At 69.5% G+C, this 53,095-nt stretch carries 58 protein-coding genes and 1 pseudogene; 27 read left to right on the top strand and 32 right to left on the bottom strand.

The genetic code is table 11. The annotated features are described in order from the left end of the window. Positions 1-7: 7 nt before the first annotated feature. The gene (locus tag ASD47_RS12890; protein ID WP_056756899.1) at positions 8-427 is read right to left on the bottom strand and encodes a rhodanese-like domain-containing protein; all 420 of its coding nucleotides are present in this window, start codon (positions 425-427) and stop codon (positions 8-10) included. Positions 428-513: 86 nt separating this feature from the next. Between ASD47_RS12890 and ftrA the strand changes: the two genes are divergently transcribed. From ftrA to ASD47_RS12865, 5 genes are all read left to right on the top strand, one after another. Next, positions 514-1,524 carry a transcriptional regulator FtrA gene (ftrA, locus tag ASD47_RS12885; protein ID WP_056756896.1) on the top strand — a complete coding sequence of 337 codons (1,011 nt, stop codon included), beginning with the start codon at positions 514-516 and terminating at the stop codon, positions 1,522-1,524. A 31-nt stretch (positions 1,525-1,555) separates the two neighbouring features. Then, entirely contained in the window at positions 1,556-2,176 is a 621-nt protein-coding gene (locus ASD47_RS12880) for a hypothetical protein (protein WP_056756893.1), read from the top strand. 420 nt (positions 2,177-2,596) lie between these two features. Continuing rightward, the gene (locus ASD47_RS12875) at positions 2,597-3,763 is read left to right on the top strand and encodes a Gfo/Idh/MocA family protein (protein ID WP_056756890.1); all 1,167 of its coding nucleotides are present in this window, start codon (positions 2,597-2,599) and stop codon (positions 3,761-3,763) included. 109 nt (positions 3,764-3,872) lie between these two features. Further along, on the top strand, positions 3,873-4,796 hold the full coding sequence (locus tag ASD47_RS12870) for an ABC transporter ATP-binding protein (protein WP_056756887.1): 924 nt from the start codon (positions 3,873-3,875) through the stop codon (positions 4,794-4,796). Next, positions 4,793-5,554, top strand: coding sequence for an ABC transporter permease (locus ASD47_RS12865; RefSeq protein WP_056756884.1), 762 nt, complete (start codon positions 4,793-4,795; stop codon positions 5,552-5,554). The genes ASD47_RS12870 and ASD47_RS12865 overlap by 4 nt, the downstream gene beginning before the upstream one ends. A 116-nt stretch (positions 5,555-5,670) precedes the next feature. Here ASD47_RS12865 and ASD47_RS12860 read toward each other — a convergent pair whose 3' ends face one another. Genes ASD47_RS12860 through ASD47_RS12850 form a run of 3 tightly spaced genes read right to left on the bottom strand, consistent with a single transcriptional unit; the run spans position 5,671 to position 7,569 of the window. Continuing rightward, positions 5,671-6,123 carry an NfeD family protein gene (locus ASD47_RS12860; protein WP_056756881.1) on the bottom strand — a complete coding sequence of 151 codons (453 nt, stop codon included), beginning with the start codon at positions 6,121-6,123 and terminating at the stop codon, positions 5,671-5,673. A 4-nt stretch (positions 6,124-6,127) separates the two neighbouring features. Continuing rightward, positions 6,128-7,084: an SPFH domain-containing protein gene (locus ASD47_RS12855; protein WP_056756975.1), complete on the bottom strand. Its 957-nt coding sequence runs from the start codon at positions 7,082-7,084 to the stop codon at positions 6,128-6,130. 47 nt (positions 7,085-7,131) lie between these two features. Then, positions 7,132-7,569, bottom strand: a complete 438-nt coding sequence (locus ASD47_RS12850) for a TIGR02301 family protein (protein WP_056756878.1) — start codon at positions 7,567-7,569, stop codon at positions 7,132-7,134. A 156-nt stretch (positions 7,570-7,725) separates the two neighbouring features. Between ASD47_RS12850 and ASD47_RS12845 the strand changes: the two genes are divergently transcribed. Both ASD47_RS12845 and ASD47_RS12840 read left to right on the top strand, forming a co-directional pair. Next, a complete protein-coding gene (locus tag ASD47_RS12845; protein ID WP_056756875.1) occupies positions 7,726-7,935 on the top strand; it encodes a hypothetical protein in 210 nt (69 codons plus the stop codon). Positions 7,936-8,027: 92 nt separating this feature from the next. Continuing rightward, positions 8,028-8,780 carry a Crp/Fnr family transcriptional regulator gene (locus tag ASD47_RS12840; RefSeq protein ID WP_082564603.1) on the top strand — a complete coding sequence of 251 codons (753 nt, stop codon included), beginning with the start codon at positions 8,028-8,030 and terminating at the stop codon, positions 8,778-8,780. Between the two features lie 21 nt (positions 8,781-8,801). On the opposite strand, the gene ASD47_RS27145 is transcribed toward ASD47_RS12840, so the two are convergent. The 5 genes from ASD47_RS27145 to yaaA all read right to left on the bottom strand — a co-directional run bounded on the left by ASD47_RS27145 (position 8,802) and on the right by yaaA (position 12,512). After that, positions 8,802-8,939 carry a hypothetical protein gene (locus ASD47_RS27145; protein ID WP_163233198.1) on the bottom strand — a complete coding sequence of 46 codons (138 nt, stop codon included), beginning with the start codon at positions 8,937-8,939 and terminating at the stop codon, positions 8,802-8,804. A 176-nt stretch (positions 8,940-9,115) separates the two neighbouring features. After that, positions 9,116-9,571: an NUDIX hydrolase gene (locus ASD47_RS12835; RefSeq protein WP_056756870.1), complete on the bottom strand. Its 456-nt coding sequence runs from the start codon at positions 9,569-9,571 to the stop codon at positions 9,116-9,118. 88 nt (positions 9,572-9,659) lie between these two features. Further along, positions 9,660-10,721, bottom strand: a complete 1,062-nt coding sequence (locus ASD47_RS12830; protein WP_056756868.1) for a patatin-like phospholipase family protein — start codon at positions 10,719-10,721, stop codon at positions 9,660-9,662. 113 nt (positions 10,722-10,834) lie between these two features. Next, positions 10,835-11,632: a 3-hydroxybutyrate dehydrogenase gene (locus ASD47_RS12825; RefSeq protein WP_056756866.1), complete on the bottom strand. Its 798-nt coding sequence runs from the start codon at positions 11,630-11,632 to the stop codon at positions 10,835-10,837. A gap of 112 nt (positions 11,633-11,744) precedes the next feature. Then, the gene (yaaA, locus tag ASD47_RS12820) at positions 11,745-12,512 is read right to left on the bottom strand and encodes a peroxide stress protein YaaA (RefSeq protein WP_056756864.1); all 768 of its coding nucleotides are present in this window, start codon (positions 12,510-12,512) and stop codon (positions 11,745-11,747) included. A gap of 101 nt (positions 12,513-12,613) precedes the next feature. Here yaaA and ASD47_RS12815 point away from each other — a divergent pair, with 101 nt between their 5' ends. Then, positions 12,614-12,946, top strand: coding sequence for a hypothetical protein (locus ASD47_RS12815; protein ID WP_056756858.1), 333 nt, complete (start codon positions 12,614-12,616; stop codon positions 12,944-12,946). A gap of 15 nt (positions 12,947-12,961) precedes the next feature. Here ASD47_RS12815 and ASD47_RS12810 read toward each other — a convergent pair whose 3' ends face one another. Continuing rightward, on the bottom strand, positions 12,962-14,371 hold the full coding sequence (locus ASD47_RS12810) for an FAD-binding oxidoreductase (protein ID WP_056756856.1): 1,410 nt from the start codon (positions 14,369-14,371) through the stop codon (positions 12,962-12,964). On the opposite strand from ASD47_RS12810, the gene ASD47_RS12805 reads away from it, so the two are divergent. Together ASD47_RS12805 and ASD47_RS12800 are read left to right on the top strand one after the other, a co-directional pair. Then, complete coding sequence (locus ASD47_RS12805) at positions 14,370-14,717, top strand: type II toxin-antitoxin system VapB family antitoxin (protein ID WP_056756853.1); 348 nt, start codon at positions 14,370-14,372, stop codon at positions 14,715-14,717. The genes ASD47_RS12810 and ASD47_RS12805 overlap by 2 nt on opposite strands. Further along, positions 14,714-15,109 carry a type II toxin-antitoxin system VapC family toxin gene (locus tag ASD47_RS12800; protein ID WP_056756852.1) on the top strand — a complete coding sequence of 132 codons (396 nt, stop codon included), beginning with the start codon at positions 14,714-14,716 and terminating at the stop codon, positions 15,107-15,109. Before ASD47_RS12805 ends, ASD47_RS12800 begins: the two co-directional genes overlap by 4 nt. 159 nt (positions 15,110-15,268) lie before the next feature. On the opposite strand, the gene ASD47_RS12795 is transcribed toward ASD47_RS12800, so the two are convergent. The 4 genes from ASD47_RS12795 to ASD47_RS12780 form a co-directional block, all read right to left on the bottom strand. Then, positions 15,269-15,586, bottom strand: a complete 318-nt coding sequence (locus ASD47_RS12795) for a hypothetical protein (RefSeq protein ID WP_056756851.1) — start codon at positions 15,584-15,586, stop codon at positions 15,269-15,271. A gap of 6 nt (positions 15,587-15,592) precedes the next feature. Next, complete coding sequence (locus tag ASD47_RS12790) at positions 15,593-16,570, bottom strand: L-threonylcarbamoyladenylate synthase (RefSeq protein ID WP_056756850.1); 978 nt, start codon at positions 16,568-16,570, stop codon at positions 15,593-15,595. Then, positions 16,501-17,844, bottom strand: a complete 1,344-nt coding sequence (locus ASD47_RS12785; protein ID WP_056756848.1) for a YceI family protein — start codon at positions 17,842-17,844, stop codon at positions 16,501-16,503. Before ASD47_RS12785 ends, ASD47_RS12790 begins: the two co-directional genes overlap by 70 nt. A 155-nt stretch (positions 17,845-17,999) precedes the next feature. Further along, positions 18,000-18,629, bottom strand: coding sequence for a YceI family protein (locus ASD47_RS12780; RefSeq protein WP_056756847.1), 630 nt, complete (start codon positions 18,627-18,629; stop codon positions 18,000-18,002). 172 nt (positions 18,630-18,801) lie between these two features. Between ASD47_RS12780 and ASD47_RS12775 the strand changes: the two genes are divergently transcribed. Further along, on the top strand, positions 18,802-20,547 hold the full coding sequence (locus ASD47_RS12775) for an acyl-CoA dehydrogenase (protein ID WP_056756846.1): 1,746 nt from the start codon (positions 18,802-18,804) through the stop codon (positions 20,545-20,547). 34 nt (positions 20,548-20,581) lie between these two features. On the opposite strand, the gene ASD47_RS12770 is transcribed toward ASD47_RS12775, so the two are convergent. Both ASD47_RS12770 and ASD47_RS12765 read right to left on the bottom strand, forming a co-directional pair. Further along, on the bottom strand, positions 20,582-21,214 hold the full coding sequence (locus ASD47_RS12770; RefSeq protein WP_056756845.1) for a lysoplasmalogenase: 633 nt from the start codon (positions 21,212-21,214) through the stop codon (positions 20,582-20,584). After that, complete coding sequence (locus ASD47_RS12765; RefSeq protein WP_056756843.1) at positions 21,207-21,644, bottom strand: YkvA family protein; 438 nt, start codon at positions 21,642-21,644, stop codon at positions 21,207-21,209. Before ASD47_RS12765 ends, ASD47_RS12770 begins: the two co-directional genes overlap by 8 nt. Positions 21,645-21,698: 54 nt before the next feature. Here ASD47_RS12765 and ASD47_RS12760 point away from each other — a divergent pair, with 54 nt between their 5' ends. Continuing rightward, positions 21,699-22,481: an SDR family NAD(P)-dependent oxidoreductase gene (locus ASD47_RS12760; RefSeq protein WP_056756836.1), complete on the top strand. Its 783-nt coding sequence runs from the start codon at positions 21,699-21,701 to the stop codon at positions 22,479-22,481. A 174-nt stretch (positions 22,482-22,655) separates the two neighbouring features. Here the strand turns inward: ASD47_RS12760 and ASD47_RS12755 are convergent, their stop codons facing one another. The 3 genes from ASD47_RS12755 to ASD47_RS12745 form a co-directional block, all read right to left on the bottom strand. Further along, a complete protein-coding gene (locus ASD47_RS12755) occupies positions 22,656-23,261 on the bottom strand; it encodes a hypothetical protein (RefSeq protein ID WP_056756835.1) in 606 nt (201 codons plus the stop codon). Between the two features lie 111 nt (positions 23,262-23,372). Then, positions 23,373-24,008, bottom strand: coding sequence for a LysE family translocator (locus ASD47_RS12750; RefSeq protein ID WP_056756834.1), 636 nt, complete (start codon positions 24,006-24,008; stop codon positions 23,373-23,375). 46 nt (positions 24,009-24,054) lie between these two features. Continuing rightward, positions 24,055-24,459: an MAPEG family protein gene (locus tag ASD47_RS12745; protein WP_056756831.1), complete on the bottom strand. Its 405-nt coding sequence runs from the start codon at positions 24,457-24,459 to the stop codon at positions 24,055-24,057. Between the two features lie 166 nt (positions 24,460-24,625). Between ASD47_RS12745 and ASD47_RS12740 the strand changes: the two genes are divergently transcribed. The 3 genes from ASD47_RS12740 to ASD47_RS12730 all read left to right on the top strand — a co-directional run bounded on the left by ASD47_RS12740 (position 24,626) and on the right by ASD47_RS12730 (position 27,229). Further along, complete coding sequence (locus tag ASD47_RS12740) at positions 24,626-24,826, top strand: KTSC domain-containing protein (protein ID WP_028038824.1); 201 nt, start codon at positions 24,626-24,628, stop codon at positions 24,824-24,826. 62 nt (positions 24,827-24,888) lie between these two features. Next, a complete protein-coding gene (locus ASD47_RS12735; protein WP_056756826.1) occupies positions 24,889-26,217 on the top strand; it encodes a sorbosone dehydrogenase family protein in 1,329 nt (442 codons plus the stop codon). A gap of 61 nt (positions 26,218-26,278) precedes the next feature. Continuing rightward, complete coding sequence (locus ASD47_RS12730) at positions 26,279-27,229, top strand: cation diffusion facilitator family transporter (protein ID WP_056756824.1); 951 nt, start codon at positions 26,279-26,281, stop codon at positions 27,227-27,229. Between the two features lie 132 nt (positions 27,230-27,361). On the opposite strand, the gene ASD47_RS12725 is transcribed toward ASD47_RS12730, so the two are convergent. Both ASD47_RS12725 and mtgA read right to left on the bottom strand, forming a co-directional pair. Next, positions 27,362-27,910, bottom strand: coding sequence for a GNAT family N-acetyltransferase (locus tag ASD47_RS12725; protein ID WP_056756974.1), 549 nt, complete (start codon positions 27,908-27,910; stop codon positions 27,362-27,364). Next, a complete protein-coding gene (gene mtgA / locus ASD47_RS12720; protein ID WP_056756820.1) occupies positions 27,907-28,596 on the bottom strand; it encodes a monofunctional biosynthetic peptidoglycan transglycosylase in 690 nt (229 codons plus the stop codon). Before mtgA ends, ASD47_RS12725 begins: the two co-directional genes overlap by 4 nt. 115 nt (positions 28,597-28,711) lie before the next feature. Between mtgA and ASD47_RS12715 the strand changes: the two genes are divergently transcribed. Then, entirely contained in the window at positions 28,712-29,389 is a 678-nt protein-coding gene (locus ASD47_RS12715; RefSeq protein ID WP_056756814.1) for a nitroreductase, read from the top strand. Positions 29,390-29,406: 17 nt separating this feature from the next. Here the strand turns inward: ASD47_RS12715 and ASD47_RS12710 are convergent, their stop codons facing one another. Continuing rightward, complete coding sequence (locus ASD47_RS12710; RefSeq protein ID WP_056756972.1) at positions 29,407-30,609, bottom strand: serine hydrolase; 1,203 nt, start codon at positions 30,607-30,609, stop codon at positions 29,407-29,409. A gap of 332 nt (positions 30,610-30,941) precedes the next feature. Between ASD47_RS12710 and ASD47_RS12705 the strand changes: the two genes are divergently transcribed. Further along, positions 30,942-31,526: a GNAT family N-acetyltransferase gene (locus ASD47_RS12705; RefSeq protein WP_056756813.1), complete on the top strand. Its 585-nt coding sequence runs from the start codon at positions 30,942-30,944 to the stop codon at positions 31,524-31,526. A gap of 70 nt (positions 31,527-31,596) precedes the next feature. After that, complete coding sequence (locus tag ASD47_RS12700; RefSeq protein ID WP_056756812.1) at positions 31,597-33,264, top strand: bifunctional diguanylate cyclase/phosphodiesterase; 1,668 nt, start codon at positions 31,597-31,599, stop codon at positions 33,262-33,264. A 122-nt stretch (positions 33,265-33,386) separates the two neighbouring features. On the opposite strand, the gene ASD47_RS12695 is transcribed toward ASD47_RS12700, so the two are convergent. Next, positions 33,387-33,998, bottom strand: a complete 612-nt coding sequence (locus ASD47_RS12695; RefSeq protein ID WP_056756811.1) for a YqgE/AlgH family protein — start codon at positions 33,996-33,998, stop codon at positions 33,387-33,389. A 136-nt stretch (positions 33,999-34,134) separates the two neighbouring features. Here ASD47_RS12695 and ASD47_RS12690 point away from each other — a divergent pair, with 136 nt between their 5' ends. The 4 genes from ASD47_RS12690 to ASD47_RS12675 all read left to right on the top strand — a co-directional run bounded on the left by ASD47_RS12690 (position 34,135) and on the right by ASD47_RS12675 (position 35,962). After that, positions 34,135-34,617 carry a peroxiredoxin gene (locus ASD47_RS12690; protein WP_056756810.1) on the top strand — a complete coding sequence of 161 codons (483 nt, stop codon included), beginning with the start codon at positions 34,135-34,137 and terminating at the stop codon, positions 34,615-34,617. Positions 34,618-34,691: 74 nt separating this feature from the next. Continuing rightward, on the top strand, positions 34,692-35,087 hold the full coding sequence (locus ASD47_RS12685) for a PaaI family thioesterase (RefSeq protein WP_230983840.1): 396 nt from the start codon (positions 34,692-34,694) through the stop codon (positions 35,085-35,087). Positions 35,088-35,090: 3 nt separating this feature from the next. Continuing rightward, on the top strand, positions 35,091-35,489 hold the full coding sequence (locus tag ASD47_RS12680) for a polyketide cyclase (protein ID WP_082564602.1): 399 nt from the start codon (positions 35,091-35,093) through the stop codon (positions 35,487-35,489). Then, complete coding sequence (locus ASD47_RS12675; RefSeq protein WP_056756808.1) at positions 35,486-35,962, top strand: GNAT family N-acetyltransferase; 477 nt, start codon at positions 35,486-35,488, stop codon at positions 35,960-35,962. The genes ASD47_RS12680 and ASD47_RS12675 overlap by 4 nt, the downstream gene beginning before the upstream one ends. A 4-nt stretch (positions 35,963-35,966) precedes the next feature. Here the strand turns inward: ASD47_RS12675 and ASD47_RS12670 are convergent, their stop codons facing one another. From ASD47_RS12670 to ASD47_RS12655, 4 genes are all read right to left on the bottom strand, one after another. Then, positions 35,967-37,586, bottom strand: coding sequence for a long-chain fatty acid--CoA ligase (locus ASD47_RS12670; protein ID WP_056756805.1), 1,620 nt, complete (start codon positions 37,584-37,586; stop codon positions 35,967-35,969). Between the two features lie 102 nt (positions 37,587-37,688). Beyond that, positions 37,689-39,593, bottom strand: a complete 1,905-nt coding sequence (locus ASD47_RS12665) for a methyl-accepting chemotaxis protein (protein ID WP_056756803.1) — start codon at positions 39,591-39,593, stop codon at positions 37,689-37,691. A gap of 96 nt (positions 39,594-39,689) precedes the next feature. Further along, positions 39,690-40,748 carry a 3-isopropylmalate dehydrogenase gene (gene leuB, locus ASD47_RS12660; protein ID WP_056756802.1) on the bottom strand — a complete coding sequence of 353 codons (1,059 nt, stop codon included), beginning with the start codon at positions 40,746-40,748 and terminating at the stop codon, positions 39,690-39,692. A 12-nt stretch (positions 40,749-40,760) separates the two neighbouring features. Beyond that, positions 40,761-41,063 (bottom strand): putative quinol monooxygenase, encoded by a 303-nt coding sequence (locus ASD47_RS12655; protein ID WP_056756801.1) that lies wholly within the window; start codon positions 41,061-41,063, stop codon positions 40,761-40,763. A gap of 11 nt (positions 41,064-41,074) precedes the next feature. Between ASD47_RS12655 and ASD47_RS27010 the strand changes: the two are divergent. After that, positions 41,075-41,199: pseudogene (locus tag ASD47_RS27010) on the top strand (hypothetical protein); the annotation flags it as partial. On the opposite strand, the gene leuD reads toward ASD47_RS27010, so the two are convergent. Both leuD and leuC read right to left on the bottom strand, forming a co-directional pair. Then, positions 41,200-41,808 (bottom strand): 3-isopropylmalate dehydratase small subunit, encoded by a 609-nt coding sequence (leuD, locus tag ASD47_RS12650; protein WP_056756800.1) that lies wholly within the window; start codon positions 41,806-41,808, stop codon positions 41,200-41,202. Then, positions 41,808-43,250 carry a 3-isopropylmalate dehydratase large subunit gene (leuC, locus tag ASD47_RS12645; protein WP_056756795.1) on the bottom strand — a complete coding sequence of 481 codons (1,443 nt, stop codon included), beginning with the start codon at positions 43,248-43,250 and terminating at the stop codon, positions 41,808-41,810. Before leuC ends, leuD begins: the two co-directional genes overlap by 1 nt. Positions 43,251-43,374: 124 nt before the next feature. Between leuC and ASD47_RS12640 the strand changes: the two genes are divergently transcribed. After that, positions 43,375-44,922, top strand: coding sequence for an MFS transporter (locus tag ASD47_RS12640; RefSeq protein WP_162251639.1), 1,548 nt, complete (start codon positions 43,375-43,377; stop codon positions 44,920-44,922). A 364-nt stretch (positions 44,923-45,286) separates the two neighbouring features. Here the strand turns inward: ASD47_RS12640 and rplS are convergent, their stop codons facing one another. From rplS to ASD47_RS12625, 3 genes are all read right to left on the bottom strand, one after another. Further along, complete coding sequence (gene rplS, locus ASD47_RS12635) at positions 45,287-45,682, bottom strand: 50S ribosomal protein L19 (RefSeq protein WP_056756789.1); 396 nt, start codon at positions 45,680-45,682, stop codon at positions 45,287-45,289. A gap of 4 nt (positions 45,683-45,686) precedes the next feature. Further along, complete coding sequence (gene trmD, locus ASD47_RS12630) at positions 45,687-46,424, bottom strand: tRNA (guanosine(37)-N1)-methyltransferase TrmD (protein ID WP_056756786.1); 738 nt, start codon at positions 46,422-46,424, stop codon at positions 45,687-45,689. A gap of 69 nt (positions 46,425-46,493) precedes the next feature. Beyond that, on the bottom strand, positions 46,494-46,688 hold the full coding sequence (locus ASD47_RS12625; RefSeq protein WP_056756785.1) for a hypothetical protein: 195 nt from the start codon (positions 46,686-46,688) through the stop codon (positions 46,494-46,496). Positions 46,689-46,981: 293 nt separating this feature from the next. On the opposite strand from ASD47_RS12625, the gene ASD47_RS12620 reads away from it, so the two are divergent. The 3 genes from ASD47_RS12620 to ASD47_RS12610 all read left to right on the top strand — a co-directional run bounded on the left by ASD47_RS12620 (position 46,982) and on the right by ASD47_RS12610 (position 52,931). Further along, positions 46,982-47,782 carry an isocitrate lyase/phosphoenolpyruvate mutase family protein gene (locus ASD47_RS12620; protein ID WP_056756784.1) on the top strand — a complete coding sequence of 267 codons (801 nt, stop codon included), beginning with the start codon at positions 46,982-46,984 and terminating at the stop codon, positions 47,780-47,782. A gap of 52 nt (positions 47,783-47,834) precedes the next feature. Continuing rightward, complete coding sequence (gene polA, locus ASD47_RS12615; protein ID WP_156402230.1) at positions 47,835-50,729, top strand: DNA polymerase I; 2,895 nt, start codon at positions 47,835-47,837, stop codon at positions 50,727-50,729. Between the two features lie 279 nt (positions 50,730-51,008). Beyond that, positions 51,009-52,931: a methyl-accepting chemotaxis protein gene (locus ASD47_RS12610; RefSeq protein WP_056756783.1), complete on the top strand. Its 1,923-nt coding sequence runs from the start codon at positions 51,009-51,011 to the stop codon at positions 52,929-52,931. Positions 52,932-53,095: the final 164 nt, after the last annotated feature.

The raw sequence follows: 53,095 nt of genomic DNA, 5'->3' as shown, positions 1-53,095 counted from the left end.
AGGACGGTCAGGCCGCCAGGGTTCCCGGCCATGTTCCGGTCGCGAACGGCAGGCCTTCGTCTCTCCAGCCGGTGATCCCGCCAATCATCAGCTTCACGGGGCGGCCCAGCATCGCCAGCTTCAGCGCGGCCCGGTCGGCGCCGTTGCAGTGCGGTCCGGCGCAATAGACCACGAACAGGGTGTCGGCCGGCCATTCAGACATCCGCTCGGCCGTGATCTCGGCGTGGCGCAGGTGGATCGCGCCGGGTACATGGCGGCGGGCATAGGCCTGCGGCGAGCCGACCACGTGCAACAGGACGAAGTCCATCTCGCCAGCCTTCATGGCGGCAGCGACGTCGGCGCAGTCGGTCTCCAGGGCCAGGCGGCGGGCGAAGTGGGCGGCGGCTTCCGGCGACGGCGCGGCGGGGATGGCGGAAACAAAGCTCATGGCGGCCTCCTCTGTTGGGCGCCGAAGACTTGCCCCAGGCGGCGGCGGGGCGTTAGTTGGCAGGATTGACATAGGCCGTAAAGATCATGCCAAACCCCGCCGATTGCCCCGGACTTGCCAACCGAAACGTCGTCGCCCTGGCCTATGACGGCCTGTGCACCTTCGAGTTCGGGGTGGCGGTCGAGCTGTTCGGCCTGCCCCGTCCCGAGATGGGCCCGGACTGGTACGTGTTCGCCACCGCCGCGATCGAGCCGGGACCCTTGCGCGGCCTGGGCGGCGTTCAGGTGATCGCCGACGGCGGGCTTGAGCTGGTCGAGCGGGCCGGTACGATCATCGCCCCGGGCTGGCGGGGCGCCGATACGCCTGTGCCCCGGCCGCTGATCAAGGCCCTGCGGGCAGCCCACGCCAACGGCGCGCGGGTGATGTCGATCTGCTCGGGCGTCTTCGTGCTGGCGGCGGCGGGTCTGCTGGCCGGGGGGCGGGCCACCACTCACTGGCGTCACGTCGACACGCTGCGCGCCCGCTATCCCGACATCGATGTGCTGCCCGACGTGCTCTATGTCGACGAGGGTCAGGTCCTGACCTCGGCCGGCAGCGCCGCGGGGCTGGACCTGGGCCTGCACCTGATCCGCCGCGACTTCGGCCCGGAGGCGGCCAACATCGTGGCCCGGCGGCTGGTGATCCCGTCGCACCGCGACGGCGGCCAGGCCCAGTTCATCCAGCGGCCGGTGCCGACCGCCCACGAGGCCTCGCGCCTGTCGCCGATCCTAGACCGCATGCGCGCCGACCTCTCCCGCGAGCACACGGTCAAGACCCTGGCCGACGCGGCCGGCATGAGCCCGCGCACCTTCCTGCGGCGGTTCGAGGCCGCCACCGGCACGACCCCGGCCCGCTGGCTGCTGGCCGAGCGCCTGGCCCAGGCCCGCGAACTGCTGGAGACCACGCCGGCCGGCGTCGAACAGATCGCCCACACCGTCGGCTTCGGCGCGGCGGCCCTGCGCCACCACTTCCGCAAGTCCCTGGCCACGACGCCCCAGGCCTACCGGGCGCGATTCGGGGATAGGACGTGTCTTGGAGCCCGGCGAAATCCAGCCTAGGGTTGCGCCTTCCACCTCAGCCAGGACGTCCATGACCAAGTATGTTCCCGCCGTCGTCACCGGCCTCGTCGTCAGTGTGGCCCTCAGCTTCGTCCTGGGCTTCGCGGCCTCGGCGAGCGGCCAGCCGCCCAGCTCTCCGATCTGGCTGCCAGGCCTGATCTTCGGCGCGATCACCACCTTCGCGATGGCCAACCTGGTCGGGACCAAGGGCTCCAAGGCCGCCACCCCGGCCCAGAAGGAAGCCGCCCTGGCCTTTCGCGCCGAGCCGGGCCAGGCCCTGCTGATCGTGTTCCGCGAGGGCTTCGTCGGCAAGGCGGTCGGCCTGAACCTGCTGCTGGACGGCGTCGCCGCGGCCCAGCTGAAGAGCCCGCGCTTCACGGCGCTGTCGATCGCGCCCGGGGCGCACGTCCTGGCGGCCGGCTTCGGCGGCCTGGCCGCGTCGCAGAACCGACCCGTCGAGGAGCGCTTCACGGCCGCTCCCGGCGACCTGGTGGCGTTCCGCGCGGTGATGTCGATGGGCATGGCCAAGAACACCATCCGCCTGGAGCGGGTCGACGACCGCGCAACCCTGGCGGCCAAGCTCAAGGCCATGACGATGATCGCGCCGCACGCCGAGGCCGAACCTTCAGCGGCAACAAGTTTGACGGCCTGAAACGAACTCGCCGCGAAATGACCTTGGTCGCGCCGTTGCGAAGCCCGGTTCGCATCCCAATCTCTTCTTCGACGCGGACAACCCGGCTTCTCCCCCCCCGGCCGGCCCCAGCGTCCTTAGAAGCGCAGCGCCCGTGCCCTCCCCCTCGGCACGGGCGCTGTTTGCGTTTCGGCCCGCCGTCGCCGCTCAATCGAACATTGTGCTGGTAACGCTAACATTCGGCGCTATCCTAAGCTCCGAAACCTCCGGCCGCCGAGACCGGAGGATCGCGGGAGCAAACGTCATGCGGGTATCGGCCTGCGCCCTGACGATCCTGATCGCGCACGGCGTCGCCTCGCGACCGTCTCCTGAGACGCGCCCCTATGCGGGCCATCCTCGGACAGGTTTTCCAGCCCTTGTCTCAAAGCCGAAGGAGTTCTCATGCCGAACCCCATTTCCAGACGTAGCCTGCTGGGCGCGGCCGGCGCAGCCGCGGCCCTGGCGCCCGCCGGCGCCAGGGCCGCGGGGCCGGAGACCGACAAGGTCGGCTTCGCCATCGTCGGCCTGGGCAAGCTGAGCCTGGGTCAGTTGATCCCCGGCCTGAAGGTCGCCAAAGGCGCCAGACTGGCCGCCGTGGTCAGCGGCCATCCGGACAAGGCCCGCCGCGTCGCCGCCGAGAACGGCCTGCCGGCCGACGCGGTCTACGGCTATGACGACTACGACCGCATGGCCCAGGACCCGCGCATCCAGGTCGTCTACATCGTCCTGCCCAATGCGCTGCACGCCGAGCACACGATCAAGGCGCTGAAGGCCGGCAAGCACGTGCTGTGCGAGAAGCCGATGGCCACCACCATCGCCGACGCCGAGGCGATGATCGCCGCCGCCAAGGCCGCGAACCGCCACCTGATGATCGCCTATCGCTGCCACTACGAGCCGCTGAACCTGGACGTCATGCGCCGGCTGCGCGCCAAGTCGCTGGGCCGCGTGCGGCAGATCAACACCACCATGGGCCGGCAGGCCGACCCCTCGGACCCGTCCGACGCCTGGCGGCTGAACGCCGCCCTGTCGGGCGCCGGCGCCCTGGGCGACATGGGCGTCTACGGAATCAGCGCCGCCCGCTACCTGCTGAACGAGGAGCCGGTCGCGGTGCAGGCCTGGGCCTGGACCGACCCGGCCGATCCCCGCTTCAAGGAGACGCAGGACCTGATCAACTGGCAGTTCCGCTTCCCGTCGGGCGTGATCGCCAACGGCTCCACCTCGTTCGCCTACGCCCCAACCATGGCCTTCGAGGCGATCTGCGAGCAGGGCCGGCTGGTGGCCGATCCGGCCGCCTTCTACGGCGGCAACCGCTTGACCGTGGTCAAGGGCGGCCAGGCCCAGCCGCCGGTCCCCGCCCCGCCCGTCGACCAGTTCGCCCGCGAGATGGACTGGATGGCCGACGTGGTGCGCGGCAAGGCGCCGATGGTCTCACCGGGCGAGGAAGGCCTGCAGGACATGCGGCTGATGCAGGCGATCCTGGACTCGGCGGCCAAGGATGGCGCGACGGTCAGGACCGACTGGGGGTACAGGCGGGCGGTGGACCCGGCCGCGGTGGTGGACATAGCCTGACAAACTTCCGCTCATAAGCCTGATCAGCCCTAGCCAAGTCGCCGACCGGGCCCCATCTGGCTCTGGCGGCCCGGTTCCAGGGCGGGACGGCCGCGCACCCAGGGGCTCCATGGCGATCATTTCCGTTTCCGGTCTGACCAAGACCTATGCTTCCGGCCACCAGGCCCTGAAGACCGTCGATCTCGACATCCGCAAGGGCGAGATCTTCGCCTTGCTAGGCCCCAACGGGGCCGGCAAGACCACGCTGATCAGCATCATCTGCGGCATCGTCAATCCCAGCACCGGCTCGGTGACCGCCGACGGCCACGATGTGGTCAAGGACTACCGCGCCGCCCGGACCAAGATCGGGCTGGTGCCGCAGGAGTTGCACACCGACGCCTTCGAGACCGTCTGGGCCACCACCAATTTCAGCCGCGGCCTGTTTGGCAAGGCGCCCAACCCGGCCTATGTCGAGAAGATCCTCCGCGACCTGTCCCTGTGGGACAAGAAGGACAGCAAGATCATGGCGCTGTCCGGCGGCATGAAGCGGCGGGTGATGATCGCCAAGGCCCTGAGCCACGAGCCGACCATCCTGTTCCTGGACGAGCCCACCGCCGGCGTCGACGTCGAGCTGCGCCGCGACATGTGGGAGATGGTCCGCAAGCTGCGCGAAAGCGGCGTCACCATCATCCTGACCACCCACTATATCGAGGAGGCCGAAGAGATGGCCGACCGGATCGGGGTGATCAGCAAGGGCGAGATCATCCTGGTCGAGGACAAGGACGTGCTCATGCGCAAGCTGGGCAAAAAGCAGCTGACCCTGCAGCTGCAGAGCCCGCTGGAGGCCATCCCCGCCAGGCTTTCGGAGTATCCGCTGGAGCTGGCGGCCGACGGCCACGAGCTGGTCTACACCTTCGACGCCCAGGCCGAGGAGACCGGCATCGCCGGCCTGCTGCGCCGGCTCTCCGAAGAGGGCGTCGACTTCAAGGACCTGCACACCAGCCAGAGCTCGCTGGAAGACATCTTCGTCAGCCTGGTGAGGGCGCCGCAATGAACATCCACGCCATCAAGTCCATCTACCGCTTCGAGATGGCCCGCTGGTTCCGCACCCTGGCCCAGAGCGTGATCTCGCCGGTGCTGTCGACCTCGCTGTACTTCGTGGTGTTCGGCTCGGCGATCGGCTCGCGGATGCAGGCCATCGACGGCGTTAGCTACGCTGCCTTCATCATCCCCGGCCTGGTCATGCTGTCGCTGCTGGGCGAGAGCATTTCCAACGCCTCGTTCGGCATCTACATGCCCAAGTGGGCCGGGACGATCTACGAACTGCTGTCGGCTCCGGTCTCATGGATCGAGACGGTGATCGGCTATGTCGGGGCGGCGGCGACCAAGTCGGTGTGCCTGGGCCTGCTGATCCTGGCCACGGCCCGGATCTTCGTGCCCTACGAGATTTCCCACCCGTTCTGGATGCTGGGCTTCCTGGTCCTGACGGCGATCACCTTCAGCCTGTTCGGCTTCGTGATCGGCGTCTGGGCCACCGACTTCCAGAAGCTGCAGATCGTGCCGATGCTGGTGGTCACGCCCCTGACCTTCCTGGGCGGCAGCTTCTATTCGATCAGCATGCTGCCGCCGATCTGGCAGAAGATCACGCTGTTCAACCCCGTGGTCTACCTGGTCAGCGGCTTCCGCTGGAGCTTCTACGGCGTCTCGGACCTGAACCCGATCGTCAGCTTCGGCGCCACGCTGTGCTTCCTGGCCGCCTGCCTGACGGCGGTGTGGTGGGTGTTCAAGACCGGGTACCGGCTGAAGGTGTAGGCGGGCCGGGGACACGCCCTTGCGGCGTGTCCCCTACCTCGTCCCCGACGCCAAGGCGTGGATCTTTCTCACGCGTGAAGGTGGGGACACGCCGCAAGGGCGTGTCCCCGGCCTCGTCACTTCACCGTCAGCACCGCGCCGTCGACGGCCACGACCAGGACCTTCTGGCCGGCCGCCGGCGGCTCGCCGTCGGGAGCGACCGCAGCCCATTCCTTGCCGTCGACGAACACCCGGCCCTTGCCGTTGACGAAGGCGTCCAGCACCTCGCCGTCGCGGCCGACCAGGCGCAGCGACGGGTCGTTGAGGTCGGGGTTCTTGGCGTCCAGCACCGGCTTGAGGAACCGCCGGGCCAGGTAGGTGGTCGCGATGGTCAGCACCGCGAACAGCACGAGCTCGACCGGCAGGCCCAGGGGCGCGACCAGGGTCAGCAGCCCCACCAGGAAGGCGCTGGCGGCCGGCCACAGCAGCCAGCCGGTGCCCGTCGCCACCTCGACCGCCAGGAAGATCGCCGCGACCGCCAGCCAGACCCAGAACGGGTGGGTCGCATAGAACGCCATTAGGCCGCCCATGGCGTCAGGCTCCACGCTTCGATGTTGGCGGGACGGCCGGGCGAGTCCCGCCGTCGGCGCCGCCCAGGGTCTTCACCAGCTCGGCGACGCCGGCCACCGTGCCGGTCAGGCCGGCGAAGTCGGCGGGCACGATCACCGTCTTGGCGTTGGGCGAACGGGCCAGGTCGCCGAAGGCTTCGACGTATTTCTGGGCGATGAAGTAGTTGATGGCGTTGACGTCGCCCTTGGAGATGGCCTCCGACACGAAGGCCGTCGCCTTGGCTTCCGCTTCAGCTTCCCGCTCGCGGGCCTCGGCGTCACGGAAGGCGGCTTCGCGCCGGCCCTCCGCCTGCAGGATGGCCGACTGCTTCTGGCCCTCGGCGCGGGCGATCTGCGACTGCTTCTCGCCCTCGGCCTCGGTGATCACGGCGCGACGCTCGCGTTCGGCCTTCATCTGCCGGGCCATGGCGTTGGTGATGTCGGCCGGCGGAGTCAGGTCCTTGATCTCGATCCGCGCCACCTTCACCCCCCAGGGGCCGGTGGCGTGGTCGATGGTCGACAGCAGCCGGGTGTTGATCTGGTCGCGCTGGCTGAGCACCTCGTCCAGCTCCATCGAGCCGACCACGGTGCGCAGGTTGGTCTGGGCCAGCTGGGTGATGGCGTACATCAGGTTGTCGACCCGGTAGGCGGCCAGCGAGGCGTCCATCACCTGGATGAAGACGATGGCGTCGACCTTCACCGAGACGTTGTCCTTGGTGATGACCTCCTGCTGGGGGACGTCCAGCACCTGCTCCATCATGTTGACCCGCCGGCCGATGCTCTCGACGAAGGGGGTCAGGATGCTGATGCCGGGCTTGAGCGTGCGGGTGTAGCGGCCGAACCGCTCGACGGTGAACTCGCGCCCCTGCGGCACGATCTTGATGACGTTGACGACAAGGAACAGCGCCAGCGCCACGAGCACCAGCGGAACAAGGAAAGACAGCACTGGATAGCCTCCCACAACCGATGGAAGAGACCCTAGCGCGTGGCTCAGTTGCCCGCCACGGAATCCGGCGCCGCTTGGTCCGAAGGCGTCCGGGTCCGCATCGAGCGGGCCAGCCTGGCCGCCAGGGTCCGCCCCTTGACGGCCGCCTGCTGCTCGGCCCGCAGGCTGGCTTCGCCGCATTCGGTGAACTGGCCCTGGCCGGCGGCGAAGCCGGTGTTGAACCGGTCGCGCAGCTGGGCGTCGAAGGCCTGGTCGGCCTTCTCCACCTCGACCAGCCGCATCATCCGCGCCCGCCAGTACTGGTCGCCCGCCCCTTCGCAGACCTGCCGCAGGGCGTGGCTCTCGCCCAGGGTGAAGGCCAGGTCGAGCAGGGTCTGGCGTTCCGCCGGGCTTCGGTCCTGGGCCAGGGCGGCGCCGCTTGCGACCAGCCCTCCGGCCAAGACGGAAAGCGCGAGCAAGGCGTTGAGCGACAGGCGTTTCATCACCGCATTATCGCCACGGGAAAGGGTGCTGTCACGGCCTCGGCGTCTGGGGTTAACCGTGTGGATGCACAAAAGACTCCGACAGGCCTTGCGAAGGCCATCGATCGGAGCGACCCTGTGGATAACGTGGGGAACAACACGCGCAGGGAGGTCGTCATGGCTGAAGTGCACTATGGAGTGGTCCGCGTTGGGGAGACCTGGGCCATCATCGGCGACCAGCTTCGAGTTGGCGCCTACACCACCCGTCGACAGGCCGAGACCGCGGCCCGCCGCCTGGCCGAACAGGTGACCGGCGTGGGCCTTCCGGTCCGCATGCATCTGCAGGACGACACCGGCCAGTTGCACAAGCCGACCCTGCTGAGCTGAACTTCAAGCGGGCGCGAGGGCGATCAGGAAACTGATCACCTCGTCGTGCGCTTTGCTCCTGAGAAAGCTCGGCTGTTTTTCAGGAGGCGAACGTGGCCGATACCGCTGAACTGTCTGTCATGGGCGCGACCCTGCCGCCGGGCTGCGCCGGCAATCGCCTGCTGGCGGCCCTGCGCCCCGACGATCTGGCGATGCTGGCGCCGCACCTGTCGCCCCGGGCCCTGACCACCGGCCAGACCCTGTTCGACGCCGGCGACGACGTCGTCGAGACCGTCCTGCCCTGCTACTCGACCATGATCTCGCTGCTGGTGATCACCCGCGACGGCGACGAGATCGAGGTCGCCTCGATCGGTCGCGAAGGGGCGATCGGCGGCATCGTCAGCGCCGGCTTCAAGCCCGCCTACGGCCGCGCCGTGGTCCGCATCCCCGGCTCCGCTCTCGGCATTCCCACCCATCGGCTGGAGGAGGCCAAGCTGCGCTCGCCGGCCCTGGCCGACCTGTTCGCCCGCTATGCCGACGTGCTGCTGGCCCAGATGATGCAGTCCTCGGCCTGCAACGCCCTGCACAGCATCGACCAGCGCCTGTGCCGCTGGCTGCTGTCGACCCACGACCGGGCCAACGACGCCACGATCCGCCTGACCCAGGAGACCCTGGCCGACATGCTGGGCGTGCAGCGCACCACGGTCACCGCTGTGGCCAAGGCCCTGCAGGACGAGGGTCTGATCCGGACCGGTCGCGGCCGTATCGAGATCCTCGATCGGCCTCGCCTGGAGCGCCGGGCCTGCGAATGCCACGACCAGGTCGAGGCGCACTTTCAACGGATGCTGCCGGAGGTGCAGACCTGATTTCGAGGTCTCCGGTAACCCTCAATCCCGCCGCAGGGCGTCCGGCTGGACCTCGGCCTCCGACGTCCAGAAACAGGCGGCCATCGTGGTCAGGATCATCGCGATCAGGGCCAGCATGCCTCTGGGCGGGGCCAGGCCCGCGATGTCTTGCGGAGTCATCCGTCGTTTCCTCTGGCGACGCCCCGGTCTGATGCGCAGGCTGTCGGCAGAAAAAGCTTGTCACCGGTCAAAGGGTTCCGCAAGCGGCTAATTTATATGGACATTTTTTAGACGACACGGTCCAGCTTTAGTCTCAACCCTGACGGTCGGCACACGCTGTCCCTTCAGAGGGACGGCTATCCGCCGAACCGCTCGAACGTCTCGGCGATCACCTGGCGGGTCACGTCCCACTCCACCATGGCCAGCGCCTCCTCCAGCGGCACGAACCGGGCCTCGGCCGCGTCGTCGCCGGCCACCGGTTCGCCCGAGATCCACCGCGCCGCGTAGTCGATCATCACGTAGTGGCGGGTGGTCTCGCCCGTGGCCGGCGAGGTGAACAGACCGTCGACCACGTCGATCAGGCCCAGCAACTGCGCCTGGACGCCGGTCTCCTCGGCCAGTTCGCGCAAGGCGGCCACGGCCGTGGTCTCGCCGCGCTCCAGTCGGCCGCCGGGCAGGCTCCACTGGCCCAGGCGCGGCGGCGTGCCGCGCTTGATCAGCAGCACCTGGTCGCCACGCAGGCAGACGACGCCGACGGTGGGGACAGGGAACTCGGAAGCGGTCGGAGCGACGGCGGCGGAAGCGCGAGACATGGGCGTCAGATACGCTCCGTTCGGGCCGCGTCAAGCGATTGGGGACACGGCGACTGGGGACAGGCGCATGCGCCTGTCCCCGACTTCATCACGGAAACCCCGCCTTCAGGTCCAGGCTGGAACTGACCCCGACCTGGGTCAGGCAATGGCCCAGCCAGTCGTCGGCGGCCTTGTATCCGCGCTCCCGAAGGTCGGTCAGGAAGCCCCATTCGGTGTCGAACTTGCTGCCCAGCGACAGGTCGGCCAGAGCCTTGTCGGCGGTGATGGCGTGCATCAGCATCCGCCGGTAGCGGCCGCGGGCGTTGTCCTTCAGCAGGCCTTCGTCCAGCAGCTTCTGTACGAAGCCGATGGCCCGCAGTTCGCTGGCCAGGGCGGCGTTGAAGGTGATCTCGTTCAGCCGGTCCATGATCTCGCCCGGCGTCTTGGGCGTCTCGTCGCGGACGAACGGGTTGAGGCTGACCAGCAGGATGTCGTCGGGCGTATCGTCGTAGAACAGCGGCCACAGCGGCGGATTGGCCAGGAACCCGCCGTCCCAGTAGGGCTCACCGTCGATCTCCACCGCCTGGAACACCTGGGGCAGGCAGGCGCTGGCCAGGATGTGGCGGGCGGTCAGCTCGGTCTCGCGGAACACCTTGGACCGGCTGGTGCGCACCTGGGTGGCGGCGATGTACAGCTTGATCGGCGATCGCTCGCGCAGGGCCTTGAAATCGATCTCGCCTTCCAGGACGTCATGCAGCGGGTTCAGGTTGAACGGATTGAACTCGTAGGGGCTCATCGACAGGGCGAAGGTCTCGGCCAGCCGCCAGCCGGGGCTGTTCTTGAGCCAGTCGGCCCCGCCGGCGAAGGCGTTGGTCCAGATGCTGGTGTCGCCGAACACGTTGCGGCCGCCGTTGCGGTTGACCTGCTTCCAGAACCGTTCGAGCCGAGCCTTGGCCCCGTCGCGGCCGCCGTCGATCAGCCCCTGGGCCAGGCAGACGGCGTTCATCGCCCCGGCCGAGGCGGCGGTCACCGCCTGGATCTCCAGGTCCTCCTCCTCGAGCAGGCGGTCCAGCACGCCCCACTCGAACGCCCCGTGCGAGCCGCCGCCCTGCAGGGCCAGGGCGATGGGTCGGGGACCGGAAGGCTTCTTCTTGAACGGCGGGATGGGCATGGGGCGTTCTCGATCCATGGCCGGGGACATGCCCTTGCGGCGTGTCCCCATCAGAAATCACCGAGCCTGATCAGGCGACACGCCGCAAGGGCATGTCCCCGGCGCGATGACCGCTACTGCGCCGTCCAGCCGCCGTCGATGCTGAAGGCCGCGCCGTTGGCCGAGGCCCCCGCGTCGGAAACCAGGTACAGCAGCATGCCGTTCAACTGGTCGAAGGTGACGAACTGCTTGGTCGGTTGGGCGGCCAGGATCACATCCTTCATCACCGCCTCTTCCGAGATCCCCCGGGCCTTGGCCTGGTCGACGATCTGGGCCTCGACCAGCGGGGTCTTCACGAACCCCGGGCAGATGGCGTTGCAGGTGATCCCGAAGGTGGCGGTCTCCAGCGCGACGGTCTTGGTCAGGCCCAGGATGCCGTGCTTGGCGGCCACATAGGCGCTCTTGAACGGCGAGGCGACCAGACCGTGGGCCGAGGCGATGTTGACGATCCGTCCGCGCCCCTGCTCCTTCATGATCGGCACGGCCGCGCGCGTGGCGTGGAAGGCCGACGACAGGTTGATGGCGATGATCAGGTCCCACTGGTCGACCGGGAAGTCCTCGATCGGGGCCACGTGCTGGACGCCGGCGTTGTTGACCAGGATGTCCAGCTCGCCGAACTCGGCCTTGGCCGCGGCCACCATCTCGGCGATCTGGCCGGGCTTGGTCATGTCGGCGCCGTTGTAGAGCACCTCGACCCCGTGCTTCTCGGCCAGGGCGCCGCGGGTCTTCTCGATGGCGGTCATTTCGCCCAGGCCATTGAGGACGATGTTGACGCCCTGTGCGGCCAGGGCGTCGGCCATGGCGTGGCCGATGCCGCTGGTCGAACCGGTCACGATCGCGACCTGCCCCTGCAAACCGAAATCCACGGCCATCGGCCTCTCCTTGCGCTCACCGCACACCATGTTGCAGCGCAACATACAGCTGGCGCTCGCCCAAGTACACCGGCGATCAGCGCAGCCTATATAATTTCATCGATAGATGAATTCAGGGCTGGAGGCGAGCAAAAACCCAGTCGGCCGGGGTCGAGAGATCGGCGCGGTAGCGGTAGCCGTCCAGGTCGAAGGCCCTGAGGTCGTCGGCCCGGTCGATCCGGTTGTCGATCGCGAACCGGGCCATGCGGCCGCGGGCCTTCTTGGCGAAGAAGCCCAGCACCCGCAGGGTGTTGCCCTTCTCTTCCTTGAAGTGGCAGGTCACGGTCGGCAGCTTGAGGGCCTTGGCGTCGACGGCCCCGAAATATTCCTGGCTGGCCAGGTTCACCAGGGTCGGGTCGGCGTGATCCTGGGCGGCGGCGTTGAGGGTCTTGGCGATGGTCTCGCCCCAGAAGTCGTAGAGGTTGGCGCCACGCTTGGTCTTCAGCCGCGTGCCCATCTCCAGGCGGTAGGCCTGCAGGGCGTCCAGCGGCCGCAGCACGCCATACAGGCCCGACAGGATCCGCAGGTGGTCCTGGGCCCAGTCCAGGGCCGGACGATCCAGCTCGCGGGCGTTCAGCCCGGCATAGACGTCGCCGTTGAAGGCGATCACCGCCTGCAGGCCGTCCTCGACCTGGGCGTCGAAGTCCTGGAAACGCCCATGGTTCAGCACCGCCAGCTTCTCGGAGATGTGCATCAGCCGGCGCAGGTCGGCGACCGTCAGCTTGCGCGTCGCCTTGGCCAACTCGGCGATCTGGGGCTTCAGCTCGGGCGTGGTGAGCGGCAGCACCTGGTCGGGCGCGGTGAAGTCCAGCGACTTGGCGGGAGAGATGACCATCAGCATGGCGGTGCAGATAGAGGCTCGGGACGGCCAGGGCTAGTGCGAGGCTGGACAATGGGCCCGCCCGCCGCGATGTTGCCCGCCCTTTCGCCGGACCATGACCGATGCCCCCGCTTCTTGGCCTCCTGGCCGCCCTGACCTGCCCGCTGGTGATGTTCGTGGGCCTGTTCCTGGTGATCCGCACGCCGGGGCTGAAGTGGCGCATCGCCTGGGCGGTGCTGTGCTTCGTCGGCATCGGGGCGTTCTGGATGCGGGCCTCCACGGGCGAGTGGGGCTTCCTGCCTATGGCGATCAACCTGCTGGGTCCGGGCCAGCAGCCCGGCTTCTACAAGGCCACGATCCCGGTCGGCGCCCTGGCCTCGATCTTCGTGTGCGTCAGCGTCCGGCGCGCCCGGAAGGCGGCCCTGGCGGCGAAGCAGACGGACGGCGCGGCTTAGAACCCGGTCCGAACGCTAGAACAGCACGCACGGGTTCATGATCCGCCGCGGATCCAGGGCCGAGCGGACGGCGCGCAGGGCCTCGATCTCGACGGCGCTCTTGTAGCGCAGGGCCTCGGCCGACTTCATCGCCCCCAGGCCGTGCTCGGCGCTGATCGAACCGTCCATCGCCGCGACGATGTCGTGGACGATCCGTGCGCCCGCATCGCGCAGGGAGTCATGGGCGTCGTCCGAACCGCCGTCCGGCCGCAGCACGTCGTAATGGACGTTGCCGTCGCCGACATGGCCGAAGGCCACGACCCGCACGCCGGGCGACAGCCTCTCCACCGCCGCCGTGGCCTGGTCGATGAAGTCGGCGACCTTGGAGACCGGCACCGAGATGTCGTGCTTCCAGGCCGCGCCCTCGGGTTTCTGGCCGCCGGACTGGTTTTCACGCACGGCCCAGAAGGCGTGGGCCTGGGCGTCGGATTGCGCGACAGCCGCGTCCTGGATCAGGCCGCGCTCCAGCGCCCCGGCGAGAAGCCGTTCCATGGCCGCCTCGGCCGCGCCGGGTTCGCCCGAGGCGGTCTCGACCAGCACGTACCAGGGGTGCACCGCCTCCAGCGGTTCACGCAGGCCGGGAATGTTCTTCAGGGCGAAGGCCACGCCCAGGCGGCTCATCAGCTCGAAGGCCTCGACCGCGCCCCCGGTCTCGTCCTTGGCCCGGGCCAGCAGGGCGATGGCGTCGTGCGGCGTGGCGACGGCGGCGATGGCCACGCAGCGCGAGGCCAGCCGCGGATAGAGCTTCAGGCTGGCGGCGGTGATGATCCCCAGCGTGCCCTCGGCCCCGATCAGCAGGTGCTTGAGGTCATAGCCGGTGTTGTCCTTGCGCAGCCGCTTGAGGCCGTTCCAGACCTCGCCGTTGGGCAGCACCGCTTCGATCCCCAGGATCTGGTCGCGCATCACGCCATAGCGCAGCACCGCCGTGCCGCCGGCATTGGTCGAGGCCAGGCCGCCGATCGTGCACGAGCCCTCCGAGGCCAGGCTCAGCGGGAAGCGGCGGTTGACCGACAGGGCGACCTCGTGGGCCCTGGCCAGGGTCACCCCCGCCTCCAGCACCATCACGTCGTCGAAGGCGTCGACGTCGCGCACGGCCGTCAGCTTCTCGGTCGAGAGCAGGATCTCTCCGTGCGGGATCTGGCCGGCGACCAGGCCGGTGTTGCCGCCCTGCGGAGTGATGGCCACGCCGTCGGCCGCGCAGACGCCGACCACCGCCGCGACCTGCGCCGTCGAGCGCGGCAGGGCCAGCAGCGGCGTCTCGCCGGTCCAGCGGCCGCGCCACTCCTGCAGCTTGGGGGTCAGGCGGTCGGGATCCTGGCTCCACCCGCCTTCGCCGAGCACGGCCTTCAGGCGGGACAGGGTGTCGGCGGGAACAGGCTTGGTCATGGGCGCGGAGGATACGCTTTCTGGGCGGTCGCTGTCAGTATATACTGCCGTCTATACGGAGACCGGCATGGGCATCCTGATCAAGAACCCCGAGGCCGAACGCGCGGTGCGCGAACTGGCCGAACTGACCGGCGAGAGCCTGACCACCGCCGTCGAAGTCGCGGTGAAGGAGCGGTTGGAGGCCAAACGCGCAGCGGCTCCACGCCACAAGCCGCGCAGCGTCGCGGAAATGGACGCGATCACCTGGAAATACCTGACGCCGGAAGCGCGCGCCGGTCTCATCCCGCCGATCACCAAGGCCGACTTCGACGAGATTAACGAGATCCCTGGCCTGGACGACGAATGAGGCTTGTCGTCGATAGCTCGGCCCTGGTCGCCATCGCCTTGCGCGAGCCAGACCGAGGCCCGTTTATCCACGCCCTGGAAGCCGCCAACGAAATCCTGATCTCGCCTATGAACTACGTCGAGACAGGCGTCGTGCTGACCACGCACAAGCTGTTCACCTCGCGCGACACGATCGGCGCCTGGCTCACCGCCTACCGTGTCCAGGTCGCGCGCGAGCCCGCGATAGAAGCGGCTGCGCTCGAAGCCTATCTCCAGTTCGGCAAGGGCCGCCATCCCGCCCGCCTGAATCTGGCCGACTGCTTCGCCTACGCCCTGGCCAAGTCGCTGGATGCGCCGCTGCTCTACAAGGGCGACGACTTTCGGATGACCGACGTCCGCTCGGCGGTGGACTAGGGGCCATGGCTCCTAGGCGTCACGACGCGAATGCCTCGTCCTTCGACAAGCTCAGGATGAGGAATTCGAGTGCCGACGTCGCAACAGTAGCCCTCATCCTGAGCTTGTCGAAGGACGAGGGCGGCTCCCGGGCGCTCATCTCGCCGTCGTCCGCGGATCCTAGCCCCCCAACGGATCCGGCATGCCCCGGACGTCGCGCCAGTATTCCTCGCGCACGTCGTCGTCGATCACCGGCGGATCGCCCGCGCCCTTGTAGAGCCGGTCGTCGCCGCCCTTGCGCGCCTTGGCGATCCAGAAGGGCTGGCCGGTCTCGGCGTCGCTGAAATTGGCCTTCAGGCCCGAGTTCCGCAGCGCCTCGAAGGTGCGGCCACCGTAGTAGAGGGTCTCGCCCGTCTTGGAGAGGCGGACACGCCCGATCCGGGCCGGCCCATTCAGGCCCTTGGATTTGTCTTCAAGATACATGATGCGGAATTTCATCGGCTCTTATCCCACGAACCCGGCCGCCCGTCTCAGACGGTCGTTGATCGCCTCGCCGAGGCCTTCGTCCGGGATCGACGCGACGGCGATGCCGACGGGCCTTGTCCGGTCGGCGGCGCGCAGGTACGCGAACAGCTTAGCCGCCGCCTCCGCCAGATCTCCCGAGGGGCTGAGGTTGAACACGCCCTCTCCCGCCGGCCACGGCCCGAACGCCAGGAACGCCTCGCCCTCGCGCGGCGCGGTCGCCTCGATCCGCACGGGCGCGTCGGGCGCGTAGTGCAGGGCCAGGCGGCCGGGCGAGCGCTTGGCGTCGTCGTCGGCCGGGGCCAGCGGTCCCACCACCGCCTCCAGCTGGGCGCGAGTCACCGCGCCGGGGCGCAGCAGGCGGACCGGACCGTCGAGCACGGCGACGACGGTGGATTCCAGGCCCACTGCGCAGGGTCCGCCGTCCAGGGCGGCGGCGGCCTTGTCGCCGGTCTCGGCGAAGGCGTCGGCGAAGGTGGTCGGGCTGGGCCGGCCCGAGCGGTTGGCCGACGGCGCGACCACCGGCCCGCCGAACGCCGCCAGCACGGCGCGCGACAACGGATGGCCGGGCACGCGGATGGCCACGGTGTCCAGCCCCGCCCGGGCCAGGTCGCAAACGGCGGCCACGTCGCGGATCGGGGCGACGATCGTCAGCGGTCCGGGCCAGAAGGCGGCGGCCAGGGCCCGGGCGCGGTCGTCAAAGACGGCGATGCGGGCCGCGGTCTCCGCGTCGTGGACATGGGCGATCAGCGGGTTGAAGCGCGGGCGGCCCTTGGCCTCGAAGATCGCGGCCACGGCCGCGGGGTTGGCGGCGTCGGCGCCCAGGCCGTAGACCGTCTCGGTCGGCAGCAGCACCAGGGCGCCGTCCGCCAGCGCCCGGGCGGCGGCCGCTATTTCCGCTTGGCTGTGATGGCGAAGTTGACCTTCACCTTGCCGCCGATCTGATCCGTAGACGCCCATTCGCCCTGTCCAACCCCGAACGCCGTCCGGTCCAGGGTGGTTACACCGCGCGCCGTGGCCGTGTCGCCATCGATCTTCAGGGTGAAGGGCAGGTTGACCGGCTTCTTGACGCCGCGCAGGTCCAGCACGCCGTCGGCGACGAACTTGCCTTCGCCGGTCTTGCGGAACTTGCTGGCCGTGAAGGTCGCCTTGGGATGGGCGGCCGTGTCGAAGAAGTCCCCGCTGGGCAGGCTGGAATCGCGCTGGTCGTCGCCGGTGGCGGCCGAGCCCATGTCGATGCTGACGGTCAGCTTGGAGCGGTCCGGGGCGTCCGGCGAGAACAGGATGTCGGCGGTCCAGCGCTTGAACTGGCCCTCGATGGCGTCGCCGGCCCACGTGGCCGAGAAGTTCAGGGTCGAGCCCTTGGCCACGGCCCAGGCGACGGGATCCTTCAGGGCCTTGTCCGGCTCGGCCGGGGCGGCGGTTTCGGCGGGCGGCGTGATCGGGGTCGGGACGGCCGTGGCGGCCTCGGCCGGGGCGGCGGGCCCGGCGCTGGGCGTGCCGGCCTGGGCGTCGGCGATGTCGGCCGGGGCGGCGGGGACCTTGGCCTTCAGCGCCGGCTTGTACGCGTAGCCGGCGAAGACCACGGCGACCAGGCCGGCGGCGGCCAGCCAGGCGCGCGGCTCCAGCCAGCCGGGCTTGGCGCCCGGCGCCATGTGGCCCAATACCGCGTCGCGGTCGAGGATCTGGTGCTTGGCCACCGCCCCCAGGTGCAGGGCCAACAGGCCGTAGGTCAGCTTGACCAGCAGGCCGTGGGCGTTCTCGCCGATCTCGTGCCACAGGTGCTTGGGACCGGCCGCCAGCTCGGGCAGGAACGGCAGGTGCGGCCAGGGGATCGCGCCGTACAGCACGGTCGGGATGGTCAGCCGGCTGGCCGAGACGATGATCCAGCCGGTCAGCGGCAGGCCGATCATGATCACGTAGAAGCCCGCGTGCACGATCTTGGAGGCGATCGTCTCCCAGCGGGCCTGGGTCGCGGGATGCGGCGGCGGCTGGTGGAACAGCCGCCAGGCCAGGCGCGCCAGGCTGAGCAGCAGGATCGTGATGCCGATCGACTTGTGCAACTGGAAGATCGCGTAGGTCGCCGGCCCCTTGGGCTCGTCGCCCATCCGCCAGCCCAGGATGATCTGGAAGACGATGGCGGCGGCGATCAGCCAATGCAGGACGACGGCGACGGTCGTGTACCGGACGGGGCGACCCGCCGAAGGGGTCTCGATAGGCGCTTCGGCGGTCATGGTCGTCCTCGTCTCGGGTCGGGTCTTAGCAGATCCATTAGCGCGCCTCTTCCTGAGGGGCTCGACCCTTTGGTCGAGCCTCGAAGGACGCAGCGTGAAAGCCGTGCGTCCTTCGAGGCCCGCTGCGCGGGTGCCTCAGGATGAGGAGGTCTAGCTTATTTCTTCGGATTGAACTCAGCTTCGATCGCCAGGTCGACGTCGTCGCTGACCATCGGCACGAGGTGGGTGAAGCCGAAGTCCGAGCGCTTGATCTTGCCGGTGGCCGAGAAGCCCATGATCTGCGAGCCGAACGGGGTCTTGGCGTAGCCGTTGTACTTGACGTCCAGGGTGACCGGCTTGGTCACGCCGCGGAAGGTCAAGTCGCCGGTCAGCTTGCCCGGCTCGACCTTGGTCGAGACGAAGGTGATCTTGGGATATTGCGCGCCGTTGAAGAACTTCGCGTCCGTGCCGATTTCCTTGTCGAAGTCCGGCAGGCCGGTGTCGACCTTGGTGGCGTCAATGGTGATCGACACCTTGGTGTCCAGCGGCTTGGCCGGGTCGTAGGCGTACGAACCGTCGATGGCGCCCTGGGCGAAGCGGAAGGTGTAGTGCGACGTGCCGAAGTGCGTGACCTTCATCGTCAGGCTGGCGTGGCGCTTGTCGAGCGTCCAGGTTCCGGCGGGCGCGGCGGCCGGATCGCTCGCGACCTGGGCGGAGGCCACGACCGGCAGGGCGGCGGACGCGGTCAGAAGAGCGCCGGCCAGGAAGGCGCCCCTAAAGAGCGAGGAGGCGATGCGGCGGTTCATGGGGACAGTCTCCAAACTGTAATAACAGCAGTTGCTGATCCCCCAACTTAGGAAGCTTGGCCCGGCGCGGAAGGGACCGCCCTTCACGAAGCCGTGATCCAATCGACTTTGCAGGGGGCGTCGCGGCATCTAAACGAAGTTCACCTATCCGCCGCCAGATCGGACACGTCCCATGACCTACCGCGCGCCCGTCCGCGACCTCGCCTTCGCCCTGAAGCACGTGGCCGGGTTCGACCGCCTGGCGACCGCCTTCCCGGAGGCCGACGCCGACACGGTCAGCGCGGTGCTCGAGGCGGCGGGAGCGTTCGCCAGCGAGGTGCTTGCCCCGCTGAACCGAGGCGGAGACCTGGTCGGCGCGAAGCTCGAGAACGGCGTGGTCCGCACCGCGCCGGGCTTCGCCGACGCCTACCGCCGGTTCGCCCAGGACGGCTGGACCAGCCTGGCGGCCGCGCCCGAGCACGGCGGCCAGGGCCTGCCGAAAACCCTGGAGGTGGCGGTGCTGGAAATGGTCCAGGCGGCCAACATGGCCTTCGGCCTTTGCCCGATGCTGAGCCTGGGGGCCATCGAGGCCCTGACCCACCACGGCTCCGACCGCCAGAAGTCGCTCTACCTGCCTCGCCTGGTCTCGGGCGAATGGACCGGGACCATGAACCTGACCGAGCCCCAGGCCGGTTCGGACCTGGGCGCCCTGACGACGATGGCCACGCCGGACGGCGACGGCGGCTACAGCCTGTCGGGCCAGAAGATCTTCATCACCTGGGGCGACCACGACGCGGCCGACAACATCCTGCACCTGGTGCTGGCCCGCACGCCCGACGCCCCGCCCGGCGTCAAGGGCATCTCGCTGTTCCTGGCTCCCAAGGTCCTGGTCGACGAGGCCGGCGGCCCGGGCGCGGCCAACGCCCTGCGGGTCGGCGGACTGGAGCACAAGCTGGGCATCCACGGCTCGCCGACCTGCGTGATGCTGTACGAGGGGGCCAAGGCCGAACTGGTCGGCCAGTTGGGCCAGGGCCTGGCTCACATGTTCACGATGATGAACGCCGCGCGGCTGCAGGTCGGCGCCCAGGGGACCGCCATCGCCGAGCGGGCCTACCAGCAGGCGCTGGACTTCTCGCTGGAGCGGACGCAAGGCCGTTCGGCCTGGACCGGGGCCCACCCCGCGCGACTCTACGACCATCCCGACATCCGCAGGACCCTGGTCCTGATGAAGGCGAAGATCGAGGCGGCGCGTGGGATCTGCCTGTCCACGGCCGTGGCCGCCGACCTCTCCACCCACGCCGCGACCGAGGAAGAGCGCGCGACCGCCAAGCTGCGTGAGGAACTGCTGACCCCGATCGCCAAGGCCTGGTCCACCGACGTCGGCGTCGAGGTCGCCTCCCAGGGCGTGCAGGTGCACGGCGGCATGGGCTTCATCGAGGAGACCGGCGCGGCCCAGCACTATCGCGACGCCCGCATCGCCCCGATCTACGAGGGCGCCAACGGCATCCAGGCCATCGACCTGATCGGCCGCAAGCTCCCCCTGTCGGAAGGCCAGGCGATCGCCGACCTGATGGACGACATGCGCGACACCCAGAAAGCGCTTGAGGCCGCCGGCGGCGCGCTGGGCGGCTTCGCCCTGCGTTTCAAGGCGGCGCTGGACGCGGCCGGTTCCGCCACCGCCTGGCTGATCGAGCGCCGGGCCCGGGCCATGCCCGACGCCCTTTCTGGCGCCACGGCCTATCTGAAGCTGCTGGGCGACACGGTCGGCGGCTGGATGCTGGCCAAGGGCGCGCTGGCCGAACCCGAGGGCCTGCGGCTGACGCTGGCGCGGGTCTATGGCGAGGCCGTGCTGGCCAGCGTGCCAGGGCAGCTGGCGGCGGTGACGACAGGCGCAGCGGATCTAGAGGCGGTGACGCCGGACATGCTGGGCGCGCACTGACACGGCGGGGGGCGACGTCGGCGGGCCAAAGCTGCTAGCGCAACATCCCCCAGGTGATCATCGCCTGGCCGACGAAGTACAGGAACCACACCGCCCAGGCCGTCAGGCGGGGCGAGCCGGCCAGCTTGGCGCCCTTGAACAGGTCGAACGACAGGATGGCGTCGGAGGCCATGAAGGCCAGGGCTCCGACGGTGGCCGGCCAGCCCAGGCGCGGCAGCAGCAAGCTGGTCGAGACCATCGCGACGATGGCCAGAACATAGAGGACGACGGCCGGCTTCAAGGCGCCCAGCGACGTCCAAAGCCTGGCCAGCAGGGTCGCGGCGGCCAGGACGACCAGGGGCGCGGCGATCCAGAACGCCGCCCCGGCCGGACCTCGCTCGCGCCAGAACAGCACGACATAGACCCCATGGCCCGCCAGGAAGGCGGCCAGGCCGAACGGCAGCCAGCGCTTGGGATCGCCGGCCAGGAAGGCGTCACCGACCGCGCACAGGGCCAGGGCGATCGCCAGCCCCGGCCCGCCGCCCTCCAGATAGGCCAGCACCGACAGCGCCCCCACGGCGAGCGTCTTGACCAGGGTCCGCAGGAACGACGGCGGCCGCTGAACCAGGACCAGGCCGTACAGCACCGCGCAGAGCCCGGCCACGGCCCACAGCCGAAGGTCAGTCATCCGCGCCCAGCTTGGCGAGGAAGGTCCGGGCCTCGTCCTTGTGGCGGGGCTTGAGGTTCTTGCCGACGATGGCGATCAGGGCCGCGATGACGGCGGCGTCGTCGGTGAAGCCGATGGCCGGCAGCACATCCGGGATCGCGTCGGTCGGCAGCACGAAATAGGCCAGGGCGGCCAGCATCATGCCCTTGGCGGCGGTCGGCGTGGTGGGATCCTTGGCGCACCACCACAGCGACAGGGCGTCGGCCGCGAACGGGACCTTGGCGGCCACCTTGCGGATCTTCGGCCAGAAGCCCCGCGCCACGCGCTGCTCATTGACCTTCACCGTGGCGGGCACGAGGGCCTTCTTCGGATCCAGCACCTCGCGGGCGTTCGCTTCGGGGTCGACGCCCTTCGGGTTGACGTCGGGGGATGGTTTGGCGTCTGCGCTCATCGGGGTAAACCGCTCCTCAAGGTCCAATTAAACGCAGGCTCCGAGGAAACGTCCATGAAACTCGATAGCACCGTCGCCGCCGTCGTCACCGGGGGCGCCTCGGGCCTCGGCGAAGCCACCGCCCGCGCCCTGGCCGCCCAGGGCGTAAAGGTCGCCATCTTCGACATGAACGAGGCCAAGGGCGAAGCGGTCGCCCGGGAGATCGGCGGCGTGTTCTGCAAGGTCAACGTCACCTCCGACGAGGACGTCGACGCCGGCTTCGCCAAGGCCCGCGCGGCCCACGGCCAGGAGCGGGTGCTGGTCAACTGCGCCGGCACCGGCAACGCCATCAAGACCGCCAGCCGCGACAAGGCCACCGGCGAGGCCCGGCACTTCCCGCTCGACGCCTTCAACATGATCATCCAGATCAACCTGGTCGGCACGTTCCGCTGCATCGCCAAGTCGGCCAAGGGCATGCTGGACCTGGAGCCGCTGGAGGACGGCGAGCGCGGCGCGATCGTCAACACCGCCAGCGTGGCGGGCGAGGACGGCCAGGTGGGACAGGCCGCCTATTCGGCGTCGAAGGGCGGCGTCATTGGCATGACCCTGCCGATCGCCCGCGACCTGATGAACGACGGCGTCCGGGTCAACACCATCCTGCCGGGGATCTTCAACACGCCGCTGATGAACGGCGCGCCCGAGAACGTGAAGGCCGCCCTGGCCGCCTCGGTGCCGTTCCCTAAGCGCCTGGGCAATCCCGAGGAATACGCCCAGTTGGCCCTGACGATGATCACCTGCGGCTATTTCAACGGCGAGGACGTGCGCCTGGACGGCGGCATCCGCATGGCCCCGCGATAGGGGACGCGCTTCCTTCTCCCCTTGCGGGAGAAGGTGGCCCGCGCAACGGGTCGGATGGGGGGTCTCTCAAAACGACAACCGCCGCGACCGGCCTTTCGGCTGCTCGCGGCGGCTCTGTCTTTCGACCCGTCGGCTACGCCGACACCTTCTCCCGCAAGGGGAGAAGGAAGGTCGCTACTTCGGCGCCGGGCGCTGGATGCTGGGCGCCAGGTTGGCCATGATCTCGCGAGCGTCATAGGCCCGCGGATCGCCCGACGGCTTGCGGCCCTTGTGCATCACGATCTCGGCGCTGGCCTCGAACTTCTCGATCGTGCGGACTTCGGTGCGATCGAAGAAGGGGTCGCCCCAGTAGGGATCCCAGGCGCGCCAGCCGCCATAGCGGGGCCCGTAATAGCGCCAGGCCGGGCGCCAATAGCCGTAGCCGCCGCCGTAATAGCCGAACGGTCGGCCGAAGGGGTCGCCGTCGATCACGGTGCGGGCGTCACGGTCGGTGCGGCGGTCGGCCGTCTCGAACCAGTCATAGCCCTGCTGGGTGGTCAGCTCGGCGGCCCGGTACAGCAGATAGCGCTCGACGGTTTCCCGCGAGGTGAGGCTGTTGCCGGCGAAGGTCACCCGATAGCGGTCGCCTTCGAGACGCTGCTCGGAGAAGCCGCCCGTCGCCTGCTGGCCGCGGACGTTCGGCTGGTAGGGGGTGGCGGTGGCGCAGGCCGTCAGGAGGGCGGCGAGCGCCACGGCCGCGACCATTCCGGCCTTGCCGCCTATGGTCTTGCGTTTAGTCATGGCGCATTCCTTTACTCGGAATCTTGGCGAAAAGACTCGTTTCGTCCCATCAGCCTAATGCATGGCCCAGCTTTGTGGTTTCGCCAAGGCGAATGCGTTTCAGCGATGAGATCAGCCGCGCGCGACGATCAGTCCCGCGGCGGTGATCAGCAAGACCCCGACCACGACCGCAAACCCCTTGCGGAACCCCGGTTCGGTCATCCGCGAGGCCAGCGCCGCCCCGCCCAGGCCGTAGCTGCTCATGCTGATCAGGTCCATGCCGATGGTGGCGGCGGCGAACATCAAAAGTTGCGGCGCGAGCGGCCGCTGGACGTCGATGAACGGCGGCAGCACCGCGGTGAAGAACAGCAGGATCTTGGGATTGGCGATCTGCACGGTAAAGCCGTCGCGGAACGCCGAGCGGCCCATGCGGAACGACCGGTGGGGCTCGCCCTCACCGCCGAGGTCCTTCAGGGCCGACCCGATCGACTTCAGCCCCAGCCAGACCAGATAGGCCGCCCCGGCCAGGGCCAGCAGGTGGAAGGCCTTGGGGAAGGCGATGATCAGCGCGCCCAGTCCCAGGGCCGAGCAGCCGAACCAGACCAGGGTGGCGGTGTTCATGCCGACCACGCCCAGCAAGGCCGCGCCCTTGCCCTTCTGCATGCCGGTGGCGATGGCGAACAGGTTGGCCGGCCCTGGGGTGATGGCCATGACGAACATCGTCACCAGGAAGGCGCTGTAGCGGGCGGGATCAACGGGCAGGGTCATGGCCGGCCCCTCATAGCCAAGCCTCGCCCGCCCGGCCAGCGGGCGGCTAGGCCCCGAGCGTGACGAGCATCCAGATGACGCGCCCCAGGGCGCCGAACAGCAGGACCGCGGTCGCCAGGGCCTGGATGATGAACCCGACCTCGCGCTTGCCCGGGTCGGCCACATAGCCCAGGGCGTAGACGATGCGCCCGACGATCCAGATTCCGCCGAGGATCACGGCGACCAGGTCGCTCCAGTAGATCGCGAACAGCCACAGCGACGGCAGGAACAGCGGCAGCCATTCCAGGGTGTTGGCCTGCACGCGGATGTGGCGTTCGAGAACCGGGTCGCCGGTCATGGTCGGCGCCTGGATGCCGCACTTGCGCCGGACCCGGCCGATGCGGGCGGCCATCCAGACATAGACCAGCAAAGCGGCGATCGTGACGATCGCGACCCAGGAATGCGGTTGCATGTGCGCTTCTCCCCCCGGCTCACGTGAAGCGGAGCCTTCGTCCGACGGACTACACCCCAGTTCGCGTCGGTTTGCACCCTAAACGGGCGCCCGGCGATCCCTGGGGAACCGCCCCACGCGGCGCGCGCTCTTCTGTCAGACGACCCCCATGCGGAGATCCTGAGCCATGCGTGTCGACTCCACGGCGATCCGGCGAATCGACTACGAGCCCGAGCACGGCAAGCTGTTCGTCACCTTCATCGACGGCGACGAATACGTCTATGTCGGGGTGCCGCCCCGGGTGACCGAGGCCTTCGAACGGGCCCCGTCGAAGGGCCGGTTCTTCCAGCGGATGATCCGCGACCGGTATCCCTACAATCGGGTCTGACGCCCTTTCCTCAGGCGCATTGCAACGCTAGATCGTACCCCTGAGCGGACGGGGGCGACGACATGGTGCGAGCGAGGATCGCCTTGGTGCTGGGCTTGGCCCTGGGCTTGGGCTTGGGCGCGGGCCCGCTCGCCGCCCAAGCTGCGCCGCGCGTCGGCTACAAGGTCGAAGGAACCTGTGACGGCTGGCCTCGGCTGCCGATCGACACCGCGGCGGGGATGTGCGCCGGCCTGGTGCTCGGCCCGGTCCCCGGGGCCTTCGCCGACCGCCAGCTGCGCCTGCCCCGCACCCTGGTCCAGCTGGACGAGCAGACCTGGCTGGTCGCCGACCTCGCCGACTGGACCCGCCCGCGCGGCGTGATCTGGAAGCTGACCGCCGCGCCCGGCCAGACCGTGCAACTGCAGCCCCTGCTGACCGGCCTGTCGCTGCCGCACGGCCTGGCGATCGGTCCCGACGGCCTGGCCTATGTCGGCGAGATGAGCCGGATCTTCCGCTTCGACCCGCGCGCGCCCGACCCGGCCGCCACGGTCCAGGACGTGATCACCGGCCTGCCGGACAACAAGCTGCACGACAACCGCCACCCGCTGTCGCAGTTCGTGTTCGCCGCCGACGGCGCCCTGCTGGTCAATGTCGGCGCGCCGTCGGACCAGTGCCTGGACGCCAACGGCGCGCGGGTCGGGACCGACCGTTGCGACCAGTCGGAAGGCCAGGAGGCCACGGCCGGGATCCGCCGCTACGCCCGCCTCGCCCCGGGGCGCTGGGAGCCGACGTTCACGATGCTGGCGCGCGGCCTGCGCAACTCGGTGGCCCTGGCGGTGCATCCGTCGGGAACGGTGCTGCAGGCCGAGAACAGCTACGACTTCGACGACCGCTGGAGTCCGTTCGAGGAGGTCAACCGCATCGAGGCGGGCCGGCACTACGGCTGGCCCTATTGCCAGGACTTGACCACGCCGACGCCCGGCTGGGCCGGAGCCATGGACTGCGCCTCGGCCGCCCACACCCCGCCCGCCGCCCTGCTGCCGCCCCACGTCGCCCCACTGGCCATGACCTGGTACCAAGCCGCGATGTTCCCCGGTCTCAAGGGCAAGCTGCTGATGAGCTGGCATGGCTATCGCTCGACCGGCGGCCGCCTAGTCGCCTTCGCGGTCGACGCCCAGGGCGTTCCGTTGACGCGGTCCAAGGCGACCTATCCGACCTATCCCAGCGGCTCGCGGCCGTTCGGCGCCGGCCCCGCCGCCCAGGCCCAGGTGCTGACGCCGGGTTGGCGCCGGGCCGAGGGCGTGCGGCCGCAGGGGACGCCCGTCGGGATCACTGTCGCCGCCGACGGCGCCATCTGGGTCGCCGACGACAAGAACGCCAGCATCATCCGCTTCGCCGTCGACAGGCCCTGAGGCCGCCCCAGAGGAACGCCCCCCTGAGGAACGGCTGCCCGGTCCGCCGCGTTCGGCCCGCATGGCCGCGACGGGAACCCACAACAGCTCGACCACCGTGGTCTACGCGGCCCTGGCTGGCAACCTGGCCATCGCCGCCACCAAGTTCGTCGCCTTCGCCCTGACCGGCTCGTCGGCCATGCTGACGGAGGCCATCCATTCGAGCGTCGACACCGGCAACCAGGGCCTGCTGCTGCTGGGCCTGGCGCGCGCCCGCAAGCCGCCCAGCGAAACCCACCCGTTCGGCTACGGCATGGAGGTCTATTTCTGGGCCTTCGTGGTGGCCCTGCTGATCTTCGCCCTGGGCGGGGCCTTCTCGATCTATGAGGGCGTGCTGAAGATCGCCCGGCCCGAGCCGATCGAGCGGGCGTGGATCAACTTCCTGGTCATCGGCCTGGCCGTGCTGTTCGAGGGCGGCTCGTTCCTGGTGGCCTGGAAGGAGTTCAAGGTCGTCCGCAAGGGCACGCCGTTTTTCCGCGCCATCCGCCGCAGCAAGGACCCGTCGATCTTCGCCGTCCTGCTGGAGGACGGCGCGGCCGTGGCCGGCCTGGCGATCGCGGCCCTGGGCGTGGCGGGTTCGGCGATGTTCGGGATCGCCTGGGCCGACGGCGCGGCCTCGGTGGCGATCGGCCTGCTGCTGGTGGGGGTGGCGATCTTCCTGGCCAACGAGACCCGCAGCCTGCTGACCGGCGAGTCGGCCTCGCCGCGCATCGTCGAGGCGGTGCGCGGCATGCTGGCCGCCGACCCACGCATCGACACCGTGGCCGAGGTGCTGAGCATGCACCTGGGCCCTAGCGAGATCCTGCTGGGCGTGACCCTGGATTTCCACGACGCCCTGACCGCCGGCGAGATCGAGGACGCCGCCGACGACTTCGCGACGCGGATCCGGGCCATCGATCCGCGGATCACCCGGGTGTTCGTCCGCTCGGGCCGGGCCCGGGCCGCCTATGCGCGACCGTTGGACTCCCCGTAAAAATCCGCTCATCCCGGCGAATGCCGGGACCCAGATTCCATAGCGGTGTGTGGGCTGGAGGCGCTCGGAGCTCAAGGAACTCGCCTCGGAGCCATGCCATCTGGGTCCCGGCATTCGCCGGGATGAGCCGGGTTAGATAGAGCGCCGCGCCTTCCAGTCCGCCGCCGTCTGCCCCCACAGATGGACTGGCGTCTCCTGGAAGGGTTCGGGCAGGCGGCCGACCTCCAGGAAGCGCGAGCCGATCCGTTCAGCCACCTTGATCGAAGCGACATTGGCCGGGTCGATGCAGTGGACCAGCCGCGTCCAGCCCAGGTGGTCGACGGCCCAATCCATGGTCGCCGTCGCCGCCTCGACCGCATAGCCCTTGCCGTGGGCGCGGGGATGCAGGCTCCAACCCACCTCGGTCCCCGGCCAGCCCTCGGGACGCCACGGACCGATCCGTCCGACCCACTGGCCGGTGGCCTTCTCGATCAGCGAGAACATGCCAAACCCGTTCAGCGCCCAGGAGCCGGCCATGGTGGCCATCATCCGCCAGGCCTGGGACCGGCTCATCTGGCCGCCGATGAAGCGGGCCGCCTCGGCATCGGCCATCAGTTCGGCCCAGCCGTCCAGGTCCTCGGCGGCTGGCGGCCGCAGGATCAGTCGTGCGGTTTCCAGGGTGGGGCCGGGTGCGATCATCAGGGGATCTCCTGAGCCACGCAGGCCGCCAGGCCGCCCCGGCGCACCGCGCCCGAGGCCTTGCCGATTCGGCTGGAGCGCTTCTTGACGTAGCGGCCCGGATTGACCGCCTTCCATTTGAGCGGGCTGGGCAGGATCGCCGCCAGCCGCGCCGCCTGCAGCGGCGTCAGCTTGTCGGCGCCGACCTTGAAGTAGGTCCGCGACGCAGCCTCCGCGCCATAGATCCCCGGGCCGTACTCAATGGAGTTCAGATAGACCTCCATGATCCGCTTCTTGCCCCAGATCGTCTCGATCAGCACCGTGAAATAGGCCTCTAGCCCTTTACGAACATAGGAACGGCCCGGCCACAGGAAGACGTTCTTGGCGGTCTGCTGGCTGATGGTCGAGCCGCCGCGGATCTTCTTGCCCTTCTCGTTGTTCTCGTAGGCCTTCTGCAGGGCGTCCAGGTCGAAGCCATGGTGGTCGCAGAACCGGGCGTCCTCGGCGGCGATCAGCGCGCGCGGCAGGGCCGGCGAGACCTCGTCGATCGGCCGCCAGTGGTGGTTCCAGCCCTTGCCTTCGGCCAGGCGGATGACCATCAGCGGCGTGGCCGGGGGCGGCACGAAGCGATAGACGACCACCGTCAGGATCGGCCCGGCGACCAACAGGATGAACAGGGCCACCAGGATGTTCCGCACCAGCACCTTCACAGATCGCCCCCTCGCCTTTCGCCGCTCGTCTTTCGCCGCTTGCCTTGACCTTGCGGCCGGATGCTAGCCAAGCCTGTGTCGCGGGGATAGCCGCCCAGCCGTTAGCGAGGCCTTGATGACCCAGTCCAGGAGCGTTTCCGAAGCCGTCGCGCGGCGAATGTCGGTTCGCGCCTTCAGGCCCGATCCGCCGCCCGGCGGCGTGGTCCGCCAGTTGCTGGAAGCCGCCGGCCGCGCGCCGTCGGGCGGCAACCTCCAGCCCTGGGTGGTGCACGCCCTGGCCGGCGAGCCGCTGAACCAGCTCAAGGCCCTGGTCGGGGCGCGGCTGATGGACCGCGACGAGCCGGAATACCACGTCTATCCCCCCAACCTGTGGGAGCCCCTGCGCACCCGCCGCTACCAGGTCGGCGAGGACCTCTACGCGTCGCTGGGCATCCCGCGCGAGGACAAGCTGGGCCGCCTGCAGCAGTTCGCCAAGAACGCCGAGTTCTTCGGCGCGCCAGTCGCCCTGTTCTTCTCGGTGCATCGCGACTGCGGCCCGCCGCAATGGTCCGACATCGGCATGTACATGCAGACCCTGATGCTGCTGGCCGTCGAGCAGGGCCTGGACACCTGCGCCCAGGAATTCTGGTCAGCCTACGGCAGGCTGGTCGCCACCTTCCTGGACCTGCCCGCCGACCACATGCTGTTCTGCGGCATGGCCCTGGGCTATCGCGACGAGACGGCGGCCGTGAACACCTGGCGATCGCGGCGAGCCCCGTTCGAGGAATGGGGGTCGATGCGGGGTTTCGAATAGGGGCGGCGCTCGCGTCCCTACGGATCGCTCAGGGCGCCACCGTTACCCGCATCGTCGCCTTTCAGCTGGAGCCAGTCGGTGAACGGCAGATGGTAGTAGAGGTCAAAGACCTCGGCCTGCAGCTTGAAAGGCAGGCTGCCGTCGCTGTTCCACAGCATCACCACGCCGGTCTTGGTCGCCGGGTCGAACATCATGGTCGAGCGATAACCGTCGACCGCGCCGCTGTGGCCGACCAGGCGGTGGCCCTTGTAGCCGAAGCTGCGCATGCCCAGGCCATAGCCGGGATGGTCCAGCGTCCGCCCCAGGGGCGAATTGCCGTAGGGCCGATTGGTGTCGACGCGGGGCTGCTGGATGTCGGTCAGCACCGCGGCGGGCAGCACGGCCGGGGCCTGGCCCATCTGGGCCTGCATCCACCGCGCGAGGTCGACGATGTTGGAATTGACCCCGGCCGCGGCGGGGATCCGGTAATAGGCCTCGGCCAGCGGCAAGGCGCGGCCGCCGCGCGACGGCCGGGCCCAGTGCTTGGCCGATCGCAGGCTCTCCATGCCGATGGTCGCGCTGGTCATGCCCAGCGGCAGGAACAGCCGCTGGCGGGCCTCCTCCGCGTAGGGCCGGTGGGTGGCGGTCTCCAGGACCTCACGGATCGTGTCGTAGGCGACGTTCTGATAGGTGTGGCAGGTCGCCGGCGGACATTGGGGCGGCACGACCGCCAGGCTGCTGCGAATCATCCGGGGATCCCGGCCGCCTTCCAGCCAGCCGTCATAGGCGTTGCGCGGCAGGCCCGTGCGCTGAGACAGCAGTTGCTCGACCGTCAGCCTGTTCTGGGCGTCGCCGGGCAGCCGCAGGCTGGTGTTGAACTTGCCCAGCGGGTCGTACAGCGAGAAAACGCCGTCCCGGGCCAGGCGGGCGCTGAGCGTGCCGGCCACGGTCTTGGACAGCGACGCCCAGCGGAAGACGGTGTCGGCGTCGACCTTTTCGCCGTCCTCCGGCGAGGTCAGGCCATAGCCCCGCACGAACGACAGGCGGCCATCCTCGACCACGGCGATCGCCAGGCCTTCCATCGAGCGGTCGGCCATCATCGCCTGGATACGGGCGTCTAGGGCGCGGTAGTCGATGCGACCGCGCCAGTCTCCTGGCTTCAGGGGCAGCGCGAGCGGGGTCGCCGCCGGCGCGACGGCGACCGGCTCCGTCTTGGGGGCGCGGGCGCGATGGAACGCCATCCAGCCCGCCGCCGCCAGCCCAACCACCAGCAGGACCGCCGCGATCGTCCGCCAGCCGGGCCGGCGTCGCCGGGCGAAGGTGTTGTGCCGGGTCCTGTAGAACTTGGTCAGCCGTCTAATCCGCAGAGAATCGTTGTCGCCCGACGCGGCGACGTCGGCGGCAAGCTGGCGTGACTTTGCGTCGAATCCGCGTCGCTCGCACGATGAACGCCGTGTCCTACCCCTTTGGCGCCTCACGGCAAGGCTTCAGGCGCGGCCGCGTCACGACGCCGCGCCTATTGCCTCCGGCGTCCTGACGCTCGAAAGTGCGGCGCTCGACGAGACCCTTCCGCGTGACCGCCTTTCTCCGCCTCTTCCAGCCCGATCCGGGCCCGCGCCTCGAAGGCCGGACGGTGTTCCTGCGCCTGCCGCGCCTGCACGACTACAAGCCATGGGCCGAGCTGCGAGCCCGCTCGGCCGCCTTCCTCAAGCCCTGGGAGCCGACCTGGCCCGAGGACGACCTGACCCGCCCCGCCTTCCGCGCCAGGCTCAACGCCTACGCCCGCGAGCTGGAGCTGGGGGAGGCGTTTCCGTTCTTCATGTTCCGCCGCGACGATGGGACGCTGATCGGCGGGGTCCGGTTGTTCCACATCCGCCGCGGCGTCTCGCAGACGGCGGTCATGGGCTATTGGATCGGCCAGCCCCATGCCCGCCAAGGCTATATGCAGGACGGGGTCCGGGCGGCGATCGACTTCGCGTTCGGCGAGCTGGGGCTGCACCGGCTGGAGGCCGCCTGCATGCCGGAAAACGAGCCTTCGGCGGCCGTTCTGCTGAAATCGGGCTTCCGCGAAGAGGGATATGCCCCCGCTTATCTGAAAATTAACGGCGAGTGGCGAGATCATCGTCTGTTCGGGATGGTCGCGCGCCCGGCTTGTTAGCCGGTCTTCTCCTCGGAGGGGAATCTTAGCGCGGACCCGGACACGGCGCCTTCGGGCGTGGGATCAGGGCATGTCGTTCAAGATCAGTCAGCGACGCGTATGGGACGCCACGGCCACCCTCGAGGCCCTGGGCGCCGCCGAAGTCGCGCTGTGGCTCTGGGAGCCCGAGGCCGATCGCCTGCGCGTCAACGGGGCTTCGCGCGCCCTGGGCCTGGGGCCGCTGGCTCCCGACTGTTCCTCCGCCGCCTTCCGCGCCCTGACCCTGCCCCAGGATCGCGCCCAGGCCGAGGACATCCTCAAGGTCCGCCCGCCGGGCAGCGAGATCATCGCCCGCCTGCGCACGCGGGGCGGCGAGATCTGCATCTGGCGCGGGACCTGGCTGGAGGACGGGGTGCGCGCCGCCGGCGTGGTCGTCCCCGAGGTCAAGTTCGCCGCCTCCGAGCGCGACAGCCTGACCGGCCTGCTGGACCGCCAGAGCTTCATCGCCCGGGCCCGCGAGCGTCTGTCCAACGGCGGCGTCCATGAGCTGGTGGTCGCCGACGTCGACCGCCTGCGCCGGCTGAACGAGGCCCTGGGCCACGAGCGCGCCGACCTGGTGCTGGCCGCCCTGGGCTCGCGCCTGGCCGCCGCCTTCCCGTGCGAGGCCCTGCTGGGGCGCATCGGCGAGGACGAGTTCGCGGTGCTGTGCGACCCGGCCGGCTTCGAGCCCGCCGAGCTGCTGCGCACCGCCCTGGAGCAGCCCCTGCGGGTGGCCGGCTTCGACATCCATCCGACTCTGTCGATCGGCGCGGTCTCGGCCGAGGGCGGCGAGGACGCGCCGGAGGCGGCCGAACTGCTGCGCCGCGCCGAGCTGGCCGTCGAGGCCGCCGCCGCCAATGGCCGCGGAAGCGCCGCCGCCTACGGTCGATCGATGGAGACCGACGGCCTGTCGCGCCTGGCTCTGGAGGCCGACCTGCGCGGCGCCATCGGCCGCGGCGAGATCACCCCGTTCTTCCAGCCCGTGGTGCGGCTGTCGACCGGCGCCCTGTCGGGCTTCGAGGCCCTGGCCCGCTGGATCCATCCGCGCCGCGGCATGCTGCCGCCCGACGAGTTCCTCCCGCTGGTGGAGGAGATGGGCCTGATGAGCGAGCTGGGCGAGCACATGATGCGCACCTCGGCCCGTCAGCTGGCCAAATGGCGCGACACCCATCCGGCCGTCGGGGCCCTGACCGTCAGCGTCAACCTGTCGACGGGCGAGATCGATCGCCCGGGCCTGGTCCACGACGTACGCCAGGTGCTCAAGGAGCACGACCTGCCGCGCGGCGCCCTGAAGCTGGAAGTCACCGAAAGCGACATCATGCGCGACCCCGAGCGGGCCGCCGTGATCCTGCGGACCCTGCGCGAGGCCGGCGCCGGCCTGGCCCTGGACGACTTCGGCACCGGCTTCTCGTCGCTGTCGTACCTGACCCGCCTGCCGTTCGACACGCTGAAGATCGACCGCTATTTCGTGCGGACCATGGGCAGCAACGCCGGCTCGGCCAAGATCGTCCGCTCGGTGGTCAAGCTGGGCCAGGACCTGGACCTGGAAGTCGTCGCCGAGGGCGTCGAGAACGCTGAGATGGCCCGCGCCCTTCAAGCCCTGGGCTGCGACTACGGCCAGGGCTTCGGCTACGCGCCGGCCCTGTCGCCGCAGGAGGCCGAGGTCTATCTGAACGAAGCCTATGTCGACGGCGCCGCGCCGGTGAAGGCGCGGGGCTGACGATCAGATCCTCCCCTGTGGGGGAGGTGGCCCGAATGGGCCGGAGGGGGGAGTGATCCAACCTCGGCAGTATCCCCCCACCGATCGCTTCGCGATCGCCTCCCCCACGGGAGGAGGACCGTCTAAGCCCGCCCCGCCTGGCTCGACAGGTGGTCGGCCGTGATCCCGATCTTGGCCAGGGCCATGGTCCACTTGTTCTCGTAGTCGTCACCGAACAGCAGGGCTTCGTCGGCGTCGCAGATCAGCCAGACATTGTCGCGCAGTTCCTGCTCGAGCTGGCCCGGACCCCAGCCGGAATAGCCGAGGGCCAGGATGGCGTGGCGCGGCCGGCGGATCTTGCTGCCCAGCGCGTCCAGGGCGTCGCGGGTCACGGTCAGGGCCAGGCCGTCGGCCACCGGCACCGTGGAGTCCGGCGAGACATAGTCGTCGGTATGCAGCACGAAGCCGCGCTCGCGCTCGACCGGGCCGCCCAGCATCACCAAGTCGCCGCCGGCCTCGATCTCGGGCGCGATTCCCAGGTTGTTGAGCAGCTCGAACAGGGTCAGGCCCTCGACCGGGCGGTTGACCGCCAGGCCCATGGCCTGCTCGGCGTCGTGGGCGCAGACATACAGCACGGCGCGCTCGAAGCGCGGATCCTCGATGCCGGGCATGGCCACCAGCATCTGTCCGGCGAGGAAGCCGGTCTGCTCGCCCCTGGGGTTGTCGACTCCGCGATCCTTGCGTGATGTGTCCATGATCAGAGGATCGGGTCGGAACGCGTCGGTTTCAAGTCCAACCTTCCCTTGGCGATCCGCGCCGGGGCCTTTATCTCGGTTGCGCGTTCTCAACGCGCATCTCCCCCTTCCCCGGGCAACCCACAGGACACCGCACATGGCGATCAAGGTTGGCGACACGCTTCCTTCGGCGACTTTCATGACCAGCACGGCCGAGGGCCCCGCCCCGGTCACCACCGACGAGCTGTTCAAGGGCAAGACCGTGGCCCTGTTCGCGGTGCCCGGCGCCTTCACCCCGACCTGCTCGGCCAAGCACCTGCCCGGCTTCAAGGAAAAGGCCGCGGACCTCAAGGCCAAGGGCGTCGATACGATCGCCTGCGTCTCGGTCAACGACCTGTTCGTGATGAAGGCCTGGGGCGCCGACCAGGGCATCACCGACGAGGTGCTGCTGCTGGCCGACGGCAACGGCGAGTTCACCAAGGCCGTCGGCCTGGAGTTCGACGGCAGCAAGTTCGGCATGGGCCTGCGCTCGCAGCGCTATTCCCTGATCGCCAAGGACGGGGTGGTCGAGACGCTGAACGTCGAGGAAGGCGGGGAATTCAAGGTCTCGTCGGCCGACTACATGCTGGGCCAGCTGTAGGGTCCGTCCGGACCACCGATACGCCTCGTCATTCCCGCCAGCCGGGAAATGACGAGGCCAGGGGAGCGACGCCCGTGACAGACGGCTTTGACATCTCCGCCCTGCCCTTCGCCGCCCTGATGGGGCTGGAGATCACCCACGCCGCCCCGGATCGCGTCGAGGGCCGGCTGATCGTCCGCCCCGACCTGTGCACCGCGGGCGGCGTCCTGCACGGCGGGGCGGCCATGGCCCTGGCCGACAGCCTGGGGGCGGTGGGCGCCTTCCTGAGCACGCCGGCCGGGATGCGCACCACCACGCTGGAGAGCAAGACCAACTTCATCGGCGGCGCCAGCGTCGGAACCACGATCACCGCGGTCTCGACCCCGCTGCACGTCGGTCGCCGTTCCAGCGTCTGGACTACCCGGATCGAGGGCGAGGGCGGCAGGCTGGTGGCGGTGGTCACCCAAACCCAAATGACCATGGAGACCTGAGCCGTGACCCTGTTCGAAGCGCGTCCGATCACCGTGTCGATCGCCCGGCCGGCCGACCAGGTCTACGCCTTCGCCCAACAGCCCGAGAGCTTTCCCCAGTGGGCCGCCGGTCTCGGCGCCGGCCTGACCCCCGACGGCGACCGCTGGATCGCCCACGGGCCGGACGGCGACGTCCAGGTGCGGTTCTCGCCGCCCAACGCCTACGGCGTGCTCGACCACTGGGTGACCCTGCCGGACGGGACCGAGATCAGCATTCCCTTGCGGGTGGTGGCCAACGGCGACGGGGCCGAGGTCACCCTGACCCTGTTCCGGCCGCCCGGCATGGACGACGCCCGGTTCGCGCGCGACCAGGGCATGGTCGCCGACGACCTGGCCCGGCTGAAGGCGCTGCTGGAGTCATGATCGCCCTGCGCGGACCCCGCCCCGGCGACTATGGCTGGATCGTCCAGCGGCACGGCGTTCTGTACGCGGCGGAACAGGGCTGGGACGCCCGGTTCGAGGGGCTGGTGGCCGGCGTCGTGGCCGAGTTCATCAAGACCTTCGACCCGGCGCGCGAGGCCTGCTGGATCGCCGAGCACCAGGGGGCGCCGGTCGGCTCGATCCTGCTGGCCCGCGAGAGCGACACGGTCGGCCGCCTGCGCCTGCTGCTGGTCGAGCCCTCGGCCCGCGGCCTGGGCGTCGGCGACAGGCTGGTGGCCGAATGCGTGAGCTTCGCTCGCCAGGCCGGCTATCAGGAGGTCGTGCTCTGGACCCAGAGCAACCTGCTGCCGGCCCGCCGCCTCTACGAACGCGCCGGCTTCGAGCTCGAGGACAGCTGGCCCTATGACGGTTTCGGCGAGGGGCTGGTCTCGGAAACCTGGCGGCTGAGGTTCTAGGCGCCTACCCCATCAGATGGCCTCGCCAGGCCTCCCGCAGCACCTTCTTGTCGATCTTGCCGGTCGCCGTCAGCGGGACGGCGGCGAACACCACGTCGTCAGGCGTCCACCACTTGACGATCCGAGGCGCGAGGTAGGCCAGCACCTCGGCCTTGCCGATCGAGGCGCCCGCGTGGGCCTCGATCACCAGCAGGGGGCGCTCCTCCCACTTCGGATGCGGCACGCCGACCACCGCGGCGATCTTCACGCCCGGACAGCCGGCGGCGATGTTCTCCAGGTCGATCGAGCTGATCCATTCGCCGCCCGACTTGATGACGTCCTTCTGGCGGTCGGTGATGCGCATGAAGCCATGCGCGTCGAGCGTGGCGATGTCGCCGGTGTCGAACCAGCCGTCGGCCTGGGCGGCGTCGGCCTCCTGGCGGTAGTAGCGGCGGACCACCCAGGGCCCGCGCACCTTCAAGGCGCCCGAGGTCTCGCCGTCGCGCGGAGCCTCGGCCCCGTCCTCGGTCTCGACCCGCAGCTCGATCCCAAACTGCAGCCGGCCCTGCCGGGTCCAGATCGCCTCGTTCAGGGCGTCTTCGCCCAGGGCGGCCAGGGACGGCGTGGGCGTGGCCACCACGCCGATCGGGCAGGTCTCGGTCATGCCCCAGATCTGCAGCACGTCGACGCCGTATTTCGTCTTGAAGGTCTCGGCCATGGCCCGCGGCACCGCGCTGCCGCCGATCACCACGCGCTTGAGGCTGTCCGGCCGCTGGCCGATCTGTTCCAGATGGGCCAGGTACATCGTCCAGATGGTCGGCACCCCGCCGGTGAAGGTCACCCCTTCGCCCTGGATCAGCTCGTGCAGCGAGGCGCCGTCCATCCTGTCGGCCGGCAACACCAGCTTGGACCCACAGATCGGGGCGGTGAACGGCAGGCCCCAGGCGGTGGCGTGATAGAGGCTGGAACACGGCATCACCACGTCGAAGGCGGTCAGGCCGAAGGCGCTGGCCAGGCCGCCGGCCATGGCGTGCAGCACCACGGCGCGATGCGAATAGAGCACCCCCTTGGGATCGCCCGTCGTGCCCGAGGTGTAACAGAGGAAGGCGCCGGCGTTCTCGTCCAGCGTGGGCCAGTCGATGGTCCCGGCCTCGCCGGCGATCAGGGTCTCGTACGACATCGCCCCGACGCCGGCGTCATGGGTTCGCGCGGCGTCGGACAGCATGACGAAGGTCTTCACCGTGGTCAGGCGCGGGGCCAGGCGGGCGACCAGCTCGGCGAAATTGCGGTCGAACAGCAGGACGCCGCTGGCGGCGTGATTGATCGTGAAGACGATCTGCTCGTCCGACAGCCGGGGATTGGCCGTGTGCAGAACCGCGCCGAGGCCGGGAACGGCGTAGAACAGCTCCAGGTGCCGGTGGGTGTTCCAGGCCAGGGAGGTGACCCGGTCGCCCGGCCGCACGCCCAGTCGCGCCAGGGCGTTGGCGGCCTGGGCCGCGCGCTGGGCCAGGCCGGCATAGTCGTAGCGCCAGGGCGGCTCGTCGATCAGCCGGGAAACGATCTCGCGCCCGCCGTGGGCGGCGGCCGCATAGCGCAGGATGCCGCTGACCAGCAGCGGCGTGGTCTGCATCAGGCCCGGGATCATGGCTGCTCCTCCCTTGTCCTTTTGGGACAAGCTTAGAGCGTCGTCACGGGAAGGGTAGGCCTGGTCGAGACTTCCCTCCGCCGAACCGGCGGGCGTGGCCGGTCAGAACTCTTCCCAGCTGTCCGCCGCGACCGCCGCATTACCGTTGAACGCGGCGGCGATCCGGGTCCGGGCCGCTTGGGCCGGGCTGGCGACCGGCCGCGAGGCGGGCGTGGCGGCGACCGGGCGCGAGGCCTCGCCGCCCACCTTGAAGCGCCCGACCAGGGCGGCCAGTTCACCGGCTTCGCCCTTCAGTGAGTGGGTGGCGGCGGTGGCTTCCTCGACCATGGCGGCGTTCTGCTGGACGACCTGGTCCATCTGGTTCACGGCGCTGTTGACCTGATGCAGACCGGTCGCCTGTTCCTGGGCCGAGGCGGCGATTTCCCGGACCAGGCTGTCGATCGAGGCGACCTGGTCGACGATGGCCTGCAGCGCCTGGCCGGTCTGGCCGACCAGGCTGACGCCGGTTCCGACCTGGGCGGTCGAGGTCGAAATCAGGCCCTTGATCTCCTTGGCGGCGTCGGCCGAGCGCTGGGCCAGGGCCCGCACTTCCTGGGCCACCACCGCGAAGCCTCGACCGGCGTCACCGGCGCGAGCCGCTTCGACGCCCGCGTTCAGGGCCAGGAGGTTGGTCTGGAAGGCGATCTCGTCGATCACCCCGATGATCTGGGACACCTGCTGCGACGAGGTTTCGATCTCGGTCATGGCGCTGACGGCCTGGCTGACGATCTGGCCGGACTTCTCGGCGCCGGTCCGGGCGTTGGCCACCAGGCCGGACACCTCGTTGGCGCCCGCGGCGGTCTTGCGCACGGTGGCGGTGATCTGGTCGAGGGCGGCGGCGGTTTCTTCCAGACTGGCCGCCTGCTGCTCGGTGCGGCGCGACAGGTCGTCCGAGGCGCTGGCGATCTCTTCCGAGCCGGACCGGATGCCGCCGGTCGCCGCGTTGATGCCGCGCAGGGCGTCCTGCAGGCGGTCGGCGGCGGTGTTGAAGTCGGACTTCAGCTGGGCGGCCTTGGGGGCGAAGTCGACGCTGATGCGATGGGTCAGGTCGCCGCCGGCCAGGCGGTCGAGCGCCTGGGCCAGGGCCCCGATCGCCACGGCGTCGGCCTGGGCCTCGGCGGCCTTCTCGGCTTCGCGCTGGGCGCGCTCGGCCTCGGTCAGGCGGCGCTGCTCGACGGTTTCGCCTTCCAGCCGCGCCTTGGCGACGGCGGCGTCCTTGAAGCTGAGCAGGGCGTCGGCCATCAGCCCGACCTCGTCCTTGCGGCCGATCGCCGGGACCTCGGCGTCGTTGTCGCCCGAGGCCAGGCGGCGCATGACGGCGGTCATGCGCGACACCGGGGCGCCGATCGTGCTCGACAGCAGCCAGCCCATCAGGCCGGCGATGGCCAGGGCGGCCACGCCGCCGATCACCAGCGACTGGGTGGCCAGCATCATGGCGCCCTTCTGTTCCTTGGCGCGGATCGTCACGCGCTCGAGGGCGGCGCTCGACAGTTCGTCCTGCAGGGCGCGCAGGTCGTCCAGGCTCTTCTTGCCGATCAGCCCGGCGGCCTGGGACTTGCTCGCCGGGTCCTTCATCGCCGTCAGCGTCGGCTCGGCGACGTCGCGCCGCCAATCGGTCATGGCGGTCCGCATCTTCTGGATGCGTTCCTTCTGGGCGGCCTGGGTGGTCTTGCCCTCGAAGGCGTCCAGCGCCTTGTCGAACGCCGCGGCGTTGTCCTGGTAGACCTCGGCGAACGCGGGATCGTCGGTCAGGGCGTAGCCGCGCAGGGCGTTCTGCTGCTCGAGGATCAGGCTCATCATCGTCTCGGCCTGGCTGGCCAGGACGAGGCTGCGCTGGCTGGAGGTCGAGGCCTTGTCGATGCTCTGCAGGCTGGCGAAGACGACGCCGGACGACACCGCAAAGGCCAGGATCAGCGCGCTGAACGCGATCCCGAGCTTCGTGGAAATCTTCAGGTCCTGGAATCGCATCGCTTGCCCCGCGCCCGGTGTTGAAATCGACGCGCAGGGTTTGACCGAGAACCCTTAAGGTTACGTTGCGGGAACCTTAGGAATAACGTCGATATATCAACGACCTAGGTTCGCAAGCACGGCGTCGCCCATCTGGGCCGTCGACAGCTCGCCGCCCAGGTCGCGGGTCCGGGCCCCGCCGTCCAGCGCCGCCTTGACCGCCGCCAGCAGGGCGTCGGCGGCGTCGGCGCGGTTCAGCGACCAGCGCAGGGCCATCTCGAACGACAGGATGGCGGCCAGCGGATTGGCCACGCCCTTGCCGGCGATGTCGGGCGCCGAGCCGTGGATGGGCTCGTACAGGCCCGGCTTGCCCGCCGCGCCCAGGGCCGCCGAGGGCAGCATGCCCAGCGAGCCGGTCAGCATGGCCGCGGCGTCCGACAGGATGTCGCCGAACAGGTTGTCGGTGACGATGACGTCGAACTGCTTGGGGGCGCGGACCAGCTGCATGGCGCAGTTGTCGGCCAGGATGTGCTCCAGCTGGACGTCGGCATAGTCGCGGGCGTGCAGCTCGGTGACCACCTGCTTCCACAACAGGCCGCTTTCCATGACGTTCGACTTCTCGGCCGAGGCCACGCGATTGCCACGGCCGCGGGCCAGCTCGAAGGCCACCCGGGCCACGCGCTCGATCTCGGCGGTGGTGTAGACCTGGGTGTCGACGCCGCGCTTCTGACCGTCGCCCAGGTCCTCGATCCCGCGCGGCTGGCCGAAATAGACCCCGCCCGTCAGTTCACGGACGAACATGATGTCCAGGCCCGAAACCAGTTCGCGCTTGAGGCTGGAGGCGTCAGCCAGGGCCTCGAAGCAGTAGGCCGGACGCAGGTTGGCGTAGACGTCCATCGCCTTGCGCAGGTTCAGCAGGCCGGCCTCGGGACGCAGGTGGCGCGGGGCGTTCGCCCATTGCGGGCCGCCGACCGCGCCCATCAGCACCGCGTCGCTGGCCAGGGCCGCGTCACGGACCTCGTCGGTCAGGGGCGTGCCGTGGGCGTCGTAGCTGGCGCCGCCATAGATCCGCTCCTCGACATTCAGGTCGGGGGTGAGGGTCGCGGCCACCCGGCGCACCTCCCCGCAAACCTCGGGGCCGATCCCGTCGCCGGGCAGGAGCAGAAGCGTGGACATCGGAAAGCTCTCTTAGATGGTGCGGTAGTCTGAAACGTCGAAGGACGACATGCGGCGGTCGTGGACGCCCAGTTGCGGGAAGCACGCGCGCCAGGCGGCCATGTGCGGGCTGGCGCGGTGGAAGGCCAGGGCTTCCTCGTCGACGAAGTGCTCGAACACCCGGATCAAGCCGGGATCCAGCGGATCCTCGCTCAGCGCATAGTCCAGGCAGCCCGGCTCGGCGCGACTGCCCTCGACCTGGGCCTTCAGGTGCGGCCGCAGCTCGGCCAGGCGCTCGGGCGCGACGCGGATCGTGCCGGCCAGGATGACGGTCATGGGCGTGCGTCCTGACAGGGCGCCGCCGTGCGTCCTTCGAGGCTCGGCTGCGCCTCACTCCTCAGGATGAGGAATTCAGCACAACGTTCCTCATCCTGAGGCGCCCGCGCAGCGGGCCTCGAAGGACGCACGGCGCTCAAGCTTCCAGCCACGGCCGGTCCAGCGCCCGCTTGCTCTCGTACAGGTCGATGTCGGCGCTGTGCATCAGGGTCTCGCCGATGAAATCCAGGCCCTTGAGCATCTTGTCCTTGCGCACCGGATCGATCTCGAACCGGAAGCTCCTGCCCGAGGGCGAAACCACCGTCTGGGACTCCAGATCCACGCTGACCATGTGGTTGCCGCCCTTGGCTTCGTCCATCAGCTGGGCGACTTCCTCGGGCTTCAGCACCACCGGCAGCAGGCCGTTGTTGAAGCAGTTGTTGTTGAAGATGTCGGCGAAGCTGGTCGAGATCACGCACATGATCCCGTAGTCCATCAACGCCCAGGGCGCGTGCTCGCGCGAGCTTCCGCAGCCGAAGTTGTCGCCGGCGATCAGCACGCTGGAGCCTTTGTACTCCGGCCGGTTCAGCACGAAGTCGGCGATCTCGTTCCCCTCGCCGTCGAAGCGGAAGTCGTAGAACAGGCCCTTGGCCAGGCCCTCGCGCTCGACGGTCTTGAGGAACTGCTTGGGGATGATCTGGTCGGTGTCGATATTGGCCAGCGACAGCGGCGCCGCGCGGCCGTCGAGACGGGTGAAGGCCTGCATCAGACGGTCTCCTCAAGCAGGGCGCGCACGTCGACCAGGTGGCCGGCGATCGCCGCCGCCGCCGCCATGGCCGGCGACACCAGGTGGGTGCGGCCGGCGCGGCCCTGGCGGCCCTCGAAGTTGCGGTTGCTGGTCGAGGCGCAGCGCTCCTGCGGGGCCAGCTTGTCGGGGTTCATGGCCAGGCACATCGAGCAGCCCGGCTCGCGCCAGTCAAAGCCCGCGGCCTTGAAGATGGCGTCCAGGCCTTCGGCCTCGGCCTGTTCCTTCACCAGGCCCGAACCCGGCACCACCATAGCCTTGACGTGCGGAGCCACCAGCCGGCCCTGCAGGAAGGCTTCCTGCACAACGGCGGCGGCGGCGCGCATGTCCTCGATCCGGCTATTGGTGCACGAGCCGATGAAGACGCGGTCGATGCGGGCCTCGCTGATCGGCTGGCCGGCGGTCAGGCCCATATAGTCCAGCGCCCGGTGAGCGGCGGCGCGCTTGTCGGGGGTGGCGAAGCTTTCCGGATCCGGGACGTTGCCGGTCACCGGGATGACGTCCTCGGGCGACGTGCCCCAGGTGACCATCGGGACCAGGGCCGAGCCGTCGATCACCACGGTGCGGTCGAAATGGGCTTCCGCGTCGCTGACGAAGCTCTTCCAGTACGACAGCGCCATGTCCCAGGCCGCGCCCTTGGGGGCCGAGGGCTTGCCCTGGATATAGGCGAAGGTCTTGTCGTCGGGCGCGACCAGGCCGGCCTTGGCGCCGCCCTCGATGGTCAGGTTGCACAGCGTCATGCGGCCTTCCATCGACAGGTCGCGGACCACCGGACCGGCGAACTCGATGACATAGCCGGTGCCGCCGGCGGTGCCGATCTCGCCGATCACGGCCAGGGCGACGTCCTTGGCGGTGACGCCGGGACCCAGCTGGCCGTCGACGCGGACCAGCATGTTCTTGGCCTTCTCCTGGCGCAGGGTCTGGGTGGCCAGGACGTGCTCGACCTCGGACGTGCCGATGCCGTGGGCCAGGGCCCCGAACGCGCCATGGGTCGAGGTGTGGCTGTCGCCGCAGACGATGGTCATGCCCGGCTGGGTGCGGCCCTGCTCGGGGCCGACCACGTGGACGATCCCGTTGCGGATGTCGCCCATCGGGAAGAACTCGATGCCGTTGTCCTGGACGTTGCGCGCCAGGGTCTTCAGCTGCAGGCGGGCCTCGTCGTCGGCCACGGCGTCGACGCCCTTGGCCTGGCCCTCGGTCGGGATGTTGTGGTCGGCGACGGCCAGCGTGCGGTCGGGCCGGCGCACCTTGCGGCCGGCCGCGCGAAGCCCGGCGAAGGCCTGCGGGGTGGTGACCTCGTGGATGAGGTGCAGGTCGATATAGAGGATCGCTTCGCCGTCCTGTTCGTTGACGACGTGAGCGTCCCAGATCTTGTCGTAGAGGGTCTTGGGTGCGCGGGTCATGATACCCGGGCATCTAGGCCTTGAGACGGGGCGCGTAAAGCGAGGAAACGCCGAAAATTCACGCGGGCCGGCGGCAGGTTGGATCAAACTGCCTCGGCCGAGCCATGCAAAGGCCTTGCTGCGCATGTTTCTTGCCCCGACGCCCAGCCTGAGCGAAGAAGACCGCGAGCGCGGCCTGCGACATCTGGTCCGCGAGGCGGGGTTCTCCAACGCCGTCACCGCGGTGACCAGCGGCGTCATCCTGACCGCCTTCGCCCTGCAGCTGGGCGCTTCCAACACCACGATCGGCCTGCTGGCGGCGGTGACCTTCTGGGTGCAGCTGCTGCAGCTGCCCGGGGTGCTGCTGGTCGAGGGGCTGCGGACCCGCAAGCGGATCTCGGTGCTGGCCAGCCTGATCAGCCGCTGCGCCCTGGTCGGCATGGCCCTGCTGGCCCTGACCGGCGGCGGCCCGGCGGCCCTGGCGGGGCTAGTGGCGGCCCAGGTCTTCTATTGCGGGATCGCCACCTTCGGCGGCTGCGCCTGGAACGCCTGGGTCCGGGACCTGGCCCCCGAGCAGCGGATGGGCCAGATCTTCGCCAAGCGGACCATCAACGCCACCGTCGTCGGCCTGGCCGCCAGCCTGGCCGCCGCCCTGGCCCTGGACCGCGCACCGGAAGGCTCGTTCCTGCGCCCGTTCGTGTTCGCCGGCCTGTACTTCGCCGCCTTCCTGGCCGGCCTGCTCAGCTGCCGCGAGCTGGCCCTGACCCCCGAGCCGCAGATGCCCGCCCCGGCCGAACGGGTGAGGCTGATCCCGCTGCTGCGCGCGCCGCTGAGGGACAGGAACTTCCGCCGGCTGATCGCCTTCCTGGCCAGCTGGCAGTTCGCGGTGAACCTGGCCACGCCGTTCTTCACGGTGTTCTTCGTCAAGCAGCTGGGGCTGTCGGTCACCTTCGTGGTGGTGCTCAGCGTGGTCAGCCAGGCGACCAACGTCCTGGCCCTGCGCAGCTGGGGCCTGCTGTCGGACCGCTTCGCCAACAAGTCGGTGCTGGCCGTCGCCGCCCCGCTGTTCATCGCCTGCATCGCCGCCATGGTCGGCGCCTCGCAGATCCACGAGCGGTCCTGGGTGATGGCCTATCTGATCGCCCTGCACGCCTTGATGGGCCTGGCCACCGCCGGGGTGACCCTGTCGTCGGGCAATATCGCCCTGAAGCTGTCGCCCCGCGGCTCGGCCACGGCCTATATCGCCGCCAACGCCATGATCAGCTCGGCCGCCGCCGGCCTGGCCCCGCTGCTGGGCGGGGTGTTCGCCGACTTCTTCGCCGCCCGCCGGCTGGAGATCCTGCTGCGTTGGACAAGCCCCGGCGACGTGCTGACCCTGGTGCCGCTGCGGATCTCCAACTGGGACTTCTATTTCCTGATCGCCGCGATCCTGGGCCTCTACGCCCTGCACCGCCTGGCCATGGTCAAGGAGCAGGGCGAGATCGACAACCGGCTGATGGTCGGCGAGGTGCTGGCCCAGGCCCGCCGCGACGTGCGCAACGTCTCGCCGATCGCCGGCCTGAAGATGCTGACCGACGTGCCCTCCGCCCTGCTGCGCGACGCGCGGGTGCGCAAGCGCCTGCAGCGGATGCGCGACCGGCGAGACTCCCGCCAGGGCGCCCCGCCCAAGCGGCGGCGGGCGGGGGCGCGATAGGTCAGCGCGCGCCGAGATGGGGACGCGCCCTCGCGGCCTGTCCCCGAACGCTCTGTCTCGGAACGCTCTGTCTCCGAACGCTCTGTCTCCGAACGCAAAGAGGGCGCGCCCTGTGTTTGCGGCGCGCCCTCATATCGCATTTCCTTCGGTGGCCATGACGCCGTTTCCGAAGAGGGCCACTCCCTAGCAAGGGGGCGGTCTATAAGCCCGTCGCCTAAGCGGTGGGGGTACGTTCACCAAACACCAGACAACGATGTTTTGTCAATATATTCGTGCGCTTGCACTCAAGCTTGACCACTGAAATCCATAAGAAAAAGGCCCCGGCGTTTCCGCCGGGGCCCTGATCTTCGGCAAGTCGCCAAGCCTATTCGGCGTCGGCGGCTTCCACCTTGCGGACGTTCGAGCGTTCGGCGATCCGGGCCGACTTACCGCGACGGTCGCGCAGGTAGTACAGCTTGGCGCGACGGACGACGCCGCGACGCTTGACTTCGATGCTTTCGATGCTCGGCGACAGCAGCGGGAACAGACGCTCCACGCCTTCGCCGAACGAGATCTTGCGGACGGTGAAGCTCTCGTGCACGCCGCCGCCCGAACGGGCGATGCAGACGCCCTCATAGGCCTGGACGCGCTCGCGCTCGCCTTCCTTGATGCGGACGTTGACGCGCAGGGTGTCGCCCGGCTCGAACTCGGGGATGGCGCGGGCGGCCAGCAGACGCTGGGCTTCTTCGCGCTCGAGTTCCTTGATGATGTTAGCAGCCATAACTCTAGTCTCCTTTGGGCTTACCCGTTTTCGGGCCGCCTTTTGCCTGTTGATTGGCGAGATGCGCTTCCCAGAGGTCTGGACGCCGCTCGCGGGTGGTCTCTTCACGCATGGTTTTCCGCCACTGGGCCACCTTCTTGTGGTCGCCCGACAGCAGCACTTCGGGGATGTCGAGCCCTTCGAACGTCCGCGGCCTAGTGTACTGCGGATGCTCGAGAAGCCCGTCCTCGAAGCTTTCTTCCTGCGTGCTCTCGAAATTGCCCAGAACCCCTGGAGCCAATCGAACGCACGCCTCGATCACGACCATCGCCGCCGCCTCGCCACCGGCAAGAACAGCGTCTCCGACCGAGACCTCCTCGAACCCCCGGGCGTCGAGCACCCGCTGGTCCACCCCCTCGAAACGGCCGCACAGGACGATGACGCCCGGAGCCTTGGCCCATTCCTTGACGCGCGCCTGGGTCAGGGGCCAACCCCGGGCGCTCATGTACAAAAGCGGCCGCCCACCGACCTCCACGCTGTCCAGCGCGGCGGCGATGACGTCCGCTTTCAGTACCGCTCCCACGCCGCCACCCGCGGGGGTGTCGTCGAGGAAGCCGCGCTTATCCTTGGAAAACCCCCGAATGTCCAGTGTTTCCAAACGCCACAGGTCCTGCTCCTTCCATGACGTGCCGATCAGCGAGACGCCGAGCGGGCCGGGAAAGGCCTCGGGGAACATGGTCAGGACGGTGGCGGTGAACGGCATGGGCGCTCCATAGCGCCCAAAGCCGCTGGAAATCTAGGTCAGGCCCGGATTCTTGGGCCAGGACGTCCCTCAGGTCAGGATCGTCTTGGGCAGCGGCTTGCCGGCTTCGGCGGGCATCAGCGGCGGGGCCAGCTTGACCGGCTCACTGGTCGGGCGAGCGGGCGGCGCGACAGGATGGGCGGGGGCCACGGCCAGCACGGCGGCGGTGGTCAGGGTGGCGGCGACGAGCGCCGTACCGACACGGATCTTCTTCCATGAAACCATGGGCCAGGGTCTTCCTGTGTTTCGGGTCGTTCGAACCAAAGCCCGGGAGAGGAGGAGGTTCCCGTTTTTGCGGCGCAGGCGAACCTCCTGCCTCTAGGCCAGGCAATTGACCTCGCCAAGGCGGCAATACGACGCGTTCGCCGCAATTGGCGGATCGCCGTTTTCTTGGGCGCCCTCTGCCAGGGTCCGCCGCCAACGGATGTCAGCAGCCGGTCATCAAGGTCCGATTTCCGCGAGACGGCCGGGGCGCGATTGCCGATAGTCCGTCCGCCTGCCCTTTCGGAGCCGCCGCCATGACCACGATCGCCGACCGCTTCCACGCCCTGCACGCCGGCCCCGACGTGCTGCTCCTGCCCAACGCCTGGGACGCCGCCAGCGCCGCCCTGATGGCCGACGCGGGGGCCAAGGCCGTGGCGACCTCCAGCGCCGCGGTGGCCTGGGCCCGGGGCTATGTCGACGGTGACGCCGTCCCCGTGGCGGCCGTGGTCGACACCGTCGCGAGCATCGCCCGGGTGGTGTCGGTTCCGGTCACCGCCGACATCGAGGGCGGCTACACCGACGACCTGCCGACCCTGGCCGAGACGATCAAGGCGGTGATCGGGGCCGGCGCGGTGGGGATCAATTTCGAGGACGGCCGGCGTGATCCGGACCTGCACGCCCGCAAGATCCAGACCGTGCGCGCCACCGCCGACCAGACCGGCGTCAACCTGTTCATCAACGCCCGCACCGACGTCTATCTGGCCAAGTTGGCCGAGGGCGAAGCGGCCTTGGCCGAAACCCTGCGCCGCGCGGCGCTGTACGCGGACGCCGGGGCCAGCGGGATCTTCGTGCCCCTGCCGATCGAGGAGGACGTGCTGTCCAGGCTCGCCGCCGGCGTCGCCCTGCCGCTCAACGTGATGGGCCGCCCCGGCATGCCTTCGGCCCAGCGCCTGGCCGAGCTCGGCGTGCGCCGCCTGAGCTCGGCCACCGGCCCGTTCACCGCCGCCTATGGCGCGATGCTCACCGGGACCCGGGCCTTCCTGGCCGACGGCGGCGCCACGACCTATGCGGCGTTCGGCAAGGACCTCCCCAACCTGAACGCCCGGTTCGGCTAGAGCGCGTCTGAGGGTGTTCCCGCGCGGGCCGCGACCGCCTATCTTCCCGGCCATGACCGACACGCTCGCGCCCGATTCCGCCGCCCTCCCCGGGGCTGACCGCCCCCTGACCCAGGACGGACCCGCCGTACGGCTGTTCCTGGTCGACGGCTCGGCCTATCTGTTCCGCGCCTACCACGCCCTGCCGCCGCTGACCCGCAAGAGCGACGGCCTGCCGGTCGGCGCCGTCCAGGGCTTCTGCAACATGCTGTGGAAGCTGATGCGCGACATGCAGGGCGACGCGCCCACGCACCTGGCGGTGATCTGGGACCACTCCGAGAAGACGTTCCGCAACAACCTCTATGACAAGTACAAGGCCCATCGGCCGCCGCCGCCCGAGGACCTGATCCCGCAGTTCCCGCTGGTGCGCGAGGCCACCCGCGCCTTCGGCGTGCCGGCCATCGAGCTGCCCGGCTACGAGGCCGACGACCTGATCGCCGCCTATGCCTGCAAGGTCCGCGACATGGGCGGCGAGGCCGTGATCGTCTCGTCCGACAAGGACCTGATGCAGCTGGTCGGCGAAGGCGTGTCGATGTTCGACCCGATGAAGGGCGTCCGCATCGACCGCGAGCAGGTGTTCGAGAAGTTCGGCGTCTATCCCGAACGGGTGGTCGACGTGCAGTCGCTGTGCGGCGACAGCGTCGACAACGTCCCCGGCGCCCCCGGCATCGGCATCAAGACCGCCGCCCAGCTGATCAACGAATACGGCGACCTCGACACGCTGCTGGCCCGGGCCAGCGAGATCAAGCAGCCCAAGCGCCGCGAAACCCTGATCGAATACGCCGACCAGATCCGGCTGTCGCGCGCCCTGGTCAAGCTGGACTGCGACACGCCGCTGCCCGAGCCGGTCGACGACCTGGTGGTGCGCGAGCCGGACAAGCAGGTGCTGGCCGACTTCCTGGAGACCATGGAGTTCCGGTCCCTGGCCCGCCGGGTCGGCGACGGCAACGCCGCCGCCGCGCCGCGCACCCTGGACCGTCCGCCCGCCCAGCCCACCGCGCCGGTGCTGTCGGTGTCGTACGGCCGGCCCGCCGAGCGCGCGGCGACCCAGGCCGTAACCATCGACCACGCCGCCTATGTCTGCGTGCGCGACCTGGAAACTCTGAACGCCTGGGTGGCCAAGGCCACGGCCAAGGGCGTCGTCGCCTTCGACACCGAGACCGACGCCCTGTCGTCGGCCACCGCCGGCCTGTGCGGCGTGTCGCTGGCCATCGCGCCGGGCGAGGCCTGCTACATCCCGGTCGGCCACTGCGAAAAGGACGGCCTGGCCCTGGAGGCCGCCGCCGACCTGGTCCAGATCCCGCTGGAAGAGGCGATCGCCGCCCTCAAGCCGCTGCTGGAGGCTCCGGCGGTGCTGAAGGTGGCCCAGAACGCCAAGTACGACATCGCCGTCCTGGCCCGTCACGGGATCGAGGTGGGGCCGATCGAGGACACCATGCTGATCAGCTACGTGCTGGAAGCGGGCCTGCACGGCCACGGCATGGACGAGCTGTCGGAGCTGTGGCTGGGCCACAAGCCGATCCCGTTCAAGCAGGTCGCGGGCTCGGGCAAGGGCCAGATCAGCTTCAAGCACGTGGCGCTCGACCAGGCCACCGCCTACGCCGCCGAGGACGCCGACGTCACCCTGCGGCTCTACGAGGTGCTCAAGCCCCGGCTGGCGCGCGAGGGCCTGCTGACGGTGTATGAGACCTTGGAGCGCCCCCTGCCCGCCGTGCTGGCGGCGATGGAAAACGAGGGCGTCCGGGTGGATCCCGAGACCCTGCGCCGCCTCTCCAACGAGTTCTCGATGCGCATGGCCCAGTTCGAGGCGCGGGCCCAGGAACTGGTCGGCCGGCCGTTCAACCTGGGCAGCCCCAAGCAGATCGGCGACGTGCTGTTCGGCGAAATGGCCCTGAAGGGCGGCAAGAAGACCGCCACCGGCCAGTGGTCCACCGACAGCGACGTCCTGGAGGCCCTGGCCAACGACCACGAACTGCCCCGCGTCCTGCTGGACTGGCGCCAGCTTTCCAAGCTGAAGGGCACCTATACCGAGAACCTGATCGCGGCCATCGCCCCGGGCGGCGCCAACCGGATCCATACCTCCTACGCCCTGGCCTCGACCACCACGGGCCGCCTGTCGTCGTCCGACCCGAACCTGCAGAACATCCCGATCCGCACCGAGGAAGGCCGCAAGATCCGCAAGGCCTTCGTGGCCGCGCCGGGCAAGGTGCTGATCAGCGCCGACTACAGCCAGATCGAGCTGCGCCTGCTGGCCCACATCGGCGACATCCCGCAGCTGAAGAAGGCGTTCCAGGAGGGCCTGGACATCCACGCCATGACCGCGTCGGAGATGTTCAACACGCCGATCGAGGGCATGTCCAGCGAGGTGCGCCGTCGGGCCAAGGCGATCAATTTCGGCATCGTCTACGGCATCTCGGCCTTCGGCCTGGCCAACCAGCTGTCGATCCCGCAGGGCGAGGCCGGGGCCTATATCAAGACCTATTTCGAGCGCTTCCCCGGCATCCAGGCCTACATGGAGGCGACCAAGGCCTTCGTGCGCGAGCACGGCTACGTCACCACCATCTTTGGGCGGAAGATCAACATCCCCGACATCGGCGGCAAGTCGGTGGCCCACCGGCAGTTCGCCGAACGGGCGGCGATCAACGCCCCGATCCAGGGGGCGGCCGCCGACGTCATGCGCCGGGCCATGGTCCGCATGCCCGGCGCGCTGAAGGCGGCGGGGCTGTCGTCGAAGATGCTGCTGCAGGTGCACGACGAACTGGTGTTCGAGGCGCCGGAAGCCGAGGCCGAGGCCACGATCAAGGTCGCCCGCGAGATCATGCAGGGCGCGGCCGAGCCGGCTGTGGCGATCTCGGTGCCCCTGACGGTCGAGGCGCGCGCCGCCGCCAATTGGGACGAGGCGCACTAATTTTTTCGCGCTGCGGGAAGCGCCGCCACAGGTAGAGCGCCCTTCCCCGCGAAGCGCTCTACGCCTTTGACTATGCAATCTTGGATAGGGGGCGCACGGTGGAGGCCAGGCGGCGCCAGGGCTTGGTCCTCCGGCCTGCGACCTTGCGCCACAGTACAGTTAAGGGCGTGGAAACCCTGGTCCGGCCACAGAGAAGGCGTGCGACGTGCGCTTCTGGCTGCTGCTTAAATACCTGTGGTCCAAGAGTTTTTGCGTCGCGATCTCAAGAGGAGCGCGCCCATGAACTTCGGCGATCTGAAAATCCCCCATAAGCTGATGGCCGTGTTCGCCGTGATGCTTTCGGCGATCGCGGTGATGGGCGTGACCCTGTTCGTCAACCAGACGAAATACGAAGCCTCGATCGAGCGCACGGAGCGGGCCTACCTGTCGCTGCGCGCCGCCGACACGGCCGCGTTCCGCCTGACCCGCCAGGAAAACTCGCTGCGGGGCTTCCTGCTGTCGGGCGACGAATACTACGTTAAGCGCCTGGAAGAGGCTCACAAGCCGAAGTTCCTGGCCGCCCTGGAGCAGCTGCGCACCCTGGCCAAGGGCGACGAGGCCCAGATGGCCCGGATCGCCGACGTCGACACCGCCTACGCCAACTACCGCAAGGTCGCCATCGAGCCCGGCGAGACCCTGGCGCGCGATCCGGCCACCCACCAGCAGGCCGTCGACCTGGTCAAGCACGACGGCGTCGCCGACCAGTCGGTCTCGGTGGTCGAGGACAATATCGAGCTGATCGTCAAGAATTCCGAAGCCGTCGTCGCCACCGAGGCCGCGGCCCAGAAGAAATCCGCCCTGGAGGCGCGCCTGACCCTGGCGATCGGCATCGGCGTCGCCATCGCCATCGCCCTGGGCGGCGGGCTGCTGCTGTCGGGCTTCATCGCCGCGCCGGTGACGGCCATGACGGCGGCCATGCGTCGCCTGGCCTCGGGCGACAACGGCGTGACCATCCCCGCCGCCGGCCGCAAGGACGAGATCGGCCAGATGGCCGCCGCCGTCGCCACCTTCAAGGAAGCCGCCCTGGCCAAGATCCAGCTGGAGGCCGTCGCCGAACAGACCCGCCTGACGGCCGAAAGCGAGCGCGCCGCCAACGACGACGAGCGCCGCGTGGTCGCCGCCGAACAGAGCGCGGTCGTCGATCAGCTGGCCTCCAGCCTGGCGCGCCTGGCCCAGGGCGACCTGACCTGCCGCATCGACGCCGAGTTCGCCGGCCGCTATCGCCAGCTGCGCGAGGACTTCAACCTGGCGGTCGAGAAGCTGCGCGAGGTCATGGGGTCCATCATCGTCTCCACCAAGGGCGTGCGCAGCGGCTCCGACGAGATCGCCGACGCCTCCGACAGCCTGGCCCGCCGCACCGAGCAGCAGGCCGCCTCGCTGGAAGAGACCGCCGCCGCCCTGGACGAGATCACCGCCACGGTGCGCAAGACCGCGTCCGGCGCCAAGGAAGCCTCCACCGTGGTCGCCACCGCCCGCACCGACGCCGAGGAGTCCGGCCGGATCGTCGGCCAGGCGGTTCGGGCCATGACCGAGATCGAGACCTCGTCCGCCCAGGTCAGCCAGATCATCGGCGTCATCGACGAGATCGCCTTCCAGACCAACCTGCTGGCCCTGAACGCCGGGGTCGAAGCGGCGCGCGCCGGTGACGCCGGCCGCGGTTTCGCGGTCGTGGCCCAGGAAGTGCGGGCCCTGGCCCAGCGCTCGGCCGAGGCCGCCAAGGAGATCAAGACGCTGATCTCGACCTCGACCCAGCAGGTCGAGGCGGGCGTCGACCTGGTCGGCCAGACGGGCAAGGCGCTGCAGCGCATCGTCACCCAGGTGGCCTCGATCGACGGCCTGGTCACGGAGATCGCCGCCTCGGCGGTCGAGCAGTCGACCGGTCTGCAGGAGGTCAACAAGGCGGTCAACCAGATGGACCAGGTGGTCCAGCAAAACGCCGCCATGGTCGAGGAAGCAACAGCGGCCAGCCACTCGCTGAAGAACGAAGCCAACCAGCTGGCGGCCCTGGTCGACCGCTTCCGGGTCGGCGACGCGGCGGCCGCCGCCGTTCGCGCGCCCGCGCCGCGACCCGCCCCGGCCCGCGCCGCMCCCGCCGTTCGGCCCGGCCGCTCCGGCGGCGGCGCCGCGCTCGCGACCAAGGTCGAGGACTGGGAAGAATTCTGATCGGCGTTCCCACGACGATCGGATGAGGAAGGCTCCCCGGATCGGCTCCGGGGAGTTTTTTCGGTCTAGCTGTCGAAGCTATGAAGGTTGTTCACCCGGGGAGCGGCTGAGAAGCTGGGGTTGCGAAGCTCCAACCTTGGCCGGAGGTCTCCCCGGATGAACGT

This window comes from Caulobacter sp. Root1472, assembly GCF_001426985.1.
Lineage (GTDB): Bacteria > Pseudomonadota > Alphaproteobacteria > Caulobacterales > Caulobacteraceae > Caulobacter > Caulobacter rhizosphaerae.
This window is presented reverse-complemented; position numbering and strand designations above follow the sequence as displayed.

What these genes read in the sequence shown, in the direction of transcription:
- ASD47_RS12710 (WP_056756972.1), bottom strand. Translation starts at nt 30,609, where the DNA reads ATGGCGTTCCATCGCGCCCGCGCCCCCAAGACGGAGCCGGTCGCCGTC.
- ASD47_RS12750 (WP_056756834.1), bottom strand. Translation starts at nt 24,008, where the DNA reads ATGACCCTGCCCGTTGATCCCGCCCGCTACAGCGCCTTCCTGGTGACG.
- ASD47_RS12825 (WP_056756866.1), bottom strand. Translation starts at nt 11,632, where the DNA reads ATGGCCGTGGATTTCGGTTTGCAGGGGCAGGTCGCGATCGTGACCGGT.
- ASD47_RS12640 (WP_162251639.1), top strand. Translation starts at nt 43,375, where the DNA reads ATGTTTCTTGCCCCGACGCCCAGCCTGAGCGAAGAAGACCGCGAGCGC.
- ASD47_RS12880 (WP_056756893.1), top strand. Translation starts at nt 1,556, where the DNA reads ATGACCAAGTATGTTCCCGCCGTCGTCACCGGCCTCGTCGTCAGTGTG.
- ASD47_RS12830 (WP_056756868.1), bottom strand. Translation starts at nt 10,721, where the DNA reads ATGCCCATCCCGCCGTTCAAGAAGAAGCCTTCCGGTCCCCGACCCATC.
- ASD47_RS12770 (WP_056756845.1), bottom strand. Translation starts at nt 21,214, where the DNA reads ATGACTGACCTTCGGCTGTGGGCCGTGGCCGGGCTCTGCGCGGTGCTG.
- ASD47_RS12755 (WP_056756835.1), bottom strand. Translation starts at nt 23,261, where the DNA reads ATGACTAAACGCAAGACCATAGGCGGCAAGGCCGGAATGGTCGCGGCC.
- ASD47_RS12765 (WP_056756843.1), bottom strand. Translation starts at nt 21,644, where the DNA reads ATGAGCGCAGACGCCAAACCATCCCCCGACGTCAACCCGAAGGGCGTC.
- ASD47_RS12785 (WP_056756848.1), bottom strand. Translation starts at nt 17,844, where the DNA reads ATGACCGCCGAAGCGCCTATCGAGACCCCTTCGGCGGGTCGCCCCGTC.
- ASD47_RS12775 (WP_056756846.1), top strand. Translation starts at nt 18,802, where the DNA reads ATGACCTACCGCGCGCCCGTCCGCGACCTCGCCTTCGCCCTGAAGCAC.
- ASD47_RS27145 (WP_163233198.1), bottom strand. Translation starts at nt 8,939, where the DNA reads ATGACTCCGCAAGACATCGCGGGCCTGGCCCCGCCCAGAGGCATGCTG.
- yaaA (WP_056756864.1), bottom strand. Translation starts at nt 12,512, where the DNA reads ATGCTGATGGTCATCTCTCCCGCCAAGTCGCTGGACTTCACCGCGCCC.
- ASD47_RS12715 (WP_056756814.1), top strand. Translation starts at nt 28,712, where the DNA reads ATGACCCAGTCCAGGAGCGTTTCCGAAGCCGTCGCGCGGCGAATGTCG.
- leuB (WP_056756802.1), bottom strand. Translation starts at nt 40,748, where the DNA reads ATGTCCACGCTTCTGCTCCTGCCCGGCGACGGGATCGGCCCCGAGGTT.
- ASD47_RS12735 (WP_056756826.1), top strand. Translation starts at nt 24,889, where the DNA reads ATGGTGCGAGCGAGGATCGCCTTGGTGCTGGGCTTGGCCCTGGGCTTG.
- rplS (WP_056756789.1), bottom strand. Translation starts at nt 45,682, where the DNA reads ATGGCTGCTAACATCATCAAGGAACTCGAGCGCGAAGAAGCCCAGCGT.
- ASD47_RS12655 (WP_056756801.1), bottom strand. Translation starts at nt 41,063, where the DNA reads ATGACCGTCATCCTGGCCGGCACGATCCGCGTCGCGCCCGAGCGCCTG.
- ASD47_RS12760 (WP_056756836.1), top strand. Translation starts at nt 21,699, where the DNA reads ATGAAACTCGATAGCACCGTCGCCGCCGTCGTCACCGGGGGCGCCTCG.
- ASD47_RS12675 (WP_056756808.1), top strand. Translation starts at nt 35,486, where the DNA reads ATGATCGCCCTGCGCGGACCCCGCCCCGGCGACTATGGCTGGATCGTC.
- ASD47_RS12625 (WP_056756785.1), bottom strand. Translation starts at nt 46,688, where the DNA reads ATGGTTTCATGGAAGAAGATCCGTGTCGGTACGGCGCTCGTCGCCGCC.
- ftrA (WP_056756896.1), top strand. Translation starts at nt 514, where the DNA reads ATGCCAAACCCCGCCGATTGCCCCGGACTTGCCAACCGAAACGTCGTC.
- polA (WP_156402230.1), top strand. Translation starts at nt 47,835, where the DNA reads ATGACCGACACGCTCGCGCCCGATTCCGCCGCCCTCCCCGGGGCTGAC.
- ASD47_RS12745 (WP_056756831.1), bottom strand. Translation starts at nt 24,459, where the DNA reads ATGCAACCGCATTCCTGGGTCGCGATCGTCACGATCGCCGCTTTGCTG.
- ASD47_RS12620 (WP_056756784.1), top strand. Translation starts at nt 46,982, where the DNA reads ATGACCACGATCGCCGACCGCTTCCACGCCCTGCACGCCGGCCCCGAC.
- ASD47_RS12845 (WP_056756875.1), top strand. Translation starts at nt 7,726, where the DNA reads ATGGCTGAAGTGCACTATGGAGTGGTCCGCGTTGGGGAGACCTGGGCC.
- ASD47_RS12865 (WP_056756884.1), top strand. Translation starts at nt 4,793, where the DNA reads ATGAACATCCACGCCATCAAGTCCATCTACCGCTTCGAGATGGCCCGC.
- ASD47_RS12780 (WP_056756847.1), bottom strand. Translation starts at nt 18,629, where the DNA reads ATGAACCGCCGCATCGCCTCCTCGCTCTTTAGGGGCGCCTTCCTGGCC.
- ASD47_RS12875 (WP_056756890.1), top strand. Translation starts at nt 2,597, where the DNA reads ATGCCGAACCCCATTTCCAGACGTAGCCTGCTGGGCGCGGCCGGCGCA.
- ASD47_RS12890 (WP_056756899.1), bottom strand. Translation starts at nt 427, where the DNA reads ATGAGCTTTGTTTCCGCCATCCCCGCCGCGCCGTCGCCGGAAGCCGCC.
- ASD47_RS12740 (WP_028038824.1), top strand. Translation starts at nt 24,626, where the DNA reads ATGCGTGTCGACTCCACGGCGATCCGGCGAATCGACTACGAGCCCGAG.
- ASD47_RS12690 (WP_056756810.1), top strand. Translation starts at nt 34,135, where the DNA reads ATGGCGATCAAGGTTGGCGACACGCTTCCTTCGGCGACTTTCATGACC.
- ASD47_RS12670 (WP_056756805.1), bottom strand. Translation starts at nt 37,586, where the DNA reads ATGATCCCGGGCCTGATGCAGACCACGCCGCTGCTGGTCAGCGGCATC.
- ASD47_RS12790 (WP_056756850.1), bottom strand. Translation starts at nt 16,570, where the DNA reads ATGGGCGTCTACGGATCAGATCGGCGGCAAGGTGAAGGTCAACTTCGC.
- ASD47_RS12815 (WP_056756858.1), top strand. Translation starts at nt 12,614, where the DNA reads ATGCCCCCGCTTCTTGGCCTCCTGGCCGCCCTGACCTGCCCGCTGGTG.
- ASD47_RS12700 (WP_056756812.1), top strand. Translation starts at nt 31,597, where the DNA reads ATGTCGTTCAAGATCAGTCAGCGACGCGTATGGGACGCCACGGCCACC.
- ASD47_RS12835 (WP_056756870.1), bottom strand. Translation starts at nt 9,571, where the DNA reads ATGTCTCGCGCTTCCGCCGCCGTCGCTCCGACCGCTTCCGAGTTCCCT.
- ASD47_RS12860 (WP_056756881.1), bottom strand. Translation starts at nt 6,123, where the DNA reads ATGGGCGGCCTAATGGCGTTCTATGCGACCCACCCGTTCTGGGTCTGG.
- ASD47_RS12810 (WP_056756856.1), bottom strand. Translation starts at nt 14,371, where the DNA reads ATGACCAAGCCTGTTCCCGCCGACACCCTGTCCCGCCTGAAGGCCGTG.
- ASD47_RS12795 (WP_056756851.1), bottom strand. Translation starts at nt 15,586, where the DNA reads ATGAAATTCCGCATCATGTATCTTGAAGACAAATCCAAGGGCCTGAAT.
- ASD47_RS12730 (WP_056756824.1), top strand. Translation starts at nt 26,279, where the DNA reads ATGGCCGCGACGGGAACCCACAACAGCTCGACCACCGTGGTCTACGCG.
- ASD47_RS12850 (WP_056756878.1), bottom strand. Translation starts at nt 7,569, where the DNA reads ATGAAACGCCTGTCGCTCAACGCCTTGCTCGCGCTTTCCGTCTTGGCC.
- ASD47_RS12800 (WP_056756852.1), top strand. Translation starts at nt 14,714, where the DNA reads ATGAGGCTTGTCGTCGATAGCTCGGCCCTGGTCGCCATCGCCTTGCGC.
- ASD47_RS12695 (WP_056756811.1), bottom strand. Translation starts at nt 33,998, where the DNA reads ATGGACACATCACGCAAGGATCGCGGAGTCGACAACCCCAGGGGCGAG.
- ASD47_RS12805 (WP_056756853.1), top strand. Translation starts at nt 14,370, where the DNA reads ATGGGCGCGGAGGATACGCTTTCTGGGCGGTCGCTGTCAGTATATACT.
- leuD (WP_056756800.1), bottom strand. Translation starts at nt 41,808, where the DNA reads ATGCAGGCCTTCACCCGTCTCGACGGCCGCGCGGCGCCGCTGTCGCTG.
- ASD47_RS12665 (WP_056756803.1), bottom strand. Translation starts at nt 39,593, where the DNA reads ATGCGATTCCAGGACCTGAAGATTTCCACGAAGCTCGGGATCGCGTTC.
- ASD47_RS12870 (WP_056756887.1), top strand. Translation starts at nt 3,873, where the DNA reads ATGGCGATCATTTCCGTTTCCGGTCTGACCAAGACCTATGCTTCCGGC.
- trmD (WP_056756786.1), bottom strand. Translation starts at nt 46,424, where the DNA reads ATGCCGTTCACCGCCACCGTCCTGACCATGTTCCCCGAGGCCTTTCCC.
- leuC (WP_056756795.1), bottom strand. Translation starts at nt 43,250, where the DNA reads ATGACCCGCGCACCCAAGACCCTCTACGACAAGATCTGGGACGCTCAC.